This window comes from Pseudomonas sp. Root401, assembly GCF_001425105.1.
GTDB classification, from domain to species: domain Bacteria; phylum Pseudomonadota; class Gammaproteobacteria; order Pseudomonadales; family Pseudomonadaceae; genus Aquipseudomonas; species Aquipseudomonas brassicacearum.
Genome location: NZ_LMDO01000007.1, coordinates 57,185 through 114,310, shown reverse-complemented (window position 1 = coordinate 114,310; position 57,126 = coordinate 57,185). Strand labels below are relative to the sequence as shown.

Sequence of the window (57,126 nt, the reverse complement as noted above, 5' to 3'; positions counted from 1 at the left end):
CGGCACGGTAAAGGCGATCAGCAGGGCGAAGGTGTTTGGGTCTTCCAGCAGGCCGGACGCGCGGCCCTGGTCCTGGTACTTGGCCGAGAACATCGCCAGCACGCAGGTAGTGGTGACGCTCAAGGTCACCAGGCGACAGAACAGGTCCAGGTTCAATTCACGACCGACCAGCAGCGTGATCACGAACAGAATCAACCCAACCGCCAGTTCGCGAAAATGGGTCGTGGACAGGCCCATGTTTTCCGACAACAGCAGGCTCAGGCCATAGAGCACCATGAAGCCGATCAGTGGCCGCCAGATATTGCTGCGCAGGCGTGTCCCGGGAATCTGGTGCACCGCCAGTTGCAACATCAGGATCATGATCAACGCCAGGCCAAGGAATTTGCTGCCGGAAAAGGCGTTGTCCTTGAACAGGCCTTCGAACGGCACCAGTGCGGCGATGCCCAGCAAACCCCAACCGGGCTTGCGGTACAGCACGGCGACGCCGACCAGGCCGAGTACTGCGCCCGGTGCCAGGAACGGATAGGGGCTGGCCAGCAACGCCAGGCACACCAGGCCCAGCAGGCTGACGATCGAGAGCGGGACAATCATGAGCGAGCCTCCCGTGCTGTGCGGATGTAAAGCTGCGACCAGCGTTCGGCCAGCGTGCGCAGGTCGTAGCGGTCCCGTTGGGTGCGGCGTGCGTTGTCGGCCAGGATCCGCGCCAGGGGCGGTTCGCTGAATAGCGTTTCGATCTGCGCCGCCAGTTCCGCGCTGTCGGCCGGTGCCGCGAGCAGGCCGTTATGGCGATCCTGCAACACGTCGGGAATGCCGCCGACGCCGAACGCCACCACCGGCACGCCGGCCTGCATGGCCTCGAGCAGAATCATCGGCGTGCCTTCGGTGCGCGAGCTGATCACCAGGGCGTCGAGGCGACTCCACCAGGCGTTCATGTCGGTCTGGTAGCCCGGCAATTCGATACGCGTGGGCAGTCCGGCGTCGGTGATGCGCTTGAGCAGTGCCTGGCGTTCCGGGCCGTCACCGAGCATCACCGCGTGCAGCGATGCATGCTTCTGGCACAGCGGGATCATGGCGTCGAGGAACAGGTCCGGACCTTTCTCGCTGCTCAAGCGGCCGACGTAGCCGACCCGCCAGCGTTGCTTGTCAGCGCGGTGGGCCAGTGGCGTGCTGGCCGCTGGCAGGCCATTGGGGATGACATCGAGTTTTTCCGCTCGCACGCTGGCCCGGCGATGCAGCGTGGCAATGCTCTCGGCCACGCAGACGACCCGCTTGACCGAGGCGGTGCGGCACAGTTGCAGGCTCAGCCAGGTATAGAAGCGCTGCTTGGGGCTGCGTGGGGTGAAGCCATGCTGGGTAATCACCAGCGGCAGGCCCAGCAGCGTGGCGGCGGACCAGCCGAACAGCAGCCCCTTGAAGTTGTGGGTGTTGATCAGCGGTCGCTCGTCCCGGCGCTGGAGCAGGTGCTGCAACAGCTCGGCCCAACTGGCGCAATGACGGCAATCGACCCCGGCCTGGCGAAAACGCGTGATCAAGGTCGGTGGCGCCGCCAGGAACAGCACCTGGTGCTGCCCGGGCGTCGCCAGGCAATGATCGAGCAGCATCCGCTCGGCCCCGTAGAAGCCGCCGCTGTCGAGCAGATGAATGATCGACAGGGGGCTGCTGTGGCGGGTCGGGCCGAACGGCGCGTTCAATTTCGCACCCAATGGACAAGGCTGGGCAGGCTCCAGTTGCGGTGCGGGTTGACCTGGTCGGGGGACTGCTCGTTGATCACCAACAGTACCGGCACATCCAATTGCTGGGTGATTTGCGCTGGGTGCTTGAAGCGATGGTCGAAGAACTCACGCACATAGACCAGGGCGATCGCCAGCAGCAGGCCGCTGAACATGCCGAAGACAATGATCAGCATCGGCTTGGGAAAGGCCGGGGCGGTCGGTTCGAACGGTGGGCTCAGGACCCGCGCGTTGGACAGGTCGGTGTCCAGCGACCGCGCGGTGCTGGCTTCGGCGAAACGCTGGGCATAGGTGGAGAACGCCGCATGCAGGGCGTTGATCTCGGTGTCCATCTGCCGCAACTTGCTCTGGGTTTCCTGCAACTGGTGGATGCGTTCCTTGAACGTGGCGATGCGCTGGACTTTCTGATTGATCACCGAGCTGACGACGGCCAGGTCGGTGGTGCGTTCCTGGATCCGGTTGTTCACCACCTTCAGGAACTGCTGGCGCGTGCGGACGATCTGTTCCCGGGCCAGCAGCATCGGTTCGCTGCCGGGCTGGAAGATCGCCAGGTCATTCATGTAGCGGCTGACCTGGCTGGTCAGTTGCTCGCCCAGCTGTCTGATTTCCCGGTCTTCGAAGGCAATGTTGTCCACGGTGGTGGTGAAGGTGAACGGGAAGGTGTAGTCGTTGAACCGCGAGCTGTTCGCTGCGGCGAGACTGGTCTTGAGGTAATCGAGCCAGCGTTGGCTTTGCAGCAGGCGATCCTGGTACAGGTTCAGGGCCTGTTCTTCGGTGTTGATGGCGTTCAGGCGGAAGGTGATTTCTTCCTTGGGGTCGGACGAACCGATGTTTTCCAGCAGCCCCAGGCGGGTGCCTTCCAGACCGTCGAGACGAGTCTGGTACTGGGCTTTCTTCTGCTCATAGAACGTCTGCGGCATTTCGATCGATTGCAGGTCCTGGCGGCTGCTGAGGTAGTTCTGCAGCAGTTGCGCCACGAACCGGGTGCCTTGGGCCGGGTCGCCAAAACTGTAGACGATGGAGATGACGTTGGAGCCGGGCAGGGTCTCGATCTTCAGGTTTTCGATGGCCTCTTCGGTCAGCGTATCGAGCACGGTGTCGCGCACCGGATCGACTTCAAGCCCCAAGCCATCGCGCAGCGGGTTGATGACGTACTCGCGCAGCGGCTGGGTGATATACGTCTTGAGCGGTTCGCTCACCCATTTGTTGAAGATGCCGGGGCTTGGGGTGTATTCGCCCTGGTCGCGCAGGGTGCTGATGGTCTGCCGGATCAACGCCGGCGAGCGCAGGATATTGCTCTCGGTTTCCATGTCCGCCAGGGACGGCGGGATGAAGGTCGCGTTCTCTTGGTTCAGCGACGTGGTGGCGTCGCCCTGGGAGAGTTTTTTCGACTGGACGATCACCTGGGCGGTGATATCGAAGCTCTGCTTGAGCATCAACGGCAGCACCAGGGCGATCACGGCGAAAATCAGGAAGATACGCTTCACCCACTGCTTGTTGGCGAAGAAGATCCTGAAAAACTCGTGCAGATAATTTTCCTTGGGGTTCATGATCGTCACCTGATTTCAGTTGTCGCTGCCTTTGTTGTCGACGCGGTAGCCGAAGCCGAACCCGACGCCCTGGAACAGCACTACGTCGGCCAGTTGCCTGGCCGTTTCGCCAGCTTTGGCCAGTCCGGTCTTGGGCACGTACAACATGTCCTCCGGCTGCAGGTAGGCGATCTGCGAGGCGTCGCCGCTCAAGGCCTTTTCCACGTCGTAGTGACGGGCTTCGACCTGGTTGCCGTTGCGGCGCATGATCATCACCGAGTCGAGCCGGGCCTTGACGTTCGTGCCACGGGCCAGGGTCAGGGCTTCAAGAACCGAGATCGGCCGGCGGATCGCATAGGCGCCGGGTTGGGCCACTTCACCGAGTACATAGATCTCGTTGCCGGCGGTGGACTTGAGCAGCACATCCACGGTCATGTGGCCGGGCAGTTGGGCGTAGCGCTCGTTGAGGAAGGTCTCCAGCTGGGTGACGGTCATGCCTTGCAACGGCACCGAGCCAATTTCCGGGAAGCTGGCGTAGCCATCCCGGCCCACGATGATTTCCCGACTCATGCCCGTGGCCGGGTGGGTCAGGGTGTTGCGCAGGTTCGCCTCGCCGGAGAGCGGGCTGGTCACCAGGACGGTCAATTGGTTGCGATTGGGTTGGAACAGCATCTTCTGGTCATAGGCACGCTGCACCGCCAGGCGCGCCTCGTCGGTGGTCAACCCGGCGACTTTCACCGAAGTGTTGGCGCCCGGCAGTTCGATGGTGCCGTCGGGCATCACTTGTTGCGTGCCATTGAGCTGGCTGGCGGCGGTGAAGTTCAGGGCAACCTGGTCGCCCGGTTGCACTCGATATGCCTGGGAGGAGGTCGTGCCGATGTGGAAGATCACATCCAGCACATCCTGGGGCCGCAAGGTCTGTTCGACCTTGGGCATGTCGGTGGCCTGGGCATTGGCCGGCGCAGCCGTGAGGATCTGCACCGGCATCGAGCGGGTATCGGTATTGCTGGAGCAACCGGCAAGCGGCAGCAACAGCAGGACAAGCATTCTGGCGTTCATCTCGTCATCCTTTTGCAGGCTTACAGGTTGTTGTAGAGCCACTTGGGCATGTAGTACTTGCGGCGGTTGAACACGCTGCCCACCACCTTCGCGCCGGCCTGGGACAGGCGCTGGCGAGCGGCCTGGGCCACTTCCCAGCGGGTGTCTTCACCGCGCACCACCAGCACCACGCCGTCGACCTGGGTGCTGAGCACCAGCGTGTCGCTGGCCGAATACACTGCGTCGGCGTCGATCACCACAAAGCGGTACTGCGCCGCCAGTTGCCTGAACAGTGGGCGCAGTCGCTCGGGGCTCAGGTGCTCGGCATTGCGGCCCAGGCGCCCGTGGGGCAGCACGTCGAAGGGCAGGCTGGACGCCTGCACCACGCAGTCCTGCAACAAGGGCGGGGCGAGGCTGTTGAACAACAGGTCGGTGAAACCGCGCTCCTTGTGCAACGACAGTTGCTGGCTGAGGTTGCGCGGTGACTGGCTGGCATCCACCAGCAGTACGCGACCGTTGCTCATCTGCGCCAGTTGAGCGGCCAGTGCCATCGCGCTGGTGCTGGTTCCGGTGCCGGTGTTGGCGGCCGTCAGAAGAAGAATCCGCAGGGAAGGGTCGAGCACGGTCGAGGTCAGGTTGGTCTCGCTCGGGCTTGCTATGGTCAGGATATTGGTTGAACCGTCCATTTAACTCGCTCCGTGGCCGCTGAAAACTTTGAAGGGGGTAATCATCAGGATCTTCAAATCCAGCCACAGGCTTTGTTCAGCGATATAGCTGAGGTCCAATTCCACGCGCTGGTCGAAGTCGATATTGCTGCGCCCGGAGATCTGCCAAAGGCCGGTCATGCCGGGGTAGATGCTCAGGCGCACAAGATGGTTGTCCTTGTAGCGATAGGCGTTGAACGAGGTCGGCCGCGGGCCCACCAGGCGCATGTCGCCGGTCACTACATTGATCAGGTTCGGCAGTTCGTCGAGGCTGCTGCGTCGCAGGAACCGGCCGATGGGCGTGATGCGCGGATCGTTGTCGATCTTGAAGTCGATGGCATCGGCGCCGTGTTTGTTGAGGTGGCGCAGCGACTCCTTGAGCGCCTCGGCGTCGGCAACCATGGTGCGAAACTTGTACATGCCGAAGACTCGGCCGCGATACCCGGTGCGCTTCTGCACGAACAGCACGGGACCGGGGCTGGAGAACTTGATCAGCAGCGCCAGGCCCAGCAGCAGCGGGCATAACAGCAGCAGGATCGCTAGTGCGCCGAGGCAGGCCACTACGCGGTTGGTGCGCGAGACGGTCCAGGGCCGACCGCCGTCGCGACCGGTCAACCAACCTCGGCCCTGGCGGTGGATGGCCGCGTCCAGGCGCCTGCGGTGGTCGGGATCGACACGCTTGTCGCGTCCAGGGGCGTTGATCTCGATGACTTGCTCATGTCGGGTCATGGATTCCTCCGCTGAGGTTGGGCCGCAAGCGTTCAGTCGCCAGCGGTGCGTGGGCAGGCCGTGCGTAGTAATCGAGGAACCACTGGATGAAGCGGCCCAGGCCGTCGTCCAGTTCGATACACGGCTTGAAACCGGTGGCCCGTGCCAGGTCGCTGGCATCGGCGCAGGTGTTGAGCACGTCCCCTGCTTGCAGGGGCAGCAGTTCGATGCGGGCGGTTTGTCCCAAGTGTTTTTCCAGCAGCGCGACATAGGTGCGCAGTGCCACCGGGTGCTGCCCGCCGATGTTGTAGATCCGCCAGGGCGCACGGCTGGTGGCCGGGTCCGGTTGTTCGTGATCCAACAGGGGGGTGACCTGGGGCGCACGGTCGACCAGGCGAGCGATGCTTTCGACGATGTCGTCGATGTAGGTGAAGTCGCGTTGGTGCTCGCCGTGATTGAACAGCTGCAGCACACGGTCTTCGACGATGGCGCGGGCAAACTGGATCGGCGACATGTCCGGGCGGCCCCAAGGGCCGTACACCGTGAAAAACCGCAGGCCGGTGCAGGGAATGCCGAACAGGTGGCTGTAGCTGTGGGCCATCAGTTCGTTGGCTTTTTTGCTGGCCGCGTACAGCGACAGCGGATGGTCGACGTTGTCCTGCACTGAATAAGGCGTGCGCGGGTTGGCGCCGTATACCGAGCTTGAGGAAGCGTAGATCAGGTGCTTGACCGGATAGCGACGGCAGTTTTCCAGGATGTTCAGGAACCCGGTGATGTTGCTGTCGACATAGGCCTGCGGGTTTTCCAGGGAGTAGCGCACGCCGGCCTGGGCGGCGAGGTGAATCACGACGTCCGGGCGCCGGGCCTGGAACAGTTCATCGATGGCCGGCGCGTCGACCAGGTCGATCCGCGCCAGGGGGAATGCGCCGGCCTGGTCGTTTACCCAAGTCACGCGGTCGTGCTTGAGCTGCGGGTCGTAGTAGTCGTTGAAATTGTCCAGCCCGCACACCCGATGGCCGTCGCGCAGCAGTCGCAGCACGACGTGGGCGCCGATGAAGCCGGCCGCGCCGGTGACCAGGATGTTCATGCTTGTGACCCGGGTAGCGGGGTGCCCGGCACGGTGTGCCGCAGCCCGATACCGCGATACAGCAGCCCGGCGGCGGCCAGGTGTTCGGGGTTGTACAGGTTGCGGCCATCGATGATCACCCGGGCGCGCAACTTGCTGGCCAGCAGGTCGAAGTCCACCACGCGAAAATTCTTCCACTCGGTGCAGATCACCAGGGCGTCGGCGTCTTCCAGGGTGTCGTCGCGGGTGGCGCAGAGGTTCAGGTCCTTGCGATAGCCGTAGAGGCGCCGGCATTCGGACATGGCTTCCGGGTCATAGGCATGGACCCGGGCGCCCTCGCGCCACAGCGCTTCCATCAGGTAGCGGCTGGGAGCTTCGCGCATGTCATCGGTGTTGGGCTTGAATGCCAGGCCCCAGATGGCAATCGATTTGCCGGCCAGGCCGTCCTGGAATTGCGTCGCCAGTTTCTCGAAGAGGATGTGCCGCTGGCTGTCGTTGACGTCGGTGACGCTGCGCAACAAGCGCAGTGGCATGCCGCTTTGTTCGGCGGTGTGCAGCAAGGCCCGCAGGTCCTTGGGGAAGCACGAGCCGCCGAAACCGCAGCCGGGGTAGATGAAGTGGTAACCGATGCGTGGGTCCGAGCCGATGCCTTTGCGCACCGCTTCGATGTCGGCGCCCAGCCGTTCGGTGAGGTTGGCCAGTTCGTTCATGAAGCTGATGCGGGTGGCGAGCATGGCGTTGGCGGCGTACTTGGTCAGTTCGGCGCTGCGGTTGTCCATGAACATCAGTTTTTCGTGGTTGCGGCAAAAGGGCGCGTAGAGCTCCGTCATCTGGTCCCGGGCCAGCGGGTCGGCGGTGCCGACGATGATCCGGTCGGGGCGCATGCAATCGGCCAGCGCACTGCCTTCCTTGAGAAACTCGGGGTTGGACACCACCCGCACGTTCAACTGCTTCAGGCCCCGCCGCGCCAACGCCTGGCGGGCGCATTCGGCCACCTTGTCGGCCGTGCCCACCGGCACCGTGGACTTGATGACCAGGGTGCGGTCGCTGTCCATGAAGTCGGCGATTTGCTGGGTGACGGCCAGCACATGGCTCAGGTCTGCCGAGCCGTCTTCATCGGCGGGGGTGCCGACGGCGATGAAAATCAGTTCGCCATGGTTGACCGCGTCGCTGGCCTGGGAGCTGAACGACAAGCGTCCGGCCTTGATGTTGTCTTCGAGCAAGCTGGACAGCCCCGGCTCACTGATGGTGGGTACGGCTTGTTGCAGTTGCTGGATTTTTTTCGGGTCGATGTCGATGCACAAAACGCGGTGCCCGACGTCGGCCATTGCGGCCGCCTGGATTAGCCCGACATACCCCGTACCAAATACGCTCACGTCCATTTTTGGCGCGCCTCGCAGACCGAATGATGTAACTCGGATGAAACTGTTTAGAGGGGTATAGCGCAGCTTCAGAAAAGCGTGTCAGCAAAATGACAGTTGTCAGTGTTGGCAATTCAAGTGAAGTCGGGCCTTTTGATATCAAGTCCTTGACTGTCTTAGTAAAGTGGCTGTTTTATTGGGCTTAACGGGAATTTGACAAAGCGATAAACGGTAGTAATCCATAGATTTTTACATTTTGTGACGCGTTTTCGTGTCATTTTTGGGGTAACTTTTTTTTGACGCGTGGTTGGGTCAAGCATTTCTTGCGCTTTGAAAATCGGCTGCTAACGTGCAGGAACGAAGTGCTTTTGACACGGTGATCTGGTCGAGGAAAACATGGTCCGCTACCTCAAGGAATTGCTGCTGGTTCTGTACCTGCTCAAGGGATACGACTATTACCTCGACCGTCTCAACGCGTTGGGCCTGGGGTTCGCAACGTTGCTGTTCGGCGCCATGTTCGCGGTGTTGGTGCTGGCGCTATGGATGACGGCCTACATACGCCAGACCCTGGTGAGGCATGTGTTTGCCTTGGCGATGTTTGTTTCAGCGGTGTTTTTCGAGGTGTACACCCGGGTCACGGACAGTTACCTGACCTATAGCCAGTTCGTTTCGCTGGTGTACTCGGGGGGATTTATCCAGGAGGCGGCTTATCAGTACCGCGACGTGATTATCAGCGCGGTGATCAGCGGCTTGCTGCTGTTATTCGGTATCGCACTCAAACCTCGGCGGTCGGTGCGGTTGCCCGGTTATCTGCCGATAGCGGCGCCGGTGCTGGGCGTGTTGTTGCTCAGTGGCGTGTTGTTCCTGCGGGCGGGCGAGGGCGCGCGCGGCCTGCCGGTGATGTACACGTCGTTGGCCTATTTGAATCTGTTCGCCTACGAGTCCTGGCACAACACCATTGGCCCTCGGGAGCCGGTCACCCTGGTGCGACGGTCGTCTTTGATCGAGCAGGATATCGTGCTGATCATCGATGAAAGCATTGGCGGCAACTACCTGGATATCAACGCGCCATTCGGCGTGCACACCGGCCTGAAGACGCCGCCCGAGGGCGTGGACATCTTCAATTTCGGCTATGCGGCCTCCATTGCCAATTGCAGCGTCGACACCAATGTCACCCTGCGCTATGGCGGTACGCGCGCCGACTACATACGCATCAACAGCACTCGACCGTCGATCTGGCAATATGCCAAAAAGGCTGGTTTGCGTACCGTCTACATCGACGCCCAGCTCACTGGCGGCTATCTGCAGAACCTGATGACCGAGCTGGAAAAACAGGACATCGACGAATTCGTCCAATTCGACCAGGCCAGCGTGCGCGACCGCGACATGGCGGCTGCGGCGAAGTTGATCGAACTGCTGGGCGACGACCAGGCTGAACTGGTGGTGATCAACAAGGTGGGGGCGCATTTCCCGGTACACGACAAATACCCCGATGACTTCATGGCTTACCGCCCGGCCTTGCCGCGAGGGCAGTTCCAGGAGGTGGCCGAAACCGGCAGCCGCGATGGCTTCAACGGCCAGAAAGATGACTGGTTGCTGTACCGCAACGCTTACCAGAACACCCTGCTGTGGAACGTCGGCGAGTTCTTCAAGCGAATCTTCCAGCAGGCCGATTTGAGCCATGCCGTGTTGATCTACACTTCCGACCACGGCCAGGACCTGCACGAGCGCGGCAACCCCGGGCTCAACACCCATTGCGGCGGTGACCCGGTGGCGGAGGAGGGGTTGGTGCCGTTGGTGGTGATCCAGGGCGCGCAGTTGCAGGCCCTGGATTGGCGCCGAGCCTGGGCACAGAACAAAGACCGCTCCAGCCACTACAACATCTTCCCGACGCTGTTGCAGTTGATGGGCTATGACCCGGTCGGGGTTGAGGCGGCCTATGGAAAATCCCTGAGCCAACCGACCGATGATGATTTCACTTTCAACTATCGCTTCAATGCGCGGTTGGGGGCGAAACCGGCTTGGAAACACATCGACTTGGGCGACATCGTGACACCGCAGTCCGGCCAGGTTGAGATGGCGGTGGGGCATTGATTGGCGCTGAGCTCTTGGTGGGAGCGAGCTTGTCGCCGGTCAGGGTCTTATTGATTGAGTACATATCCGTTGTTGCGGTAACGACCACTTAGGGTTCCGCCCTGACGGCGGGTCACTTTCGAAAAGCGGAACCATAAGTCGCCGTTACCGCAGCAACGGATATACCCCTCCACCCGACGAGCAAATACCAAGGCTCACCAGCGAAATGGGGATGCACAGCTGTATTGGCCGATGGGGCCCATCACTCAACTCCGCTATCCTGAACCTCAAGTCCACCCGTCGAGCCTTTCCATGCTTGAAGTCCGCCAAGTGCATAAAAGCTACCCCACGCCCCAAGGCCCGTTGCCGGTGCTGCAAGGTATCAACCTGACGCTGATGCCAGGCAGCAGTCTGGCGCTGATGGGGGAGTCGGGCAGTGGCAAGAGCACCTTGCTGCACCTGGTCGCCGGGCTGGACAAGGTCGATCGCGGCAGCATTCGCAGCGGCGAGTATCGGCTCGATGGCATGAGTGAAAGTCAGTTGGCGAATTGGCGACGCACGGAAATCGGCCTGGTGTTCCAGCAGTTCAACCTCATCAGCAGCTTGTCGGTGGAGGACAACCTGGCGTTCCAGGCGCGTCTGTGCGGTCGTTATGACGCAGCGTGGCAAGCCCATCTGGTGCAGCGGCTTGGGCTTTCAACGCTGCTGCGGCGTTATCCCGAGCAACTGTCCGGCGGCCAGCAACAGCGGGTGGCGCTGGGGCGGGCGTTGGCCTCGCGACCGCCCTTGTTGCTGGCCGATGAACCCACCGGCAGCCTCGACGAAGCCACCAGCGACGAAGTGCTGCAACTGCTGCTGGAACTGCTGGAGGGTAGCCCCACCAGCCTGCTGATGGTGACCCACAGCCCACGGGTGGCGGCTCGCCTGGCCCAGCGCGTGGTGTTGCACGGCGGGCAGTTGGCGCAGGTGGCCCAGGGGTGATGATTTTTCGCCAGACCCTCAAGGCCCTGCTCAGCCATTGGCGCCAGCACCCGGTGCAATTCTTCAGCGTGCTGACCGGCCTGTGGTTGGCCACCAGCCTGCTCACTGGCGTGCAAGCGCTGAACAGTCAGGCCCGGGACAGCTACGCCCGGGCCAGCCAACTGATCGGCGGCGAACCCCAGGCCAGCCTCAGTGCACCCGGTGGCGGCACCTTCCCTCAGCAATGGTTTGTCGAGCTGCGGCGCCAAGGCTGGCCGGTGTCGCCAGTGTTGCAGGCTCGGGTGCTGCTCAAGGACCACGAGGATCAGCGCCTGCAACTGATGGGCATCGACCCGGTGTCGCTGCCGCCCGGTGCCGCGCTGGCGGGGCAGGCGCGGGAGATGACTGAGGTGGTGGCGTTCTTTACCGACCCCGGCCGCACCTGGATCGCCCCGCAAACCTTGCAAGCCCTGGGACTGACCGAGGGTGACCGACCCCAGAGCGTCGATGGGCAATCCCTGCCACCGCTGCATGCCCAGGAGGACATGGCGCCGGGCGTGCTGTTGATGGACATCGGTTTTGCTCAACAGGTACTCGGGTTGCCGGAGCAACTGTCGCGGCTGCTGTTGCCTGCCACGTTCAGCGCCGCATTGCCGGAAGCGTTCAACGGTCGCCTGCAACTCAAGCACGCCGATGAAGAAAACAACCTGTCGCGCCTGACCGAAAGTTTTCACCTGAACCTCGACGCCTTGGGTTTTTTATCCTTCCTGGTGGGGCTGTTCATCGTCCACGCGGCCATCGGCCTGGCCCTGGAGCAACGCCGCAGTCTGTTGCGGACCCTGCGCGCCTGTGGCGTCAGTGCGCGAGTGCTGGTCACCAGCCTGACCATCGAACTGGGCGCGTTGGCCTTGCTTGGGGGGATAGCCGGGGTGCTCAGCGGCTATTGGCTGGCGAGCCTGTTGTTGCCCGATGTCGCGGCGAGCCTGCGGGGGTTGTACGGCGCCGAAGTGGCCGGGCACTTGAACCTCAGCCCATGGTGGTGGTTCAGCGGTGTCGGCCTGAGCCTGCTCGGTGCGCTGCTGGCCGGGGCCGACAGTCTTTTGCGGGCGGCGCGCCTGCCCTTGCTGGCGCTGGCCAATCCACAAGCCTGGCATCAGGCCCATGCCCGCTGGCTGCGACGCCAGGGTTGGGTGGCGACGGTGGCGGCGTTGATTGCCGCATCGGCGTTGATCTGGGGTGATAGCCTGGCCAGCGGTTTTGTCCTGATGACCGCCTTGTTGCTGGGCGCGGCGCTGGCCTTGCCGGTGCTGCTCAACAGCGCACTGAAGCGGCTGTTAAGCCGCAGCCGCTCGGTGCTCGGGCAATGGTTTCTTGCCGATTGCCGCCAGCAATTGCCGACGCTGAGCCTGGCGTTGATGGCCTTGTTGCTGGCGCTGGCGGCGAACATCGGCGCTGGCAGCATGACCGCCGGTTTCCGCCAGACTTTCAGCAATTGGCTTGAACAACGGTTGACCGCCGAGCTGTACATCAACCCGCAGACCCCGGCCCAGGCGGAGGAACTGCACGTATGGCTCAAGCAGCAGCCGGCGATCACCGCCGTCGTTCCCCTCTGGCAAGTCTCGGTCCCGTTGCAAGGCTGGCCGACGGATATCCAAGGCATCATCGATCATCCCCACTATCGACAGCATTGGCCGCTGCTGGAATCGGCCGGCGACAAGCCGTGGGAGCAACTGGCTGCCGCCGACACCCTCATGCTCAGCGAACAACTGGCCCGGCGTCTCAAGGTGAGTATCGGCGATCAGTTGACCCTGCCGACGCCGCAGGGGCCATGGGCACTGCGCATCGTCGGCATCTACGCCGACTACGGCAATCCCAAGGGCCATGTGCTGGTCAACGCCGACCACTTGCTGGCGCACTGGCCGAACCTGACGCCGAACCGTTTCAATCTGCGCATCGAACCGTCCGCGATCCCGGCGCTACTGACAGCGTTGCAAGGCCGGTTCAGCCTGGATGACAGCCGCATCGTCGACCAGGCCCGGCTCAAGGGCTGGTCGACCCAGGTGTTCGAACGCACCTTCGCTGCCACCGCCGCTCTCAACAGCCTGACCCTGGCGGTGGCCGGGGTGGCGTTGTTCATCAGCCTGCTAACCCAGAGCCAGAGTCGTCTCGGCCAGTTGGCGCCGCTGTGGGCGTTGGGGGTGACGCGTCGGCAGTTGATGCTGCTCAACCTCGGCCAGACCTGGCTGCTGGCGCTGCTGACCTTGGTCCTGGCGTTGCCGCTGGGCATCGCCCTGGCCTGGTGCCTGGACACGGTGATCAACGTGCAGGCTTTCGGCTGGCGCCTGCCATTGCGGGTGTTCCCGTTGCAATTGGTGCAGTTGCTGGCCCTGGCGATGCTCGCCACGCTACTGGCATCGGCCTGGCCGCTGTATGCGTTGTACCGCACGCAGCCGGCGGATTTGCTGAGGACCTTTGCCCATGAAGATTAGATTCGGCGTGTTGTTGCTGCTGGCGGCGCTCAGCGGTTGTGATGACTCCGTGCCAGCGCAAAAGGGCTTTGCCGGCCTCGGCGACCAGGCTGTCGCATTCACGCCGGTTGTGCCTGGGCGGGTGTTCGGTTTCCCCGCCGACCATGGCCTTCATGAAGGTTTTCGCATCGAGTGGTGGTACGTCACCGCCAATCTCAAGGATGCCCAGGGGCATGAGTTCGGCGTGCAATGGACGCTGTTTCGCAGTGCCTTGAATGCCGCACCCCAGGCTGGCGGTTGGCGCAACCAGACGATCTGGCTCGGCCACGCGGCGGTCACGTCCGCCACCGTGCACCATGCCGCCGAGCGTTATGCACGAGGCGGGGTGGGGCAGGCCGGGGTGCAGGCGGTGCCCTTCAATGCCTGGATCGACGACTGGCAGTTCGGTACCCAGGCTTCAGGGGACGAGCCGTTGGCGGACATGCAATTGAAGGCGCGCGACCCACGCTTCAGCTATGCATTGCGGCTGACGTCGAGCCGGCCGCTGGTGTTGCAGGGCGATCAAGGTTTCAGCCAGAAATCCGAACAGGGGCAGGCGTCGTACTACTACAGCCAGCCGTTCTTCCAGGCCAGCGGTGAATTGGAAATCGATGGCCAGCGTTACGCGGTCAGCGGCCCGGCCTGGCTCGACCGCGAATGGAGCAGCCAGCCCCTGACCGCAAACCAGACCGGATGGGACTGGTTTTCCCTGCACCTGGACAACGGCGAGCACCTGATGCTCTACCGCATGCGTCACAAGGACGGCGCGCCGTATCTCACGGGCACCTGGATCGACGCCCAGGGACAAGCGCAAACCCTGCACGCCGGGGAAATCAGCCTCGTGCCCCAGGACACCGCCAAGGTCGCCGGACGCTCGATGCCGGTAGTCTGGGCCATCAAGATCCCCGGCAAGCAACTCGACATCACCCTCCACGCGCTCAATCCCAATGCCTGGATGAACCTGCGCATTCCCTATTGGGAAGGACCGGTGCGACTGCGTGGCAGCCAGGGCGGCACCGGTTACCTGGAAATGACCGGCTACTGAGAATCGCCGGAACTCCCCGCGAACGCCGACCCTCATAGTTTATGAATGTCTCGCAGGAGCCCGTCATGAGCGATGACCTCAAACTTGCGTCGCTGGCCGATTGGCAGCGATTGTTCGACGACAAGGCCTACTGGCAGCAGTCCCCCGATGCTCACTTCACCGAACTGATGCGGGTGGCCAATGACCTGTTCGGTCAGGGCGCCATCGACCTGGCGCAGTGGCAGGTCTTGAAGACCAAGGCCGAGCAACTGCATCAGCGCTCTCCGGATGCCAACGTCGCTGAAGAAGTCGCCGACCCCGACGCCTGACGCCTCACCCCTGACCTCAGGCCTGAAAGATTCAAGGAGTTCACCATGCAGCAGCGTCCCGATCAGACCCGGCAAAACCCCGACGCCCCGGCATTGCCCGGTGAAGTGGAACGCGATAACGATGCCTTGCGGCCCAATGACCCGGCCAAGCGTAAACAACAGCACGGCGACCCTGATGCAGGGGATACCGATGCGCAGAAAACCGGTCGGCGTGGCTGAGGTTTGTCACGTCGACCGGTATTAAAAAGAGTTTTTTAATGACGGTTTAACTTTGTCTCGATGTGTTCGCGGCGGATAACTTTTGTGCTTGTTCTTGTTTTTGTATAGCTGCTGTACAGCGCTATGTAGCGGTGCCGTCCAAACACAAAATCATGGCGAGGGAGCTTGCTCCCTCTGTGCTGTGTAGAAGCGGCGTAGGAACCGCGTAGGAGCAGCGTAGGAGCTGTGTAGGAGCTGTGTAGGAGCTGTCGAGTGCAACGAGGCTGCGATCTTTCCCCAAGCACTTGAATCTCAAGCGAAAGATCAAAAGATCGCAGGCTTCGCCAGCTCCCATAGAGATCGCGGAGACAGTTGCAACATGAATAATTATTTAAACGGGCGCGCGGACATATTCTGAAAGTTCCATTATTATTATTCGCGTTCGCCCAGTGTCAGGCTCTTTACCAGTGCATGGATTGCCGAGGCCATCGCACTGGGCGAACACCACCCTGAATCAACAACTATCGATTATTTTCAACTGCACATCGACCTACAGAGTTGGCCGATGCGTAAGCGGCTACCTCCGATTCAACCAGCGGCCGGCGAGCGCCAGTCATCGGAGCCCGAGGTGCCGCTGACTTCGTGGGTCCAGGTGATTTTGCGATACGTGAAGTGCACGTCCTCCAGATGGGTGAAGTGTGAGTTTTCCGGGTTCTGGCAGTTGAGCATGTAGTCCTTGATATCGACGATAATCGCGTCCTCCAAGGTGGTGGTGTAGTAGTGCTCTTGGGTGCCTGCGGCCGAGGTGCGGTACCACTGGATCTTGACTTCCTTCAGCCGTTCGCCGCTCGTCAGGGCGACCTGAAGCAGTGGCGAAGCTTTGTCGAATACCTTGGTGATGATCAGGGGTTTGTGTATGCGCTGACCGGTTGGCTGGCCGGACTGCGGATCGCGAGGGATGGTCACTTGGTGCTCGAAAGCCTGCACCATAACCTGGTCTTCATGACCCTCTTGGTAGGTGTTGCCCACTGAATCGGCGGTAAACGCACCGGCGGTGATCAGACCTTGTTTGGTGCCCTCAACGGACATGTACGCGGGAGTTGCCAATGGATGCTCTCCTTCCTGGATAACGATAGGGCCTGGGACGGGAGTCGCCCCGAGGTGGCCTCACGGATATCAAGAGCTATGCCATTTTTTAAAAACCTATATATATCAATAGGTTGATCTTCTATCGGGAAGCGCCTCCCCGCAGGCAAGCGAGAAATCGCTCAGAGGCTTGCCCGGCCCATTGCAGCTCCTCGCGGCCCGATCAGACACCGCGATACCCGGGACGGGTGGCCAATAAAGGCGCGCCGCGCGCGCGCCTGTCAGGCAGCTTTTTGCCGTTTTATCCTTCAGCTTATTCCTACACGCCCAATGCGGCCCGGCACTCATCGATGGAGCGCTGTTGCGTCTGGGCGTACAGCCCCAGCTCATCGATGGTCGCTCGTCCCAGCGCCTCTTCGAAGGCCTGGCGATTGGACTGGCCGGCATAGTGGCTCTGGGCGGCATCGCCGAGGTTCGACTGGAAAATGCCGGCGGCGCTGACGGGCAGGAAGTCCTCGTACACCAAGGGTTCGGCGCGCAGGTATTGCTGCTCGAGCAAGTGCTCCAGGGAGACGGCTTGCTCAAGGGTGCCCTTGGCGGCGAGGCCCTCGGGCGTGACGAAATAGCGGAAGTACGCCAATGCTTGTCGGCGCAGTTCGTCGTGGTTGTCAGGGAATTCGACAAAGTGTTCGGCCATCAGCCGGTTGTAGCGTTCGGCGTTGGCTTCGTTGGGAAACTCCCCCAGTGCATCGCGCGCGGCGTTCAGCAATTGATCGTAGAGCGCGCGGCCCTTGGGCGTGAGGGCCGCGCCACGTTGTTCGATTTCGCCGAAGCGGGCGCTGTGGCTGCCTTGGGTCTGGGGCTGGTCGGTGAAGGCGACGGGTTCGTCGAGTGCCTTGAAACTGGTCTGGCGCAGCAGGATCGGGCATTGGCGGCGAGGCGGGCCTTCGATCACGGCCTTGGGGGTAATGCCGTGCACGGGCATCCGAGCCTGGACGATGTCGATGTCCAGGGTACGCGGTGTCAGGTGATTGATGTGCGGACCCTTGAACGCCACCACATCGGCGATCAGGCGATGTTGGGCGCTCAGTTGCCGGTACTGTTCGGCGGTGACGGTGGCGCTGTGGTGCCAGCGAAAGGTTTCCAGGGCCTGTAGGACGAAGTCCCCAGCCTGGGCTTCCGTCAGGCCACCTTGGCGTTCGGCCTGGTCAATGAGCTCAAGGGCGCTGGGGGTGAATATCTGCCGCTTGTCCAGCACCGATTCGGCAAAGGCCCGAAGCTCGGCGTTCTCGATCAGTTCCAGGCGCAGCAGTGAGGTAAACACTCGGAACGGGCTGATCTGCAACGCGCTTTCGTGTACGGCGCGGAAGGCGGTGGAATGCACCGGCACCCCGGCAGGTGTGAGGTCGTAGTAGCCCACCGGCTGCATGCCCATGACCGCGAACAGACGCCCCAGGGTCGCCAGCTCGGCGGCGGTGCCGACGCGGATCGCGCCGTGGCGTTCCAGGTCCAGGCGCTCGAGTTCGCCGGTGCTGCGCAGGTGTGCGGCCAGGACCGGGTCTTCAGCCAGCACCTGGGCGTTGGTGTGCTCCACCAGCTTCATCAGGGCGCCATACAGCGGCACCTCGTCGCGGTACATGTCGGACATCGCCCTGGAGAAGCGTTGGCGGATCAGGTCGGGGCTGACGAAGCTCATCGTAAGAATTCCTGGCGAGGGCTGTGGGAAAGATGGACGAAAGATCGCAGCCTTCGCCGGCCCCGGCAAACGAAGAATCTTCAGGACTTCATTCTGCCAGGGACTGATCCACCAGCTCGATCCAGTGCCGCACGGGCGTGCGACCGGCGCCGTCGAGGTGGTTCTGGCAGCCGACGTTGGCAGTGACGATCAACTCTGGCTGGCCGCTTTCCAGCGCATTGAGGCGGTTGTCGCGCAATTGCCGCGCCAGGGCCGGCTGGGTCAGCGAATAGGTGCCGGCCGAGCCGCAACACAAATGGCCGTCGGGCACCTCGGTGAGGTTGAAACCCAGCCGCGTCAGCAGCGCCTCGATGCTGCCGCCGAGTTTCTGCGCGTGCTGCAAGGTGCAGGGGCAATGCACGGCAATGCGCTGGTTCCTGGCCGCGCAGATCTGTTCCAGCGGTTCCTTGCCGAGCACTTGCACCAGGTCCAGCGCCCGTTCACTCACCTGTCTGGCCTTGGCGGCGTAGGCCGGGTCATGTTCCAGCAGGTGCCCATAGTCCTTGATGAACGCGCCGCAGCCGCTGGCCGTCTGGACGATGGCTTCAGCGCCGTTTTCCAGGTGTGGCCACCAGGCGTCGATGTTCTGTCGGGCGCGGTCCAGCCCGCTGGCCTGGGCATCGAGGTGATAATCCAGCGCACCGCAGCAGCCGGCCTGCGCACAGGGGATCACGCTGACGCCGAGTCGATCCAGCACCCGCGCGGCCGAGGCATTGGTGTTGGGCGACAGGCCCGGTTGCGCGCAACCTTCGAGCATCAACACCGTGCGCCGATGCCGTACCACTGGGCGTTCACTGTGAGCTGGGGAGGGGCGGGGCAACTTGGCGCTCAGGTTCGTCGGCAGCAACGGACGGAAGATCGCTCCAAGACGCAGCAGGGCCTTGAACCGCTCCGGGCTGGCGGCCAGGCTTCGCAGCCCCAGGCGCAGCGCGCGTTGGCCGGCGGGGCGCGGTACGGCGTGATCGACTACCGCCCGGCCGATGTCCAGCAGGTTGTGGTAATCCACGCCGGATGGGCAGGTGGTCTCGCAGTTGCGACACGACAGGCAGCGATCCAGGTGCAGTTGGGTGCTGGTCGTCGCCGGCTGGCCTTCGAGCACTTGCTTGATCAGGTAGATGCGTCCGCGCGGGCCGTCCAGTTCATCGCCGAGCAATTGGTAAGTGGGGCAGGTGGCATTGCAGAAGCCGCAATGCACGCAGCTGCGCAGGATCCGTTCGGCTTCTTCGGCGCGGGGCAGATGCTTGGCTTCATCGCTGAAACGGGTCTGCATGCTAGAACTCCGGGTACATCCGACCAGGGTTGAAAAGCCCCAGGGGATCGAGCTGGGCCTTGAGCTGCCGGTGATAGCGCAGCAGCGCCGGGGCCAGTGGCTGGAACGGTGTGTCGCTGGCCCCCTGACGATAGCAGGTGGCATGGCCGCCGACTTCATGGGCCAGGGCTTGCACCGTGTCGGCCTCGGTTTTCAACCAGCGTTGCGCGCCGGCCCAGTCGATCAACTGCGCGCCGGGCAGGGTGAGCGGCCCGGTATGGTTGGGCAACGACAGGCGCCACAGCGGCAAGCCTTCATCGAAGAAGGCCAACTGATGTTCATTGAGTGCCGTCCAGTATTGATCGTCGATCACCTCGCCACCGAAACGCTGATGAGCGGCGCTGACCGAGCCTTCGCCACCCTCCAGGCGCAGGTGCAGGCAATCGCCGTCATGGCTGGCGGCGCTGATGGGCAGTGGCTGACGGCCCCATTCGGCGAGTTTTTCCAGGGCCTCGGTGCTGTCCAGTTCCAGGCGGATACTCAGGCTGTGACGGGGCTTGGGCAGGACCTTCAAGGAAACTTCGGTGATCACCCCCAGGCAACCGAAACTGCCGGCCAACAGGCGCGACAGGTCGTAGCCGGCGACGTTTTTCATCACCTCGCCGCCGAAACGCAGCAACGTGCCGTGGCCACTGATCAGCCGCGTGCCCAGGACGAAATCACGCACCGAACCGGCCCATGGGCGACGCGGCCCCGACAGCCCGGCGGCGACCATGCCGCCGACCGTGGCGTCGTCACCGAACGCTGGCGGTTCGCAGGGCAGCCGCTGGCCGGCGGCGTCGAGGGCGGCGAGCAGTTCCCGCAGCGGGGTGCCGGCCCGGGCCGTGATGACCAGTTCGGTGGGGTCGTAGTGGACGATGCCACGATGCACGCGGGTGTCCAGCACTTCGCCGGCCACTTCGCGCCCCAGGAAAGCCTTGCTGTTCGAACCCTGGATACGCAGCGGCGTGGCGTTGGCCCGGGCGCGATTGACCTGTTCGAGCAGCAGGTGGCTGGCGTCCTGGTCGGCTTCGCGGCTCATCAGAAACGCTCCAGTTCAGGAAACGGCAGTTGCCCGCCATGGATGTGCATGGCACCGAATTCGGCGCAGCGGTGCAGGGTGGGGATGTTCTTGCCGGGGTTGAGCAGGCCTTGGGGATCGAAAGCTGCTTTCACCGCGTGGAACAGGTTCAGTTCGTCGCTGTTGAATTGCGTGCACATCTGATTGATTTTTTCCCGGCCCACACCGTGTTCGCCAGTGATGCTGCCACCTACCTGGACACACAGTTCGAGGATTTTCCCGCCCAGGGTTTCGGCGCGCTCCAGTTCGCCGGGCTGGTTGGCATCGAACAGGATCAGCGGGTGCATGTTGCCGTCTCCGGCGTGAAAGACGTTGGCGACGCGCAGGCCATGCTCGGCACCGAGGCTGGCGATGCGCTGCAGCACCTCGGGCAGGGCGCGTCGCGGGATGGTGCCGTCCATGCAGTAATAATCCGGCGCCAGGCGACCCACCGCCGGGAAGGCGTTCTTGCGCCCGGCCCAGAACCGCAGTCGCTCGGCCTCGTCCCGCGCCTGGCGCACCTCGGTGGCCCCGGCCTGCTCCAATACCTGGCGGACCCGTTCGCAATCGTCATGGACATCGGCCTCGACCCCGTCCAGTTCGCACAGCAGGATCGCTTCGGCCTCCACCGGATAACCAGCGTGGATGAAGTCCTCGGCGGCGCGGATCGCCAGGTTGTCCATCATTTCCAGGCCGCCGGGGATGATCCCGGCGGCGATGATGTCGGCCACTGCCCGCCCGGCCTTGTCCACCGAATCGAAACTGGCCAGCAGCACCTTGGCGACCTGGGGCCGGGGCAACAGTTTGACCGTCACTTCGGTGATCACCCCCAGCAAACCTTCGGAACCGGTGAACAGCGCCAGCAGGTCCAGGCCCGGCGAGTCCAGGGCTTCGCTGCCGAGGGTCAGGCGCTCGCCTTCGATGGTGAGGATTTCCAGTTTCAACAGGTTGTGCACCGTCAGGCCGTACTTGAGGCAGTGCACGCCGCCGGCATTTTCCGCGACGTTGCCGCCGATGGAACAGGCGATCTGCGACGAGGGATCCGGCGCGTAATACAGCCCGAACGGCGCCGCCGCCTGGGAGATCGCCAGGTTGCGCACACCGGGCTGAAGCCGTGCGGTGCGGGCGTCGGGGTCGATGTGCAGGATCTGGTTGAACCGCGCCATCACCAGCAACACGCCGCTTGCCAGGGGCAGGGCGCCGCCGGACAGACCGGTCCCGGCCCCCCTGGCGACCACCGGCACATTCAGCCCATGGCAGAGCTTGAGCAGCGCTTGCACCTGCTCGACGCGTTTGGGCAATGCCACCAGCAGGGGCGTGGTGCGGTAGGCCGACAGGCCATCGCATTCATAGGGCTTGAGGTCTTCCTCCTGGTGCAGGATGTCCAGGTCTGGAATCTGTGCCTGCAAGGCTTGAAGCAGGGCCTGTTTGTCCACCCTGGGCAAGGGGCCGTCGAGGTGTTCGTCGTAGAGGATGTTCATGAAGTCGATACCCTGTAGGAGCTGACGAGTGTAACGAGGCTGCGATCTTTCCCCAGGCGATTGAGTCTTGAGCGAAAGACCCTGTTGATCAAGGTCAAAAGATCGTCCGAACGCGGCCCGAGCCTGCGGCAGCTCCTGCGGAGCCCAGACCAGGGGGCATCCCTTGCATCGCCGTCACTGCCCCAGCCCCTTGAGAAACTCCCGATACAGCGCAGCGGTTTTCCCCGGTTGCTCGATCATGGGCAGGTGGCCGATCCCGTCCCAGATTTCCACGCGCAAGTCCGCGATACCTTTGCTCCACACCGGCACGCTGCTCACATCGATCACCCGGTCCTTGCGGCCCCAGAGCAGCAGCGAAGGGGCGCGAATATCGGCCAGGTGGGACTCCATCGACGGGCTGGCGCTAAAGTCGGCGTAGATCTCCGCGAGTTCTTCGCGGTGCTGTACGTAACGCTCGGCCACGGCCGCCATTACCATGCCCGGTACCCAGGGCGGCGAGGCCATGGTCATTGCGTAGAACGGCATGAACTCCTCCCGGGAATGCACCAGGGACGGGTTACGACCGGCGGCCAGTTGGCGGTCCATGTCGCTGGGTTGGGGGGAGGTGACGCCGGCCGGATTGAGCAGCGCCAGGGTCAGCACGCGGTCAGGCGAAGTGGCCGCCAGCCACGCGGCGAGATGCCCACCCATGGAGTTGCCGATCACATGGACCTTGTCCAGGCCACAGGCGTCGAGCAATTCGATGATCCGCCGGGCCTGGGTCGGGATGTCGTAGCCGCCGCCGGCCTTGAAGCCGGTTTCACCATGGCCGGGGAGGTCGGGGATCACCACCCGGTAATCACCGACAAAATGCCGGGCAACCCGCAGCCAGAGGTTCTTGTCGCCGCTGTAGCCGTGCAGCATCAGGATGCTGGCGGACGCTTCATAAGGCCCGCCTTGCCAGGTCGACACGGTCATCTCGCTGATGGGCACGGTGATTTTGCGCAACCGGTAAAGGCGTGCCTCCAGGGCCATGTTCATGTCGTAGATCACATGGCCGATGCCGGGATACGTCAACCAGCTCCAGGCGATAAGTACAGCAAGAACTACAAACAACACCAGCATGTTTTGCCCTCCATGGGCTGCGACAGAACGTAATCAAACGGATCAGGCGGTAATAAGCAACGTAAACCCGGGGACCTCTTTCCGAGTGTTTACGGATTTCCTTGTCATATATAGCCAAAATACCAGCAGAGTCCCGCATTTGAAGGAGAATAAATACCCCTGTATTCAGTGGTGGCTATTTGATGTTCCCCTGATAGACTCCAAGCTACCCCCCCCCGTCCCAATGACTTGGGAAACCCGCGGTGCAGAGGCTTCTATGCTAAAAACGGGAAAGAAGGGACGGACGCTGGCCAGGAGGCTTTATATATCGCGCATTCTGGGCCTGACGCTGGGGTTTCTGTTGGTGAGTGCTGCCGTTTTTCCCCTCAAGCCGGCGCCGTGGGTCTGGGGTTTCATGCTGTTCAACGGCCTGCTCTGGCCACACTTGTCCTACTGGTGGGCCCGGCGTTGCTCGATGCCGTACCAGGCCGAACACATCAATTTATTGATCGATGCGGCGCTTGGCGGCTTCTGGGTCGCGGCAATGCAGTTCAACCCGCTGCCCGCGGCCGTCACGCTGGCGATGATGGCGATGAACAATGTCGCCATTGGTGGCCTGCGTTTCCTGCTCATTGGGGCCTTGGCCCAAGTGGCCGGTATTGTCGTGGGCGTGCTGATCTTCCCGCTGACCAGCGTCCCCATGACCAGCCCGGCGCAGATATATGCTTGTTTGCCGTTGCTGTGCCTGTATCCGATGGCGCTGGGTTGGTTCTGCTATCGCCAGGCCTACATCTTGGGCCGGCAAAAGCGCGAGTTGCTGGCCCTGAGTCGCACCGACAGCCTGACCGGCTTGCTCAACCATGGCGCCTGGAAAGATCGCCTCAACGAGGAGTTCCAGCGTTGCCAGCGTCATCCGAATGACGGGGCAGGGCGCGGCGCGATTGCGCTGATCGACATCGATCACTTCAAGGCCATCAATGACACCTATGGCCATGTCGCCGGCGACATCGTGCTGCGCCAGCTTGGCAAGATGCTCAAGCAAAACCTGCGGGCCGCCGATGTGGTCGGGCGTTATGGCGGGGACGAGTTCTGTGTGATTCTGCCGGACCTGACGCTTCACAACGCCGTGCAGGCCATGGATGGCTTGCGTGAGCGCTTTGCCACGCTCAGCTATGAACAGAGTCCGGCGCTGAAGGTGAGCCTGAGTATTGGCCTGGCGGCCTTCAACCCGTCCTATGGCGATGCGACCCATTGGCTCAATGATGCCGACCAGGCGCTCTACGAGGCCAAGACCGGCGGGCGCAACCGGGTCACGTGTTACCGGCATCGGCAGGTGTTGGAGGCGTCGGTCATTTCCACCTGAGGTGGCCACCTGCGGTCTAGAGCCTTGGCCTATTGTCGGGTAGGGTGCCTATGGCACTCTTTCGATACGGAACAAGGATGAAATCATGATGATGACCGCTCTTCGCTCCCGTCTGGCCGTCAGTCTTGGCCTGAGCCTGGCCCTCGGCGCCTTCGCCCCCGTTGCTTTCGCGCAGCCCCATCAACAAGTCCTGAGCGACGCCGAACAGTACAAGGGCGAGGCCCTGAAACTGCTCGAACGGTTGGTGAACATCGACTCCGGCTCCGGCTATGTGCCGGGGCTGACTCAGGTCGGTGATATTGCGATCGATGAATTGACGAAGTTGGGCGCCACCATCGAAAAGGTGCCTAACTCGGACGGCACCCAGCACATCCTGGCGACCCTCAAGGGTACCGGCAAGGCAAAAATCCTGCTGATGGCCCACATGGACACGGTGTTCAAGGAAGGCTCGGCCGCCGAGCGTCCCTTCCATATCAAGGATGGCCGGGCCTATGGGCCGGGGGTGATGGATGACAAGGGTGGCATCGTCGCTGGGATCTACGCCTTGAAGGTGCTCAAGAACCTGGACTTCAAGAACTACGCGCAGATTACTTTCCTGCTCGACGCCAGCGAAGAAACCGGCTCGGACGCCGCCACCGACCTGATCAAGAAAACCGCCAAGGCCCATGACGTGACCCTCAACCTCGAGCCGGGGCGCCCGGCCGATGGCTTGGTGGTGTGGCGCAAGGGCAGTGCCACGGCACTGGTGGAGGTCAAGGGCAAGGCGTCCCACGCCGGTGTCGCGCCGGAACTGGGGCGCAATGCGGCGATGGAAGCCGCGCACCAGATCCTGCAACTGGGCAAGCTCGGCGACGCGGAAAAGAAAACCACCATCAACTTCACAGTGATCAAGGCTGGCGACCGGACCAACGTGATCCCCGACCAGGCGAGCGCCAAGGCGGATGTGCGGGCGGCGGTGCCGGAAGAATTCGATCGCATCGAAAAAGACCTGGCCCGGGTGTCGCAGGACAAGTTGATCGCCGATACCGAAGTCACCACCAGCCTCAAGCGCGGCTTGCCACCGATGCCGCAGACGGCGGAGTCGGACCGGTTGATGGCCATGGCCCAAGGCATCTATGGCGAACTGGGGCGCAAACTGACTGAAGAGGGCAGTGGTGGGGCGGCGGATGCCAGCCTGTCGGCCGGGGTCGGTACGCCGACGCTGGATGGCTTTGGCATTGTTGGTGGCAACATCCATACGCCGGAGGAATACGCCGAAGTCGAGAGTGTGGTGCCAAGGATCTATCTGTTGTCGCGGATGATCATGGAATTGGCGGGGCGGTAAAGCGCTGCCCATTTTTTAAAGGATCGAAACATCGCACCGTCCCGCTGTGGGAGCAAGGCTTGCCCGCGATGAAGATGACGCGGTCTCCTGGGGAACCGAGGCGCCTGCATCGCGAGCAAGCTTTGCTCCCACTGGGATTTGTGTTGCGCCGCTTCGATCGTTCGGTGGCGGCTATACGCAGGTTGGTAGACCGGGTACCAAGGCAAACCCAGCGCGCCACAAGGGCGCCCCGCGCACAGCCGCCATAATAAATATGCCGGAGCCGTGCGCCTGATTTTCAGCGACCCGGAAACGATAAAGCCCTGGCCTCAAGGCGCACAAGCCGGCGGATTCTGGCGTAGTTGTACGTAACGGCGCAAGACGATGTGGCTCGGTCCTACCCCGAGGCTAATGTGATAAACATCCAGGCTTTTGTAGTGAGGGAGTTTAGCGAAACGTCGCACCGCCCCGCTGTGGGAGCAAGGCTTGCCCGCGATGAAGATGACGCGGTCTCCTGGCGAACCGAGGTGCCTGTATCGCGAGCAAGCTTTGCTCCCATAGGGATGTGTGTTGCGCCGCTTGATCAGGTTCAGTAAACCCAAACCTCAACCCGCCGATTCTTGACCCGTCCTTCATCCTTGCTGTTGGCCGCCACCGGCATCAATGCACCGAACCCTCGCACTTCGCGCAGCGCCACACCGTATTTGACCAGTTCACGCCGCACCGCCATGGCCCGCAGTTTGGACAGAAGGTCGGCCCGCGCCGGGTCGTCCTTGGCGTCGCCAAAACCTACCAATGTCACACGTCGGTCGGTTTTGCCATGCTGCTTTATATAGTCGAGCACGCGGCCCAGGTCCTGGTGGGCCTTGTTGTCCAGGCTGGCGCTGCCTTCTTCGAAGCGGAAGTTCACGGTCAAGCGTTGGGCGTGGCGGCTCAGGGCCTGGTAACCCTCGGGCATCAGTGCATTCGGCGTGACGGCCATGGCCTGGACGGTCTGGGCGATGAACCCGTTAGCGGCGACGATGGTCTGGCCCTGCTCGCTTTGGGTGAACGCCACCAGTGCCTCGGCCCACGGGTTGGTTGCCTGGGGTGGCAAATAAAAGAACAGGCGCCGGGACAAGGGGTAGTCCTCGGTGGCGATCAGGTTGTTCAACGGCAACATGGGTTGGGAATCACCGTCGACAATCGCCAGCGCCTTGGCCTGGCGCACATAGGGCAAACCGATGAAGCCGATGCCCTGCGGGTCCTGGCTGACAGCGTCGGACAACTGTTCGCTGGATTCGAAGCGCTGTGCTGTAGGATCCAGCCGTTTGCCCTGTCGGCCGAGGACCAGTTCCTTGAAGGTATCGTAGGTGCCAGACTGTTCATCCCGGGCATACAGATGAATCGGCCCACCCACGCCGCCCACGGCCTCCCAGGTTTTCGCCTCGCCACTGAATATTCGCGCCAGTTGCACGGTATCGAGCTGACGCAACGGGTTCTGCGGATGAAGAATAATCGCCAGGCCATCGATGGCGATGACTTGCTCGGCGGTGGGACTTTTCAGGTCGCCCAGGGACGACAGTTCCTTCAGCTCGCTGTCCTTGATCGGTCGCGAAGAGGCGGCCAGGTCGGCGTTGCCCTGCTTGAGGGCGGCGAAACCGGTGCTGGAGCCGTGGGCCGCGATGTCCACTTCTACCCGCCGGCCGTCGACGGTCTGGCCGACGATGCGCTGCTCGTTGTCGCGACCGGTGATTTCGCTGCTGACCCTGAGCAGGCCCTGATCCTCCATCAAGCCCCTGACCAGGGCCGGTCCGAGCGCCGCGCCGATGGTGTTGGAACCTTGGAGGCGCAGGGCCGGGCCCTGTTCGGGAATGGGCAAACTGCCGGCCGATGCCATGAACGGCAGCCAGAGGCCGATGAAAAAGACAACGCGCAGCCGCATGCCGGCACCTTCTGAACCCGAGGAAGTGCCGGAAGATTAAGTCAGTCAGGTTACTGAAAGGTGACAGGGTTGCGACTTGTCAGACGCGGCAGGGCGATGGGGGTCGCAGAATCAGAAAGTTTCTGTGGGAGCAAAGCTTGCTCGCGATGCAGGCGGCACGGTTCAACTGCAAGATCGTGTCATCGTTCATCGCGAGCAAGCTTTGCTCCCACAGGGGTTGGTGTGACGCGGTCAGCTCAACTGCAACCAGATCGGCGCATGGTCCGACGGTTTTTCCATGCCCCGCAGTTCATAGTCCACGCCTGCATCCTTGACCCGTGGCAGCAGGCCGTGGGAGGTGAGGATCAGGTCGATGCGCAGGCCGCGCTTGGGCTCGTCCTCGAAGCCGCGGCTGCGGTAGTCGAACCAGCTGAAGCGATCGGTGACGTCCGGGTTCAGGTGACGGAAGCTGTCCACCAGGCCCCAGTTCTTCAGGCGTGCCATCCATTCGCGTTCTTCCGGCAGGAAGCTGCATTTGCCGGTTTTCAGCCAGCGCTTCATGTTGTCCGGGCCGATGCCGATGTCGCAGTCTTCCGGGGAAATGTTCACGTCGCCCATCACCACCACCGGCTGGTCGTTGCTGAAGCGGCTTTCCAGCAGTTGCTGCAAATCGCTGTAGAAACGTTCCTTGGCCGGGAATTTGGTCGGGTGGTCGCGGCTTTCACCTTGTGGGAAATAACCGTTCATGATGGTCACCGGCACGCCGTTGGCATCGGCGAAGGTGCCCCAGATGAAGCGCCGCTGGGCATCCTCGTCGTCGCCCTCGAAGCCCTTGTACAGGCTCAGCGGTGCCTGGCGCGAGAGCAGGGCGACGCCGTAATGGCCCTTTTGCCCGTGGTAATGCACGTGATAGCCCAGGGCCTGCACCTCGGCCAGGGGGAATTGTTCGTCGTGGACCTTGGTTTCCTGCAGCCCGATCACGTCCGGCTGGTGCTTCTCGATCAGCGCCGCCAACTGATGGGGGCGGGCGCGCAGCCCGTTGATGTTGAAGGAGACGATCTTCATGGTCGGCTGTCCTGGCAAAACTGCGATGCTAGCTGACATGTCGGAACACGGCCAGCGTGGCAGTAGGACAAATGCGCTGCTAATGTCCTGTGGCGAGGGGATTTCCCCGTTCGGCTTTGTAGGAGCTGGCGAAGCCTGCGATCTTTTGATCTTTCGCTTGGGATTCAAGCGCCCGTGGAAAGATCGCAGCCTCGTTGCACTCGGCAGCTCCTACAAGGCTCATTACCAAGCCTCGCCCCCAGGAGATCCAACGTCATGCCTGAAACCGCCACCGCCATCGCCGACATCCATATGCTCGACAGTGGTTATTCCCGTGAAGCCCGTTCGTTGCTGTACCAGGCCTATCGCCACGAGCCGACCTTCAGCTACCTGTTCGAATCCGAGCGTCCCGGTTATGAACAGCGGGTACGGGCCACGGTGCGTGAGCTGGTCAAGCAGCATTTTCTCCAGGACCTGCCGGCCATCGGCTTGCTGGTCAACGACCGCCTGATCGGCATCGCACTGATTGCGCCGCCGCAGCGGCGCCTGGGCATCACCGAAAGCTGGGCCTGGCGCCTGCGCATGGTCTTGAGTACCGGGTTTCGTTGCACCCGGCGCTACCTGGAATACCACGCGGCGGTGCTGGCCTGCCTGCCGTCGGATGCGGTCCATGTATTGCCGCTGCTGGGGGTGCACCCACAGTTCCAGGGCAAGCATTTCGGCGAACAGTTGCTTGAGGCGGTGCATAACTGGTGTGCGGTGGACGAGCATTCCCAGGGCGTGGTGCTGGACACCGGCAACCCACGTTACCTTGAGTTTTATAAACGCCAGGGTTACGAGGAAATCGGCGAAGTGGCGGTAGGACCGATCCGCGAGCATGTGTTCTTCCACGCCAACCCGCAGGTTCTGCAAAGCGCAACGGCATAGTCGGCCGAACTTTTGCGAAATGTCCGGCTCTATCAAGCACCTACGCTCGTGATAGCATCCGCGCCATGAACCTCTCAGGAAGAATGACCAGTGGCGCGCTCCTGCTGTCCCTCAGCTGCGCAGCGCTGGCAAACAGTGAATTGGAAGTACGGGTCAAGCCGTCCAACGATGAACTCAAGGCCAACGTAGAAGGTTACATCGGCGGTGTGGGTGATCGTGACGAGGAGGCCTTGCTGCGCTTCAGCCGTGGTGCCGAGGAGCAGGCGCGCAAGGCCGCCCAGGCGCTGGGCTACTACCAGCCGCAGATCGACAGTGAGGTCAAGGGCGGCAAGGACCCACGCCTGGTGCTGACCATCGACCCCGGCGAGCCTGTGCATTTGCGCAACGTCACCGTGCGCATTGATGGCCCGGCGGCATCGCTCAAAGCCTTTCGCGTACCCAGCAACACCGCCCTCAAGCCCGGCGCGGTGCTCAACCATGGGCACTACGAAGACGCCAAGCGAATCATCCAGAACCAGGCCTCGCGCTATGGTTTTTTCAGCGGGCGTTTCACCCAGCAGAAGCTGTTGGTTGACCCCCAGGCGGGCATCGCCGACATCGAGCTGATTTACGACAGCGGCCCGCGCTATGCCTTGGGCCCGGTGAGTTTTGAGGGTGATACGCCGTTCGACGAAGATCTGCTGCAGCGCATGGTGCCGTTCAAGGCCGGCACGGCGTACGACTCCGAACTCATTGCAGAGCTCAACCAGGCCCTGCAATCGAGCGGTTATTTCGAAGGCGTCCGGGTGGATGCCGCACCGACGGCGGCCACCGACAACGTGATCCCGGTGGCGGTCAAGCTCGACACGCGCAAGCCGCGCACCATGGGGCTGGGCCTGGGTTTTTCCACCGATGTCGGCCCACGGGTCAAAGCCAATTGGACGCGTCACTGGGTCAACCCCCAGGGCCACAGTTATGGCTGGGAAGCGGAAGTGTCGGCGCCCCGGCAGAACGTCGGCCTGTGGTACGACGTGCCGCTGGATCCGCCGCTGACCGACAAGATACGTTACGCCGGCGGTTATCAATATGAAGAGCTGGCCGGCACCGACAGCCTCAGCAAACTGCTCACCGTGGGCCCGGAATGGCACAGCAAGTTGCCCAGCGGCTGGCAGCGGGTGGTGTCGCTCAAGTGGCAGCGCGAGGAATATCGCCTCGGCGACGATGCGGGCCTGAGCACACTGCTGATGCCGGGCCTCAGCTATTCCTACCTGCGCAGCGACAACCGCATCGATCCGCACAACGGTTACCGCTTGCAGTTCGACACCAAGGTCGCCAAGGAAGGGCTCGGCTCGGACAACAACCTTTTATACGGCACCGCCATGGTCAAGGGCCTGACCACGGTGTTCGACAAGCATCGTTTGCTGGCGCGTGCGCAGATCGGCGGCAGCGCCACCAATGGCTACAAATCCATCCCGCCGTCCCTGCGCTTTTTTGCCGGTGGCGACCAGAGCGTGCGGGGTTACGACTACCAGAGCCTGTCGCCGGAAAACGCCGAGGGCGACCGTATCGGTGGTCGCTACATGGTCGCCGGCAGCCTCGAGTATCAATATTCAATCGCGGAAAAATGGCGAGTGGCGACGTTCATCGACCAGGGCAACTCGTTCAACAGCCTTGAACTGCCGAGCCTCAAGACCGGCGTGGGCGTCGGCGTGCGCTGGGTTTCGCCGGTGGGTCCGATCCGCCTCGACCTGGCCCATGCGATGGACGACGACGGTGGTATCCGCTTGCACTTTTCCATGGGGCCTGAGCTGTGACGCGTGGTTTGAAGATAACGCTCCTGGCGCTCGCCGGGGTGCTGCTGATGCTCGTGCTGACCTTGAGCGTGGTGCTGGGCACGGCGTTCGGCAGCCGCTGGGCCCTCGGCCTGGTGCCGGGGCTGACCGTGGAGAATTTCCAGGGCCGGCTGGGCGGGCAGTGGAGCGCCGATCACCTGCTGTGGCAGCAGGACGCCAGTCGGGTGGAAGTGGATCGGCTGATATTCGCCTGGTCGCCGCTGTGCCTGGCACGCATGACCCTGTGCATCGAACAGCTCAAGGCCGACCAGGTCGCCTTGCAATTGCCAGCCTCTGCCGATGAACCGAGCGGCGGTCCGATCAGTTTGCCGGACCTGGACTTGCCGCTCGCCATCGAACTGGGCGATGTGCAGGTCGGCAGCCTGTCGTTCAACGGCAGCGAACAGCTCAAGGGCCTGCAATTGGTTGCCCACTGGACCGCCGCGGGCATGCAGATCGATTCGGTGCAATTGCAGCGCGACGAGCTGAGCCTGAAACTCTCCGGCCTGCTGAAACCAGGCGGCGACTGGCCGTTGAACGCCGAGGGCCGGTTGACCTTGCCGGCGCCGGGCGCCACGCCCTGGGCCCTGGACCTGAAAGTCGACGGCAACCTGCTCAAGACCCTCAACCTCAAGGCCGACAGCAGCGGTTACCTGCAGGGCCAGTTGAGCGGTGAGCTGCAACCGCTGGCGGACAACCTGCCCGCCAAGGTGCGCATCAGCGCCGACGGCTTCAAGGCCAGTGCCGATCTGCCCGACACGTTGTTGCTCAATCAACTGGAATTGACCGGCGAAGGCGATCTGAAAAACGGCTATCAACTGCTCGGCAAGGCGACGCTGCCCGCCGAAAAAGGGCCGGTGGCGTTGTTGCTGCAAGGCACCGTGGACGCCAATGGCGCGCAGATCGCCGGCCTGGATCTGGCTGCCGGTGCTCAACAAAGCCTGAAACTCAGCGGCCAAGTGGACTGGCGCGAAGGCCTGCGCGCCGAAGCGAAAGTCGCCTGGCTGGATTTCCCCTGGCATCGCCTCTATCCGCAGATCGACGAGCCACAGGTGACGCTGCGCAGCTTCGACGGTGAAGTCTCTTACACCGATGGCCAATACCTGGGCAACTTCCAGGCCGCGCTGGACGGACCTGCCGGGGCCTTCAGCCTGGGCAGCCCGTTCAGCGGCGACCTGACGCAAATCCACTTGCCGCAGCTCAAGCTCGCGGCGGGACAGGGCAAGGCCGAAGGGCACCTGAGCCTGCAATTTGCCGAGGGCATTGCCTGGGACACGGCGCTGCAACTGTCGGCCATCAACCCTGCGTATTGGCTTGGCGAACTGCCCGGGACCCTGGCCGGGCCGTTGCGCAGCAAAGGGATGATGAAGAACGACCGCCTCGACCTCGACGCGGACCTGGACCTCAAGGGCAAACTGCGTGGCCAGCCAGCGGTCCTCCAGGCCAGGGCCAGCGGTGCTGGCGAGCAGTGGAAGCTCAGCGCGCTGGATATTCGCCTGGGGGATAACCGCATCAACGGCAGCGGCAGCCTGCAAGAGAAACTGACCGGCCAGATCGACATCAAGCTCGCACGCCTGGCTCAGCTCTGGCCGCAATTGCGCGGCCAAGTCGTCGGCCGTGTCGACGTGGCCGGCACGCTCAAGGCCCCCCAAGGCAAGCTCGACCTGCAGGGCACGCAACTGGCCTTCCAGGACAACCGCCTGCAAAGCCTGAACCTGGACGCGACCCTCGACAGCGCCCAGCGCGGCAAGCTCGACCTCAAGGCCAGCGGCATCCGCGTCGGCGAAACGTCACTGGGCGTGCTGACGGTCAGCGGCCAGGGCGATATCAAACAGCAGAAGCTCAACCTGGACCTGCAAGGGCCGCAGCTCGACACGACCCTGGCCCTCGATGGCGCGCTCGACCAAGGCAATTGGCGCGGGCGCCTGGCCAGCGGCGACGTGCAGGCCGGCGGCCAAGCCTGGCGCCTGCAAGCCCCAGCGAAACTGGAGCGCATGGCCGATGGCACGCTCAACGTCGGCGCGCATTGCTGGCGTTCGGGCGAGGCCAGCCTGTGTGGTGAAGACCAGCGGCTGATGCCGGAGCCGAAGCTGCGTTATCACCTCAAGCAATTCCCCATCGAAAGCCTGGCCCATTGGATGCCCAAGGATTTTGCCTGGCAGGGCCGGCTCAACGCGGACCTGCAACTGGACCTGCCGGCCAGCGGTCCGAATGGCCGGATCCTGGTGGACGCCAGCGGCGGTACTTTACGGATTCGGGACAAGGAGGGCGATAAGGCGCAATGGCTGGACTTCCCGTACCAGACCCTCACACTCAACAGCCGCCTGACCCCCAAGCGCATCGACACCGACCTGAATTTCGCCGGTGCCAGGCTCGGCGAACTGATGCTCCAGGCACAAATCAACCCCATACCGGCCAGCAAACCCATCAGCGGCTCGTTCCGCCTGACCGGCCTGGACCTGTCCGTGGCCCGGCCATTCGTGCCGATGGTGGAAACCCTCACCGGTCGCCTGAACGGCAGCGGGACCTTGTCCGGTGGTTTGCTCGCGCCCCAGGTCAACGGCAACCTGGTGCTCAGCGACGGCGAAGTGTCTGGCCCGGAACTGCCGGTCAGCCTTGAAGCCTTGCAGATGCGGGCAGCGATTACCGGCGAAGCGGTGCAGCTCAATGGCAATTGGAAAAGTGGCAAGAGCGGGCAGGGCAGCCTGAACGGCAACATCGGCTGGGGCGACGCTCTGACGATGAACCTGGCCCTGAAGGGTTCGCAACTGCCAGTCACCGTCGAGCCTTATGCAGTGCTCGACGTGGCGCCGGACCTCAACATCACGATGCAGGGTGAGCGGCTTTCCATTGCCGGCAAGGTCCTGGTGCCCAAAGGCGAGATCACCGTCCGCGAACTGCCGCCGTCCACCGTCAAGGTGTCGGATGACACGGTGATCGTCGGCCACCAGACCGAAGAGGGCAAGGCGCCGCTGGCCATGGCGATGGACATTGACGTGATCGTCGGCCAGGACAAACTCGCGTTCTCGGGTTTCGGCCTGACCGCCAACGTGCAGGGCCAGGTTCACATCGGCGACAACATGGACACCCGCGGCGAGCTCTGGCTCAACGACGGTCGTTATCGCGCCTACGGGCAACGGCTGACGGTGCGACGGGCGCGGCTGCTGTTTGCCGGGCCCATCGACCAGCCCTACCTGGACATCGAAGCGATCCGCCAGACCGACGACGTGATCGCCGGCATCCGCTTGAGCGGCAGCGCCGAGCAACCGGCCACGCAAATTTTCTCGGAACCGGCCATGAGCCAGGAGCAGGCATTGTCCTACCTGGTGCTGGGCCGGCCGCTGAGCACTACCGGCGAGGACAACAACATGCTCGCCCAGGCGGCGTTGGGCCTGGGGTTGATGGGCAGCTCGGGGGTGACCACCAGCCTGGCCAATAACCTGGGGATCGAGGATTTCCAGCTCGACACCCAGGGCAGCGGCAATGCCACCAGCGTGGTCGCCAGCGGCAACCTGTCGGAAAAACTCAGCCTGCGCTACGGCGTTGGCGTGTTCGAACCGGCCAACACCATCGCCCTGCGCTACAAGCTCAGCAAGAAGGTCTACCTCGAAGCCGCGAGCGGCGTCGCCAGCTCGCTGGACATCTTCTACAAACGCGATTTCTAACCTTCCCCAAATCCCCAATGTGGGAGCGAGCTTGTGTGGGAGCAAGGCTTGCCCGCGATATAGGCAACTCGGTCTATCAGTCGAACCGAGGTGATGCTATCGCGGGCAAGCCTTGCTCCCACACACTTCATGTGAATAGCAAGCTAACGATTTGTTTGACATTTGCTGCCTAAGCAGTAATATCTCGACATACATTCACTGCCTAGGCAGCAAACGGTGGTCAGATGAAGCATTTCACCCCAGACAACTTTCACAATTGCCATCTCGGCATGCTGCTCGGCCGTACCGCGCTGCTCAAGGACCGGATCATCGACATCCACATGGAACCCGTCGGCATCACCGCCGCGCAGTTCAAGGTGTTGATCATCATGGCCCAGTACGGCATCGAGACGCCGGCCGAGCTGTGTCGCTACCTGTCCCTGGACAGCGGCTCGATGACGCGGATGCTCGATCGCCTCGAGCAGAAAGGTTTCCTGGCCCGTGAACGCTCCGCCCAGGACCGCCGGCAAGTGCGCCTGGTGCTGACCGAAGCCGGCCAGGCCCTCGCCGATCGCCTGCCGTTCATCGGCGCCGAGGCCATGAACCAGTTGGCCTGCGCCATCAGCCCCGAGGAGCTGCAAACCCTCGAACAGATTCTCAAGAAAATTCTGCTCGCCGCCGGTGATCCCATCGCCGTGTCGCGAATGGGGGGAAAATGAAGCGTAAAACCTTGCGTACCCGATTAAGCCTGGTGGTCTTGGCCATGAGCCTGGCGGGCTGTGCCAGCTACAGCGGCCTGAAGACCGAAGGCGTCAGCCTGGAGGCCCAGAGCCTCAAGGCCGGGCAATCCCTGAACGGTGTCACGCTGTCGCCGGCCGCGTGGCCAAAAAGCGATTGGTGGAAGAGCCTCGGCGACCCGCAACTCGACGGCCTGATCCGTGAAGCCCTGCGCGATAGCCCGGACATGCAGATCGCCAGCGCCCGGGTACATCAGGCCAGTGCCGCTGCCTATGCCGCCAACGCGGCGCGCTTGCCGACCCTGGATGCCAGCGGCGGCGCCAGCCGTTCGCGCCTGTCCCGTGACCAGGACCCGCAAGGGCAGGGCGGGGCGTACAGCACCCTGCGCACGTTAGGTGTGGACTTCAATTACAACTTCGACCTCTGGGGCGGCCAGCGTGCCACCTGGGAAGCCGCCCTCGGCCAGGCCCGCGCCGCCGAGATCGATCGCCAGGCCGCGCAACTGACCCTGGCCGCCGATGTGGCCCGGGCCTACAGCGACCTGGGCCAGGCCCACATTATTTATGACCTGGCCTCCGAGGACCTCAAGCGCACCCGGCAGATGCTCGACCTGGGCAAGCGCCGCCTCACTGCCGGGATCGACAGCGAATATCAGTTCCAGCAGACCGAAAGCCTGGAAGCCAGCGCCGACGCGACCCGCATCGACGCGGAGAAACGCCTGCAAAGCGCCAAGATCGCCCTGGCGGTGTTGCTGGGCAAGGGTCCGGACCGCGGCAATGAAATCCCCCGGCCCAACGTGCTGCAAGCCAGCGCGGTCGCCTTGCCGTCGAACCTGCCGGCCGAGTTGCTGGGGCGGCGTCCGGACCTGGTCGCGGCACGCTGGCGGGTCGAGGCGGCGAGCAAGAACATCGAGGCCGGCAAGACCAACTTCTATCCCAATCTCAACTTGAGCGCAGCCGCCGGAACCCGGTCGTTGCTGGGCGATGCGATGTTCGGTTCGGCCAGCCGCTTCTTCAATGTGGGGCCAACGGTGTCGCTGCCGATCTTCGATGGCGGCCGCTTGCGGGCGGACCTGGATGCCCGGGACGCCGATTACGACCTGGCGGTGGCGCAATACAACAAGAGCCTGGTCACGGCCCTTGGGGATGTCAGCGACACCATCAACCAATTGCGTGACATCGCTCGCCAGATCGGTGCCCAGCAACATGCCACCGATATCGCACAGAGCTCCTACGACACGGTGGTCCAGCGCTACGGCTCGGGCATCGGTAATTACCTGGACGTGCTGAGCATCGAGCAGCAATTGCTCCAGGCCCAGCGCCAACTGGCGAACCTGAATGCCGACCAGATCGATTTGTCGATCCAACTGATGCAGGCCCTGGGCGGCGGTTTCGAGGCCCAGACCCTGGCGGCGGCCACCCCGGCCGCTACCACGCCAAATAACTGATTCGAGGTACTTGTCATGGCGACTGCCGAAACGACTCAATCCGAACATGCGCAAGACAGCAACCCACGCAAGCGCAAGGTCATGCTGCTGACACTGACGCTGCTGGTCATTCTCTCGGGCCTGGGCGTCTGGGCCTGGCACGAACTGTATGGCCGCTGGAGCGAAAGCACCGACGATGCCTATGTGAATGGCAACGTGGTGGAAATCACGCCGCTGGTCACCGGCACCGTGGTAAGCATCGGTGCCGACGACGGCGACCTGGTGCGTGAAGGCCAGGTGCTGGTGCAGTTCGACCCGAACGACGCCGAAGTCGGGCTGCAAAGTGCCCAGGCCAACCTGGCCCGGACCGTGCGCCAGGTGCGTGGTTTGTACAGCAATGTCGATGGCATGCGGGCGCAGGTCAATGCGCAAGAGGCCGAAGTGCAGAAGGCCCAGGAAAACTACAGCCGACGCAAGAACCTGGCGGCCGGCGGGGCGATTTCCAAGGAGGAACTGTCTCACGCCCGCGATGACCTGACCTCGGCGCAGAACGCCTTGGCCAATGCCCGGCAACAGCTCAAGACCACCAGCGCCTTGGTGGACGATACCGTGGTGTCGTCCCATCCCGACGTGCAGTCCGCCGCCGCGCAACTGCGCCAGGCCTTCCTGGCCAACGCCCGCAGTACCTTGATCGCACCCGTCACCGGTTATGTCGCCAAGCGCACCGTGCAACTGGGCCAACGGGTGCAGCCGGGCACGGCGTTGATGGCGGTGATCCCGCTGGATCAGCTGTGGATCGACGCCAACTTCAAGGAAACCCAACTGCGCGACATGCGCATCGGCCAGCCAGTGGACATCGAAGCCGACCTGTACGGCAGCGATGTGAAGTACAGCGGCACCATCGACAGCCTCGGCGCCGGGACCGGCAGCGCGTTTGCCTTGCTGCCGGCGCAGAACGCCACCGGTAACTGGATCAAGATCGTCCAGCGGGTGCCGGTGCGCATTCACATCAATGCCCAGGAGCTGGCCAAGCATCCGCTGCGCATTGGCCTGTCGACCCTGGTCAACGTCGACCTGCACGACCAGAGCGGCCCGGTACTGGCCCAACAGCCACCGCAGAAAGCCTCGTTCAGCACCCAGGTCTACGACCGGCAGTTGGCCGATGCCGACGCGATGATCGCCCGCCTGATCCACGACAACAGCGCGGTGGCGAGCAAGACCGTGCAGCGCTGATCGCAATTGCAGGCCAATCTCTGAAATCTGTGGGAGCAAGGCTGTGTGGGAGCAAGACCCTGTGGGAGCAAGGCTTGCCCGCGAAACAGTCACCTTGATTTCTGAAAGACCGCATCGCCTGTTTCGCGAGCAAGCTTTGCTCCCACACAGCCTTGCTCCCACAGGGTTTAAGGATCTTGCTCCCACAGGGTTTGTGTCTTGCCCCAAGGGATTTCGCCACCTTCGCTTCATAGGATTTTCGCAATGAGCAATAACGCGTCTTTCACGCCGCCCAGCCTGTTGCTCAGCACCATCGGGCTGTCGCTGGCGACGTTCATGCAAGTGCTCGACACCACGATTGCCAACGTCGCCTTGCCGACCATTTCCGGCAACCTGGGCGTCAGCTCGGAGCAGGGCACTTGGGTGATCACCTCGTTCGCGGTGAGCAACGCCATCGCCTTGCCGCTCACCGGCTGGCTGAGCCGGCGGTTTGGCGAGGTGAAGCTGTTTTTGTGGGCGACGATGCTGTTCGTGCTCGCGTCGTTCTTGTGTGGTATTTCCACCTCGATGCCGGAGCTGATCGGCTTTCGAGTACTTCAAGGGCTGGTGGCCGGGCCGTTGTACCCGATGACCCAGACCTTGCTGATTGCCGTGTACCCGCCGGCCAGGCGCGGCATGGCCTTGGCGTTGCTGGCGATGGTCACGGTGGTGGCGCCGATTGCCGGGCCGATCCTCGGCGGCTGGATCACCGATAGCTACAGCTGGCCGTGGATCTTCTTCATCAACGTGCCCATCGGCGTCTTCGCCGCGCTCGTGGTGCAACAGCAGCTCAAGGCGCGGCCGGTGGTCACCAGCCATCAACCGATGGATTACGTGGGGTTGATCACGCTGATCATTGGCGTCGGCGCGCTCCAGGTGATCCTCGACAAAGGCAACGACCTGGACTGGTTCGAATCGAACTTCATCATCATCGGTGCGCTGATTTCGATCATTGCCCTGGCGGTGTTCGTGATCTGGGAAATGACCGATCGCCATCCGGTGGTCAATCTCCGTCTGTTCGCCTATCGCAATTTTCGCATCGGCACCATTGTGCTGGTGGGAGGCTACGCCGGGTTCTTCGGCATCAACCTGATCCTGCCGCAGTGGTTGCAGACGCAAATGGGCTACACCGCGACCTGGGCCGGGCTGGCGGTGGCGCCCATCGGTATCCTGCCGGTGCTGATGTCGCCTTTCGTCGGTAAGTACGCCCACCGGTTCGACCTGCGTGTGTTGGCCGGGCTGGCGTTCCTGGCCATGGGCCTGAGCTGCTTCATGCGCGCCGGGTTCACCAACGAGGTGGATTTCCAGCACATTGCGCTGGTGCAGTTGTTCATGGGCATCGGCGTGGCGCTGTTCTTCATGCCGACCCTGAGCATCCTGATGTCGGACCTGCCGCCGCACCAGATTGCCGACGGCGCGGGGCTGGCGACGTTCCTGCGGACCCTGGGCGGCAGCTTTGCCGCGTCCCTGACCACCTGGATCTGGATCCGCCGGGCCGACCAGCATCACGCCTACCTGAGCGAAAGCATCAGCACCTTCGAACCGGCCACCCGCGAGGCGCTTAACCAGCTCGGTGGCGCGAGTGCCCCGGCCTATGCCCAGCTCGACCAGATTCTCACCAGCCAGGCGTACATGCTCTCCACCGTGGATTACTTCACGCTGCTGGGGTGGGCGTTCGTGGGGTTGATCGTACTGGTGTGGCTGGCGAAGCCGCCGTTTGCGGCGAAGGCTGGGCCTGCATCGGCGGGGCACTGATCCACACACAACACCCTGTGGGAGCGTACCTGTGGGAGCAAGGCTTGCCCGCGATGCAGGCGACATGGTTCAACTGCAAGACCGTGTCATCGTTCATCGCGAGCAAGCTTTGCTCCCACAGGCTCCCACAGGATGTGTGTAGGCTTTAGGCCCCTGGTAGCGCCAACTGCGCATTACCGAACCCAAAAGGCGCCAACGCAAAGCCCTGTTCGTCCACCTGCAAGGCCCAGCCTTGCTTGTCCCAATCCCCCAGCACGATGCGCCGGGCGGCGTGTTCGCCCAGTTGCAGCTTGTGGATGGCGGGGCGGTGGGTGTGGCCGTGGATCAAGGTCTTCACGCCATATTGCTGCATGATCCGTGGGATCTCTTCGGGCGTGACGTCGACGATGTCATTGGCTTTCATGCGTGTCTGCGTGCGGCTTTCGCTGCGCAGTTTGCGCGCCAGTTTCTGGCGGCTGCCCAGCGGCAGGTGCCGCAGGACGAACAGCGTCACCGGATTGCGCAGCCAGCGCCGCAGCTTCATGTAGCCTTCGTCGCGGGTGCAGAGGCTGTCGCCGTGCATCAGCAGCACCGGTTCGCCGTTGAACTGCACGACACTCGGGTCCTTGAGCAGGGTGCAGCCGGCCGCTTTGCAAAAGGCCTGCCCCAGCATGAAGTCGCGATTGCCGTGCATCAGGAAGATGGCCGTGCCGCTGTCGCTCAATTCGCGCAGGGCCTGGCAGATGGAACGCTGGAACGGCGTCATGGCATCGTCGCCGATCCAGGCTTCGAAAAAGTCGCCCAGAATGTACAACGCTTGCGCCGAGCGGGCGCGTGTGGCGAGTAAATCCAGAAACGCCCGGGTGATGTCCGGGCGCTCCTCTTCCAGATGCAAGTCTGAAATCAGCAGTATCACTCAACGATCTCGGCTTTCTCGATGATCACGTCTTCTGCCGGGACGTCCTGGTGGCCGGCCTTGGACGTGGTGGAAACGCCTTTGATCTTGTCGACCACGTCGGTGCCTTCGATCACTTCACCGAACACCGCATAGCCCCAGCCCTGGGTAGTCTTGCCGCTGTGGTTCAGGAAGCTGTTGTCCGCCACGTTGATGAAGAACTGTGCGGAGGCCGAATGCGGCTCCATGGTACGGGCCATGGCAACGCTGTACTTTTTGTTCGGCAGGCCGTTGTCGGCTTCGTTCTGGATGCTTGGGCGCTTGTCTTTCTTTTCCTTCATGCCTGGCTCGAAACCGCCGCCCTGGATCATGAAGTTGCCGATGACGCGGTGGAACACGGTGTTTTCGTAATGGCCGGCCTTGACGTACTCGACGAAGTTGGCAACGGTCAGCGGCGCTTTCTCGGCGTTCAGTTGCAGGACGATGTCGCCGTGGTTGGTGGTCAGTTTGACTTTGCTCATGATCGGTACTCTTTCAAGAAATTCGTGGGTTTTGGGGCTTCACTGCCCGCAACCGGTCTGGCTGTAATCGGCCAGGCTGGGCAGTTTAGCGTGCCGGGCACGAATTTCGAGGCTGTTTTTCATCTGGCCGTCGATTAAATTCAATCGTTTGCCGGCCTGGCCTGTCAGCTGCTTGACAGCATCGGCTATGATACGGGCTTTGATTTATCAGGCCGCACCCGGCCGCGCACTTGTCTGTTCAAGGATCCTATGAGCAAGCCCACTGTCGACCCTACCTCGAATTCCAAGACCGGCCCGGCCGTGCCGGTCAACTTCCTGCGCCCGATCATCCAGGCGGACCTGGACTCGGGTAAGCACACACAGATCGTTACTCGCTTCCCGCCAGAACCCAACGGCTACCTGCACATCGGCCATGCCAAGTCGATCTGCGTGAACTTCGGCCTGGCCCAGGAGTTCGGCGGCGTCACGCACCTGCGTTTCGACGACACCAACCCGGCCAAGGAAGACCAGGAATACATCGACGCGATCGAAAGCGACGTCAAGTGGCTGGGTTTCCAATGGTCCGGTGAGGTGCGCTACGCCTCGCAATATTTCGACCAGTTGCACGACTGGGCCGTGGAACTGATCAAGGCCGGCAACGCCTACGTGTGCGACCTGACCCCCGAGCAGGCCAAGGAATACCGTGGCAGCCTGACCGAGCCGGGCAAGAACAGCCCGTTCCGTGACCGCAGCGTGGAAGAGAACCTGGACTTGTTCGCCCGTATGCGCGCCGGTGAGTTCCCGGATGGCGCTCGGGTACTGCGTGCCAAGATCGACATGGCTTCGCCGAACATGAACCTGCGCGACCCGATCATGTACCGCATCCGTCACGCCCATCACCACCAGACCGGCGACAAATGGTGCATCTACCCCAACTATGACTTCACCCACGGCCAGTCGGACGCCATCGAAGGCATCACGCATTCGATCTGCACCCTGGAGTTCGAAAGCCATCGTCCGTTGTACGAGTGGTTCCTCGAGCACCTGCCGGTGCCGGCCACCCCGCGCCAGTACGAATTCAGCCGCCTGAACCTGAACTACACCATCACCAGCAAGCGCAAGCTCAAGCAACTGGTGGACGAGAAGCACGTCAACGGCTGGGATGACCCGCGCATGTCGACGCTGTCGGGCTTCCGTCGTCGCGGCTACACGCCCAAGTCGATCCGCAATTTCTGCGAAATGGTCGGCACCAACCGTTCCGACGGCGTGGTGGACTTCGGCATGCTGGAATTCAGCATCCGTGACGACCTCGACCACAGCGCCCCGCGCGCCATGTGCGTGCTGCGTCCGCTGAAAGTGGTGATCACCAATTATCCGGAAGGCCAGGTCGAGAACCTCGAACTGCCGCGCCACCCGAAAGAAGACATGGGTGTGCGCGTCCTGCCGTTTGCCCGGGAAATCTACATCGACCGTGACGACTTCATGGAAGAGCCGCCAAAAGGCTACAAGCGCCTGGAGCCTACCGGCGAAGTGCGCCTGCGTGGCAGCTACGTGATCCGCGCCGACGAAGCCATCAAGGACGCCGACGGCAATATCGTCGAACTGCGCTGCTCGTACGATCCCGACACCCTGGGCAAGAACCCGGAAGGTCGCAAGGTCAAGGGCGTGATCCACTGGGTGCCGGCCGCCGCCAGCGTCGAGTGCGAAGTGCGCCTGTACGATCGCCTGTTCCGGTCGCCGAACCCGGAAAAGGCCGAAGACAGCGCCAGCTTCCTGGACAACATCAACCCTGACTCCCTGCAAGTACTCACTGGTTGTCGTGCCGAGCCTTCGCTGGGCAACGCACAGCCGGAAGACCGTTTCCAGTTCGAGCGCGAAGGTTACTTCTGCGCGGATATCAAGGACTCGAAACCCGGTGCTCCGGTATTCAACCGTACCGTGACCTTGCGCGATTCCTGGGGTCAGTGATCAAGTCTTAAGGGAAACCCTGTGCTTACGATCTACAACACGCTCACCAAGAGCAAAGAAGTCTTCAAGCCGCTGGATGGCAACAAGGTCCGCATGTACGTCTGCGGCATGACCGTGTACGACTACTGCCACATTGGTCATGGTCGCAGCATGGTCGCCTTCGACCTGGTGACCCGCTGGCTGCGGTTCAGCGGTTATGACCTGACCTACGTGCGCAACATCACCGACATCGAAGACAAGATCATCAACCGTGCCCGTGAAAACGGCGAGCCTTACGATGCGCTGACCGAGCGCATGATCAAGGCCATGCACGAGGATGAGGCGCGCCTCAATATCCTCAAGCCGGACCTGGAGCCTCGTGCCACGGACCACATCCCTGGCATGCTGAGCATGATCCAGACCTTGATCGACAAGGGCTACGCCTACGCACCGGGCAATGGCGACGTGTACTACCGCGTCGCCAAGTTCATGGGCTACGGCAAGCTGTCGCGCAAGAAGATCGAAGACCTGCGCATCGGCGCGCGTATCGAAGTCGACGAGTCGAAACAGGACCCGCTGGACTTCGTGCTGTGGAAAGCCGCCAAGCCGGGTGAGCCGAGCTGGGAGTCGCCGTGGGGCGCCGGGCGTCCGGGCTGGCACATCGAATGCTCGGTGATGTCCACCTGCTGCCTGGGCGAGACCTTCGACATTCATGGCGGCGGCAGCGACCTGGAGTTCCCGCACCACGAAAACGAAATCGCCCAGAGTGAAGCGGCCACCGGCAAGACCTACGCCAACGCGTGGATGCATTGCGGCATGATCCGGATCAACGGCGAGAAGATGTCCAAGTCCTTGAACAACTTCTTCACCATCCGCGACGTGCTCGACAAGTACCACCCGGAAGTCGTGCGTTACCTGCTGGTGTCGAGCCACTACCGCAGCGCCATCAACTACTCGGAAGACAACCTCAAGGACGCCAAGGGTGCCCTGGAGCGTTTCTATCACGCGTTGAAGGGCCTGCCGAGCGTGCCGGCCGCCGGTGGCGAAGCGTTCGTGGCGCGTTTCACCGAAGTGATGAACGACGACTTCGGCACGCCGGAAGCGTGTGCGGTGCTGTTCGAAATGGTGCGTGAGATCAACCGCCTGCGTGAGAGCGATCTCAATGCCGCGGCCGGTCTGGCGGCCCGCCTGAAACAACTGGCCAGCGTACTGGGTGTGCTGCAACTCGAAGCCGATGACTTCCTGCAGGCCGGTGCCGAAGGCCGCGTGGACGCCGCCGAAGTCGAGGCGTTGATCCAGGCGCGTCTGACTGCACGCGCCAACAAGGATTGGGCCGAATCCGACCGCATCCGCGACCAGCTCACCGCCATGGGCGTGGTGCTGGAAGATGGGAAGGGCGGCACGACCTGGCGTCTGGCGGACTAAGTCCTTACGCAGTACCCACTGTGGGAGCGAGCCTGCTCGCGATGGCGGAGTGTCAGACAACATTTTTGTCGACTGATACACCGCTATCGCGAGCAGGCTCGCTCCCACAGTTTTTTTGCATGCCAACCCTGGCAATCATTATTTTATGAGCTAGTACTGTCAGGTCGATTCGACGTTCCCTCTGTCAGGAGTCTTCCATGTTGGCTCATTGGTCTCTTGCGGCAATCCATCTGCTGGCCTTCGCCCTCGGGTTCTGGGCGGTGCTGACGCGCGGCACGGCGCTGCGACGCCTGGCGAGCGGTGTGGATGCGGTTCGGAGTGTCTTGGTCGCGGACAACCTGTGGGGCCTGTCGGCGCTGGTGTTGTTGGTGACTGGTGGGATGCGGGCGTTTGGCGGGTACGAAAAAGGCACGGATCATTACCTGCACCAACCGCTGTTTCACCTGAAGATGACCTTGCTCCTGCTGATCCTGTTGCTTGAGATCGCGCCAATGATCGCCCTGATCAAATGGCGGATGGCGCTGGGCAAAGGGGCTGCGATCGATCCTTCGAAAGCCGGCCGGTTTGCACGGATCAGCCACATCGAAGCCTTGTTGCTGATCTTGATGGTGATCGCCGCCACGGGCATGGCGCGGGGCGTGAGCCTGGGTTGACCGTCCGCGAACGCCCGCTTCGTCATCATTAAAACGAAACGTCTGACAGCCATGCTAAGCGCCATGTCATTAGTATCGGTTCAATGGGCTGGACGAAAAAAGTGGGGTGGGCAGGGTGATGCACGGTCGACCAGAATCTTTAGCCAGCCATTGCGGCGATGCAAACGGGCTGGCTACGGACTGCAGCAAGGCTCAGGGAGTTTGCGGCTTGTCGGGGGCAGTGAGGCCCGCCTGAATACGCTGGTAAATCTCTTCGCGATGCACCGCAACGTTTTTCGGGGCGTTGATGCCGATCCGGACCTGTTGGCCGCTTACGCCCAGAATGGTGATCGTGATGTCGTCACCAATGTTTATGCTTTCACCGACTTTGCGGGTGAGTATCAGCATGGTGTTCTCCTTGATTGCTTTATAGGGCACCTGATTCAGACAGTGCAGATGTCGGTACTGCTTATAGATTAGTGCTAAGTGTCACAATGTGGGTGCCTCTTTCTGACGTGCAGATGCTGCATTAATTCCCAGGGTGCGACTATACAGAGACGCCGGGCAGGATTCTCGTGTTTTGAGCATTGTTTGCGGCGATCTTGAGGGGCACGGGTGCTAAAATCCGTGCCTCATGTCTTCCGGGGGAAACGTTGTGCGCAAATTGGCTTGGGTTATTGCGGTATTGGTGCTGGCAGGATGCGGTGAGGGGCGTGACGTCGAAGCACCGAACCCCAAACCCGTAGCGACCTCCGCACCGGCCGCCGCTGCCGCGCCGCAGTGGGCCGTCGAGGTTCGCGGCGAAACGCCGCAGGCAGTCAGCGACCTGACCGGCTGGCTCATCGAACACAGCTTCATGTCGAACGTGGTGCGGGAAAACGGCAAGGAGCGCGTCCTGGTCGGTCCTTTCAGCTCCAAGGCTGAGGCCGAAGCCAAGCAGGAACAGGTGACGGCTGCCCTGGTCCGGGCGAAAAAACGCAACATCGAGACGTTGGTGGTGGATTACCCGACGGCCCAGTAAACGGGCTGCGCAAACAAGTCAGTCAAGCCACAAAACCTGTGGGAGCGAGCTTGCTCGCGATAGAGGTATGCCAGTCAACATCACCGTTGGCTGGTCCACCGCTATCGCGAGCAAGCTCGCTCCCACAATTGATTTGTGCTGTTCGCAAATGCCTCGTCAGCCGCAGGCCTTCAAATTCACCGGCCCCACGAACTCGTTGCCACGGCCCATGACGCACGCCACGCTCTGGTTGCGCTGGCGCTCCCAGCTTTCGACCGGGTAGGTCTTGTCCCAGGCTTCATACAGGCGCCGGTCCTGTTTCGAGAGGCGCAGGTCATATTGCTTGCTCATGTAGAAATAGGTCCGGGCGATCATGCCCCGGATAGAAGGGCGGGGCATGACCTTCTTGGCCTTGAAGTCCACCTGGGTCAGGCATGAGCCGTACTGACCTTTCTGCACCGGCAGCCAGCCGAAACTGAAATTGCTCCGATCACCATTCACTTCCCCGATGCTCGGCACCAGGTTGTGCAGGTCGGCCTCGGCCCGTTGGTAGACCGGGTCATGGCGGGTGCAGTTCTTGCGACCCCCTTGTTGCCAGCATTGACGCTGATGGCCGATCTGCCACGCCGGGACAATATGCTCCCACTCGATGCGAGCGGCGCGGCTGGCATTCTTGCGCGGTACATAACCGCAGGCGGCCAGGTTCACGCGATTGCCGGTGTATTTGCAGCCACAGTAGAACTCGGTGGATTGTGGTGCGTAGAGTTTCCAGGCGACTTTCTTGGCTTCGTTGAAGGTGCGCGGCGCACCGGCCTGTGCGCCCATGGCGATAAACACAAGCAAAAAAGCTAAACAGCGAACACTCATCAGGCTCAATCTTCCTTCGGCACAACCCAGAAAACCTGCACACCACCATCGTCGCGATAGGCGAGGGTCACGTTGTCGTTCTCGTCGATTTCTTCCAGCAGGCGCTCCCACTCATCCACCGGTTCGTCGGGAAGACGGAAGATCAGGGCTGCCTTGGCTTTTTGCGCGGTGGGGGCGTTGATGATTTTCGAGACCCGCAGGCCGAGTCGTGTATAGGAATCTAAAGGGGTAGTTGCAGCGGAGGGCGTGGCCACAGGATTATCCTTATTAAGCTGTACGTGTATACAGTATTTAACCGTAGGCAATTACGCAACTGCTTAAAATTCAAGAAAATCGTCTGACAGCACTTTTTTCGTTTTGGTGTAGGGGAAAGGAATTTTTTATTGGCTGGAATCAACGGGTGGATCAACCGTTCTGGCCTGCGGCGGATTTGCGCAGCGCTAAAGAACTGGCCTCGGCGGTCAGTCCGCAGCTACCCTGAAGGCCTTGAGCGAGGCGAGTACCGAGGCCGCCGCACAGGCGTAGGCCTATTCAACCCCGGAAGCCAGGACTGCGGCGGTCAATACGACGGCTTGAACTGCGACGTTGCGGATGAAACCGCAACGTTGACAAATCCCTGAACCCTTACCATAGTTCACTTCACGCAAACGTTTGCGCGGCGTTCCGTGCATTGATTTGCTCACAATAATCATAAGATCGGAGTGAACCCATGAAGTTGCCATTCGCTGGACGCCTTCTCGCTGTTGCCATGCTCGCGGCCGCATCCGCTGCGCTGCCTATCTCCTCGGCATTCGCCCAGACCGCAGAAAAACCCAAGGTCGCCCTGGTCATGAAATCCCTGGCCAACGAATTCTTCCTGACCATGGAAGACGGCGCCAAGGCGTATCAGAAGGAACACTCCGCCGATTTCGACCTGATCTCCAACGGGATCAAGGATGAAACCGACACCGCCAACCAGATCCGCATCGTCGAGCAGATGATCGTGTCCAAGGTCGATGCCCTGATCATCGCGCCAGCGGATTCCAAGGCCATGGTGCCGGTGATCAAGAAAGCCGTCGACGCTGGCATCACCGTGATCAACATCGATAACCAGCTCGATCCGGCCGTCGTCAAAAGCAAGAACATCAATGTGCCGTTCGTAGGCCCGGACAACCGCAAAGGGGCGCGCCTGGTGGGCGAGTACCTGGCCAAGCAGCTCAAGGCCGGTGACGAAGTCGGCATCATCGAAGGCGTCTCCACCACCACCAATGCCCAGGCACGCACCGCGGGCTTCAAGGATGCGATGGAAGCGGCGCAGGTCAAGGTCGTTTCCCTGCAATCGGGCGACTGGGAAATCAACAAGGGCAACCAGGTTGCCGCGTCGATGCTCAGCGAATACCCGAACATCAAGGCACTGCTGGCCGGTAACGACAGCATGGCGGTCGGCGCTGTATCGGCCGTGCGCGCGGCGGGCAAGGCGGGCAAGGTGCAGGTAGTCGGCTACGACAACATCAATGCCATCAAGCCGATGCTCAAGGATGGTCGTGTCCTGGCGACGGCCGACCAGTTCGCCGCCAAGCAGGCCGTGTTCGGCATCGAGACGGCGCTGAAGATCCTCAAGGGCGAAAAAGTCGACAGCGGTATCAACGGCGTTATCGAAACTCCGGTCGAGCTGGTGACCAAGTAGTTATCCTGGCGACACAACGGTGCTCGCCCATCCGGGCGAGCGCATTGGAGAGTTTGTTATGTCCGTTCTCGACCCGAACGCTGTCCTGTGCGTCAGCGGTATCGGCAAGACCTATGCCCAGCCGGTACTGACCGATATCAACCTGACGTTGATGCGCGGTGAAGTGCTGGCGCTGACCGGTGAAAATGGCGCCGGCAAAAGTACTTTGTCCAAGATCATCGGCGGGCTGGTGACGCCGACGACCGGGCAGATGCAATTTCAAGGTCAGGATTATCGCCCTGGCAGTCGGACCCAGGCTGAAGAGCTGGGCGTGCGCATGGTGATGCAGGAACTCAACCTGCTGCCGACCCTTTCCGTGGCCGAAAACCTGTTTCTCGACAACCTGCCCAGCCACGGTGGCTGGATCAGTCGCAAGCAATTGCGCAAGGCGGCCATCGAGGCCATGGCCCAGGTAGGGCTCGATGCAATCGATCCCGACACGTTGGTCGGCGAACTGGGGATCGGTCACCAGCAGATGGTCGAGATCGCCCGTAACCTGATCGGCGACTGCCATGTGCTGATTCTCGATGAGCCGACGGCGATGCTGACGGCCCGTGAAGTCGAGATGCTCTTTGAACAGATCACTCGTCTGCAGGCTCGCGGCGTGTCGATCATCTACATTTCCCATCGCCTCGAAGAACTGGCGCGGGTCGCCCAGCGCATTGCCGTGCTGCGCGATGGCAACCTGGTCTGCGTCGAGCCGATGGCCAACTACGACAGCGAGCAACTGGTGACCCTGATGGTTGGCCGGGAGCTGGGCGAGCATATCGACCTGGGTCCACGCCAGATCGGCGCGCCGGCGCTGACCGTTAAAGGCCTGACACGCTCCGACAAGGTCCGTGACGTGTCCTTTGAAGTGCGCAGTGGCGAGATCTTCGGTATCTCCGGCCTGATCGGGGCAGGGCGCACCGAACTGTTGCGGCTGATCTTCGGTGCCGATACCGCCGACAGCGGCACGGTGGCGCTGGGTTCGCCGGCCCAGGTCGTGAGCATTCGCTCCCCGTCTGATGCGGTGGCCCATGGCATTGCGTTGATCACCGAAGACCGCAAGGGTGAAGGCCTGCTGCTGACCCAGTCCATCGCCGCCAACATTGCCCTGGGCAACATGCCGGAGATTTCCAGCGCCGGCCTGGTCAACGGCGGCGCCGAACTGGCCTTGGCGCAGCGGCAGGTCGATGCCATGCGCATCCGCAGCTCCAGCCCGACCCAGTTGGTGTCCGAGTTGTCGGGCGGCAACCAGCAGAAAGTCGTGATCGGGCGTTGGCTCGAACGCGATTGCGCGGTCATGTTGTTCGATGAGCCGACCCGTGGCATCGACGTCGGCGCCAAATTCGACATTTATGCGCTGCTCGGCGAGCTGACGCGCCAGGGCAAGGCGCTGGTCGTGGTGTCCAGTGATCTGCGGGAGCTGATGTTGATCTGTGACCGGATCGGTGTGCTGTCCGCCGGACGCCTGATCGACACCTTCGAGCGCGACAGCTGGACCCAGGATGACTTGCTTGCCGCCGCATTCGCCGGCTACCAGAAACGTGATGCGTTGCTCAATGAAGCAGCGCCTAGGGATTTTTCATGAAAACCGCATCTGCCGTCGGCAAATCGAGTGGCAATTTCTATGGCCTCGGGACCTACCTGGGCCTGGCTGGCGCGCTGCTGGCCATGATCGCGCTGTTCTCGACCCTGAGCAGCCATTTTTTGTCCTATGACACCTTCAGCACCTTGGCCAACCAGATTCCGGACCTCATGGTGCTGGCGGTCGGCATGACGTTCATCCTGATCATCGGTGGCATCGACCTGTCGGTGGGGTCGGTGCTGGCGCTTGCTGCATCGACGGTCAGCGTGGCCGTGCTCGGCTGGGGCTGGAGCGTCTGGCCATCGGCCTTGCTCGGCATGGCCGTGGCGGCGCTGGCGGGTACGGTCACCGGTTCGATCACCGTGGCGTGGCGGATCCCATCGTTCATCGTCTCCCTCGGCGTGCTGGAAATGGCCCGGGGCCTGGCGTACCAGATGACCGGCTCGCGGACTGCCTACATCGGCGACTCGTTCGCCTGGCTGTCCAATCCCATTGCCTTTGGCATCTCACCTTCGTTCATCATCGCCTTGCTGGTGATCTTCATTGCCCAGGCAGTGCTGACCCGTACCGTGTTCGGCCGCTACCTGATCGGCATCGGCACCAATGAAGAGGCCGTGCGCCTGGCCGGCATCAATCCCAAGCCTTACAAAATCCTGGTGTTCAGCCTGATGGGTTTGCTGGCCGGTGTGGCCGCGCTGTTCCAGATTTCCCGTCTGGAAGCGGCGGATCCGAACGCCGGTTCAGGGCTTGAGCTGCAAGTCATCGCTGCCGTGGTCATCGGTGGCACCAGCCTGATGGGTGGGCGCGGCTCGGTCATCAGCACTTTCTTTGGCGTGCTGATCATCTCCGTGCTGGCGGCGGGCCTGGCGCAGATCGGCGCTACTGAACCGACCAAGCGCATCATTACCGGTGCGGTGATCGTGGTGGCGGTCGTGCTCGATACCTATCGCAGCCAGCGCGCCAGTCGGCGGGGCTGAACCATGGCGACGATCAAGGATGTAGCAGCGCTCGCCGGAATTTCCTACACCACCGTGTCCCACGTGGTGAACAAGACGCGGCCGGTCAGCGAGGAGGTGCGGCTCAAGGTCGAGGCGGCCATCGAGCGCCTGGACTACGTGCCCAGCGCCGTGGCCCGCTCGCTCAAGGCCAAGACCACGGCGACCATCGGCCTGCTGGTGCCCAACAGCCTCAACCCTTACTTTGCCGAGTTGGCCCGGGGTATCGAGGATTACTGTGAGCGCAACGGCTATTGCGTGATCCTGTGCAACTCCGACGACAACCCGGACAAGCAACGCAGCTACCTGCGGGTGCTGCTGGAAAAACGCATCGACGGCCTGATCTTCGCGTCCGCCGGCGGTGATGTCGGCCTGGCCGAGGGGCTGTCCAACGTGCGCACGCCCATGGTGATCGTCGACCGTGGGCTCGAGGGCGTCGACGCAGACCTGGTGCGCATCGATCATGAATACGGCGCTTACCTGGCGACCCGGCACCTGCTTGAGCTGGGTCACCGCGATATCGCCTTCATCGGTGGCCCGGCCAACACCAGCGTGGCGCAAATGCGCTTGGCCGGTTACTGCCGTGCGTTGAAAGAGGCCGGGATCGAGCTGCCCGTCGAGCGCATGCTCGAGAGCGATTTCACCAGTACCGGTGGCTACCGCGCCGCTGCGCAATTGCTTGAACAGCAGCCGCCGAGTGCGATTTTCGCGGCCAACGACATGATCGGCATCGGTGTGTTGCGCGCCGCCGCTGAACGCAACGTGCGCGTGCCCAGTGAACTGTCGGTCATCGGTTTCGATGACATCCAGATGAGCCGTTATGTCTACCCGGCGTTGACCACTGTCGGGCAGTCGATCCTGCAGCTCGGCGAGATGGCGGCCGAAGTGCTGCTGCGACGAATTGCGACGCCGGGCCTTGCCACCGAGCAGCGGATCGTGACGCCGAGTATTGTCCTGCGAGAGTCGACTGCACCGCTGTCCGGTACATTCGCCCAATACCGCTGAACCGAATTGATGAGTAGTGATGTATGCCAGCAAAAGTAGTGGTAATAGGCAGCCTGAACATGGACCTGGTGACCCGGGCGCCGCGTCTGCCGCGCGGTGGTGAAACACTGATCGGCGAGTCGTTCTCCACCATCCCGGGCGGCAAGGGGGCCAACCAGGCGGTGGCCGCCGCGCGCCTGGGGGCGCAGGTATCGATGGTTGGTTGCGTGGGCAATGATGCCTACGGCGAACAATTGCGTAACGGGCTGTTGGCCGAGGGCATCGACTGCCAGGCGGTCAGCGTGGTGGAGGGGGTCAGTGGTGTGGCGCTGATCGTCGTCGACGACAACAGCCAGAATGCGATCGTTATCGTTGCCGGTGCCAACGGTGCGCTCACCGCCGAGGTCCTGGACAGTGTCGATGAAGTGCTGCAAAGCGCCGATGTCATCATCTGCCAGCTCGAAGTGCCGGATGCCACCGTCGGCCACGCCCTCAAGCGCGCTCGTGAGTTGGGCAAAATCGTCATCCTCAACCCGGCGCCAGCCTCCCGGACATTGCCGGCCGACTGGTACGCCTGCATCGACTACCTGATTCCCAATGAAAGCGAAGCAGCGGTGCTGAGCGGCCTGGTGGTGGATTCCCTGGAAACCGCCGAAGCCGCCGCGGCGCATCTGATCGCCGCGGGCGCCGGCAAGGTGATCGTGACCCTGGGGGCCCAGGGGTTGATGTTCGCCAACGGCGCCAGTTTCGAACACTTCCCGGCCCTGCGGGTCAAGGCAGTGGACACCACGGCGGCCGGAGACACCTTTGTCGGCGGTTTCGCGGCAGCCCTGGCCAGCGGCAAAAGCGAGGTCGATGCGATTCGTTTCGGCCAGGCCGCCGCCGCGCTGTCGGTCACCCGCGCGGGCGCGCAGCCTTCAATCCCCACGTTGCTGGAAGTACAGGCTTTCAAATCATGAAAAAGACGCCGTTGTTGAATGTGGCACTGTCACGACTGATCGCTTCCCTGGGCCATGGCGACAAGGTGGTCATCGGTGATGCCGGCCTGCCCGTGCCGCCCCAGGTCGAATTGATCGACCTGGCCCTGACCCATGGCATTCCTGACTTTGTCAGCACCTTGAAGGTGGTGCTCAGCGAAATGCAGGTGGAAAGCCATGTCCTGGCCGAGGAGATCCTCGATAAACAACCGTCGGCCCTGACGACCCTGGAGGCGCTGCATGCCGAGGGTGCGCTGGGTGATCGGGCGCTGGTCAGCCATGAACAATTCAAGATCATCAGCCGACAGGCGCGGGCGATCATTCGCACAGGCGAGTGCTCTCCGTACTGCAATATCGTGCTGGTCGCTGGAGTGACGTTCTAACCCTGTTCAACCCTGCACAAGGAGTGCGCCATGCACCGCTATGCTCAGAAAATGCATCAACTGATCCGGAGTCTGCTGCTTTTGTCATTGATCACCGCTACGAGCGCCCAGGCGGCGGAAAAAATCGACCTGATCATCGACACCGATCCAGGAGCCGATGACGTGGTGGCGCTGTTGTTCGCCCTGGCGTCGCCCGAGGAGCTGCATATCCGCGCGCTGACCACCGTCGCCGGCAATGTGCGCCTGGACAAGACCTCTCGCAACGCTCGCCTGGCCCGGGAATGGGCCGGGCGCGAAGACGTGCCCGTGTATGCCGGGGCGCCGAAACCGTTGATGCGTACGCCGATCTACGCGGAAAACATCCATGGCAAGGAAGGCCTGTCGGGTGTCACCGTACATGAGCCGAAGAAGGGGTTGGCCGAAGGCAATGCCGTCAACTACCTGATCGACACCCTCAAGGCCGCCAAGCCCCACAGCATCACCATTGCCATGCTTGGCCCGCAGACCAACCTGGCCCTGGCGCTGGTGCAGGAGCCCGACATCGTCCAGGGCATCAAGGAAGTGGTGATCATGGGCGGTGCGCATTTCAACGGCGGCAATATCACGCCGGTGGCTGAATTCAATCTGTTTGCCGACCCGCAGGCGGCCGAGGTGGTGGCCAAGAGCGGCGTGAAGCTGACATACCTGCCGCTGGACGTGACCCACAAGATCCTCACCAGCGAAGCGCGCCTGAAGCAGATCGCGGCGCTGAACAACAATGCCAGCAAGCTGGTGGGCGATATCCTCAACGAATACGTCAAGGGCGACATGGAGCACTACGGCATGACAGGCGGGCCGGTGCATGATGCGACGGTGATTGCCTATCTGCTCAAGCCGCAGTTGTTCACTGGTCGTTCGGTCAATGTCGTCGTGGACAGTCGCGAGGGCCCGACGTTCGGGCAGACCATCGTCGACTGGTACGATGGCCTGAAAGCACCGAAGAACGCGTTCTGGGTGGAAAACGGTGATGCCCAGGGCTTCTTCGACCTGCTGACCGAGCGCCTGGCGCGCCTCAAGTAACCTGCCTGGCTATGCGCCCGCAGGTTGGGCCTGCGGGTGCGTGAGCATCAGTCCACGGCGTCGACGACGCTCGGGTAGCGTTCGAATGCCTGCTGGATGAAGTTGCGGGCGACCTCCGTCCCCAGTTCCCTCACCAGCAATTCTATGCCGATGATTGCCAGTTCCTCGGGGCTGCTCGGGCTATAGGAGCTATGGCCCTCCGACCATTTGGCATTGATGGTGGCTTCGATGCTGACGGTGCTCATGGTAGGGCTCGCGAGTTGGAGGGCTGTAGGTGGAGTTAAGCATTTTTGCCCCCGGTTTGGCACTGCGACTTAGGCATTGGAGGAGGGCTGTGCGACACTCTTTTTTTTTGTTTTTAAAGGAGCCCCGCCGTGCAGATCGATTTGAACGCTCCGGATGGCCTGACCCTCGAGACGGTTCGCCAATTGCTGGCCTCGGCCAGTGATGACGAGCATACCCAGTTGCGCGTGACCAAGGGCGGTATCGCCTATTTGTCCTCGGGTGTGGTCGGTGGCGCTGACATCGATGGTTTGCTGTTTCGGCTCGAGACCTGGGCGAAGGGCTCGGGATACGTCGGGCGGGTCGCTGCCAGCGACGAGGTCTGGGTCATGCAGATCTACAATGCGCTGAAGGATAACTGGCCCAATCCTCCGTTCGATTACATCGACGTTTATTGAGCGGTGTTCATATTCAGTCACGATTCATGTCTGAACAGCGCTGGCGGCTCAGGCAAACTGCCGGTTTTCCGGATGAGCCAGATACTCACAGTGTTGAAACCAAGCGCCGTTTGGGTTGTCGCACGCTCTCTGTTTATCTATCGAAAAAAGGAGGCTTCATGCCTTGGAAGCTCGCGTCATTGAGTACTTTGCTGGCCGCCATGTTCTTGAGCGGTTGCAGCACCTCTGAATCGACCCCCGATCCCGTGGCGACCGAGACCGGTCACAGCCGCTGCGAAGCAAAGGCTGCCGAGTTCGCCATTGGCAAGCAGGCCTCGCCACAATTGCTGGAGCAGGCCCGTACCCGTGCCGGCGCGCAGATTGCCCGGATCCTCAAGCCCAACGACATGGTGACGCTTGAGTACCGCTCCGATCGCCTGAACCTCAATACCGATGCCAACCTGGTGGTCAACCGGGTGAACTGCGGCTGACAGGCGGTTTTCAATCGCCCATAAAAAACCCCGTCACATGGACGGGGTTTTTTTAGTGCGCCGAGAAATTACTCTGGGCGAACCTGTGCAGCTTGCATACCCTTTTGGCCTTTCTCAGCCACGAAGGAAACGGTCTGGCCTTCTTTCAGGCTTTTGAAACCGTCGCTTTCGATAGCTTTGAAGTGTACGAACAGGTCGTCACCGCCACCTTGAGGAGTGATGAAGCCGAAGCCTTTTTCATCGTTGAACCATTTAACGGTGCCGGTTTGGCGATTAGACATGGTGTATCTCCAAGAAACATATATTTTCAGTGTACTGTGCTGCTCAGGCCAACTGGGCACACCCGGGTATCATAGTCGAAATGTTCGATTTGGGACCCCCCCAGACGCGCTGTTTGCCAATCAGTCGTGTTTACTTTACCGCCTTTACCCGCTGAAAGGCCCGGTTTTAAAGGCTTTCAGCCGAAAGTAAAGACGATAAAAAAAGCTGTAAAACCTGAATAAATCGTTCAAAAAAGCCTGAAATCAGTGTTTTTCAACCCTGCCGGGCCCGTTCAGCAAGCCTGCTTTCTCACTTTTTCGCCTTGTTGTCGGCCTTGCATTTTGCGATCTGGCCCAGTGCTTTTTGCTGCAGCTCCGGGGTGGCCTTGTTGTCCATCAAGGCCTGGATGTCCGCGGCTGGATAGGACTTGATCGCATCGGCACCACAGGCGCAATGAGCCTTGGCAGCGGCCGGGCCGATCTGGGGCGTTGCCGCCTCGGTGCATTGAGCCATGTATTTTTCGCGCTCGCCTTTGGGCCAGTCGGCATGGGCGGTCAGTGGGAGCAGCAGGGCGAGGGGGGCGACTACTGCAAACAATGTATTGAGACGCATGCGAAGATGCTCCTTTCGGGTCGATGTCTTGATATCTGAGGCGTTGCGCTCGGTTCAGTT

The 57,126-nt window shown here is 62.1% G+C and carries 52 protein-coding genes (1 of these 52 running past the window's edge); 28 read left to right on the top strand and 24 right to left on the bottom strand.

From position 1 onward, the window contains the following. The 8 genes in view from ASC85_RS07490 to ASC85_RS07455 are tightly spaced (at most 20 nt apart) and all read right to left on the bottom strand, a layout consistent with a single transcriptional unit that may run on beyond the window. Window positions 1–591: the beginning of an O-antigen ligase family protein gene (locus ASC85_RS07490; RefSeq protein WP_057448835.1), read on the bottom strand. Its footprint begins 780 nt before the window's first position; the window shows 591 of its 1,371 coding nt (coding positions 1–591); it begins with the start codon at window positions 589–591; its stop codon lies beyond the left edge, outside the window. Next, a complete protein-coding gene (locus ASC85_RS07485) occupies window positions 588–1,691 on the bottom strand; it encodes a glycosyltransferase family 4 protein (protein WP_057448834.1) in 1,104 nt (367 codons plus the stop codon). The genes ASC85_RS07490 and ASC85_RS07485 overlap by 4 nt, the downstream gene beginning before the upstream one ends. Continuing rightward, window positions 1,688–3,280: a GumC family protein gene (locus ASC85_RS07480; protein ID WP_057448833.1), complete on the bottom strand. Its 1,593-nt coding sequence runs from the start codon at window positions 3,278–3,280 to the stop codon at window positions 1,688–1,690. Before ASC85_RS07480 ends, ASC85_RS07485 begins: the two co-directional genes overlap by 4 nt. Window positions 3,281–3,295: 15 nt before the next feature. Then, window positions 3,296–4,318 carry a polysaccharide biosynthesis/export family protein gene (locus ASC85_RS07475; protein ID WP_057448832.1) on the bottom strand — a complete coding sequence of 341 codons (1,023 nt, stop codon included), beginning with the start codon at window positions 4,316–4,318 and terminating at the stop codon, window positions 3,296–3,298. 20 nt (window positions 4,319–4,338) lie between these two features. After that, window positions 4,339–4,983 carry a CpsD/CapB family tyrosine-protein kinase gene (locus tag ASC85_RS07470; protein ID WP_014337506.1) on the bottom strand — a complete coding sequence of 215 codons (645 nt, stop codon included), beginning with the start codon at window positions 4,981–4,983 and terminating at the stop codon, window positions 4,339–4,341. Then, a complete protein-coding gene (locus ASC85_RS07465) occupies window positions 4,984–5,730 on the bottom strand; it encodes a sugar transferase (RefSeq protein ID WP_057448831.1) in 747 nt (248 codons plus the stop codon). After that, entirely contained in the window at window positions 5,717–6,796 is a 1,080-nt protein-coding gene (locus ASC85_RS07460) for an NAD-dependent epimerase (RefSeq protein WP_057448830.1), read from the bottom strand. The genes ASC85_RS07465 and ASC85_RS07460 overlap by 14 nt, the downstream gene beginning before the upstream one ends. Beyond that, complete coding sequence (locus tag ASC85_RS07455; RefSeq protein WP_057448829.1) at window positions 6,793–8,157, bottom strand: UDP-glucose dehydrogenase family protein; 1,365 nt, start codon at window positions 8,155–8,157, stop codon at window positions 6,793–6,795. Before ASC85_RS07455 ends, ASC85_RS07460 begins: the two co-directional genes overlap by 4 nt. 375 nt (window positions 8,158–8,532) lie before the next feature. Here ASC85_RS07455 and ASC85_RS07450 point away from each other — a divergent pair, with 375 nt between their 5' ends. The 6 genes from ASC85_RS07450 (at window position 8,533) to ASC85_RS32580 (ending at window position 15,248) form a co-directional block, all read left to right on the top strand. Beyond that, a complete protein-coding gene (locus ASC85_RS07450) occupies window positions 8,533–10,230 on the top strand; it encodes a sulfatase-like hydrolase/transferase (RefSeq protein ID WP_057448828.1) in 1,698 nt (565 codons plus the stop codon). A gap of 291 nt (window positions 10,231–10,521) precedes the next feature. Continuing rightward, window positions 10,522–11,190 carry an ABC transporter ATP-binding protein gene (locus ASC85_RS07445; protein ID WP_057448827.1) on the top strand — a complete coding sequence of 223 codons (669 nt, stop codon included), beginning with the start codon at window positions 10,522–10,524 and terminating at the stop codon, window positions 11,188–11,190. Beyond that, window positions 11,190–13,658, top strand: a complete 2,469-nt coding sequence (locus tag ASC85_RS07440) for an ABC transporter permease (RefSeq protein WP_082534335.1) — start codon at window positions 11,190–11,192, stop codon at window positions 13,656–13,658. The genes ASC85_RS07445 and ASC85_RS07440 overlap by 1 nt, the downstream gene beginning before the upstream one ends. Further along, window positions 13,648–14,721, top strand: a complete 1,074-nt coding sequence (locus ASC85_RS07435) for a lipocalin-like domain-containing protein (RefSeq protein ID WP_057448825.1) — start codon at window positions 13,648–13,650, stop codon at window positions 14,719–14,721. The genes ASC85_RS07440 and ASC85_RS07435 overlap by 11 nt, the downstream gene beginning before the upstream one ends. Before the next feature lie 65 nt (window positions 14,722–14,786). Further along, window positions 14,787–15,029, top strand: coding sequence for a hypothetical protein (locus tag ASC85_RS07430; RefSeq protein ID WP_018608734.1), 243 nt, complete (start codon window positions 14,787–14,789; stop codon window positions 15,027–15,029). 45 nt (window positions 15,030–15,074) lie between these two features. After that, window positions 15,075–15,248, top strand: coding sequence for a hypothetical protein (locus tag ASC85_RS32580; RefSeq protein ID WP_164488475.1), 174 nt, complete (start codon window positions 15,075–15,077; stop codon window positions 15,246–15,248). Window positions 15,249–15,815: 567 nt separating this feature from the next. Here the strand turns inward: ASC85_RS32580 and ASC85_RS07425 are convergent. From ASC85_RS07425 to ASC85_RS07400, 6 genes are all read right to left on the bottom strand, one after another. After that, window positions 15,816–16,334 carry an Hcp family type VI secretion system effector gene (locus ASC85_RS07425; protein ID WP_024617950.1) on the bottom strand — a complete coding sequence of 173 codons (519 nt, stop codon included), beginning with the start codon at window positions 16,332–16,334 and terminating at the stop codon, window positions 15,816–15,818. A gap of 298 nt (window positions 16,335–16,632) precedes the next feature. After that, window positions 16,633–18,009, bottom strand: coding sequence for a 2-oxoadipate dioxygenase/decarboxylase HglS (hglS, locus tag ASC85_RS07420; protein ID WP_057448824.1), 1,377 nt, complete (start codon window positions 18,007–18,009; stop codon window positions 16,633–16,635). A gap of 88 nt (window positions 18,010–18,097) precedes the next feature. Further along, window positions 18,098–19,318, bottom strand: a complete 1,221-nt coding sequence (glcF, locus tag ASC85_RS07415; protein ID WP_057448823.1) for a glycolate oxidase subunit GlcF — start codon at window positions 19,316–19,318, stop codon at window positions 18,098–18,100. A gap of 1 nt (window position 19,319) precedes the next feature. Further along, window positions 19,320–20,378, bottom strand: a complete 1,059-nt coding sequence (gene glcE / locus ASC85_RS07410; protein ID WP_057448822.1) for a glycolate oxidase subunit GlcE — start codon at window positions 20,376–20,378, stop codon at window positions 19,320–19,322. Further along, entirely contained in the window at window positions 20,378–21,877 is a 1,500-nt protein-coding gene (gene glcD / locus ASC85_RS07405) for a glycolate oxidase subunit GlcD (RefSeq protein WP_057448821.1), read from the bottom strand. The genes glcE and glcD overlap by 1 nt, the downstream gene beginning before the upstream one ends. Before the next feature lie 174 nt (window positions 21,878–22,051). Next, window positions 22,052–22,981: an alpha/beta fold hydrolase gene (locus ASC85_RS07400; RefSeq protein WP_057448820.1), complete on the bottom strand. Its 930-nt coding sequence runs from the start codon at window positions 22,979–22,981 to the stop codon at window positions 22,052–22,054. Between the two features lie 256 nt (window positions 22,982–23,237). Here ASC85_RS07400 and ASC85_RS07395 point away from each other — a divergent pair, with 256 nt between their 5' ends. Next, window positions 23,238–24,323, top strand: coding sequence for a diguanylate cyclase (locus tag ASC85_RS07395; RefSeq protein WP_057448819.1), 1,086 nt, complete (start codon window positions 23,238–23,240; stop codon window positions 24,321–24,323). 85 nt (window positions 24,324–24,408) lie between these two features. Next, the gene (locus ASC85_RS07390; protein ID WP_057448818.1) at window positions 24,409–25,647 is read left to right on the top strand and encodes a M20/M25/M40 family metallo-hydrolase; all 1,239 of its coding nucleotides are present in this window, start codon (window positions 24,409–24,411) and stop codon (window positions 25,645–25,647) included. Between the two features lie 568 nt (window positions 25,648–26,215). Here the strand turns inward: ASC85_RS07390 and ASC85_RS07385 are convergent. Further along, the gene (locus tag ASC85_RS07385; RefSeq protein WP_057448817.1) at window positions 26,216–27,550 is read right to left on the bottom strand and encodes a substrate-binding domain-containing protein; all 1,335 of its coding nucleotides are present in this window, start codon (window positions 27,548–27,550) and stop codon (window positions 26,216–26,218) included. Window positions 27,551–27,781: 231 nt separating this feature from the next. After that, complete coding sequence (gene xthA, locus ASC85_RS07380) at window positions 27,782–28,594, bottom strand: exodeoxyribonuclease III (RefSeq protein ID WP_003203684.1); 813 nt, start codon at window positions 28,592–28,594, stop codon at window positions 27,782–27,784. Between the two features lie 255 nt (window positions 28,595–28,849). Here xthA and ASC85_RS07375 point away from each other — a divergent pair, with 255 nt between their 5' ends. The 7 genes from ASC85_RS07375 to ASC85_RS07345 all read left to right on the top strand — a co-directional run bounded on the left by ASC85_RS07375 (window position 28,850) and on the right by ASC85_RS07345 (window position 40,125). Further along, on the top strand, window positions 28,850–29,500 hold the full coding sequence (locus ASC85_RS07375; RefSeq protein WP_003203682.1) for a GNAT family N-acetyltransferase: 651 nt from the start codon (window positions 28,850–28,852) through the stop codon (window positions 29,498–29,500). A gap of 65 nt (window positions 29,501–29,565) precedes the next feature. Beyond that, entirely contained in the window at window positions 29,566–31,293 is a 1,728-nt protein-coding gene (locus tag ASC85_RS07370; protein ID WP_057448816.1) for an autotransporter assembly complex protein TamA, read from the top strand. Further along, window positions 31,290–34,976, top strand: coding sequence for a translocation/assembly module TamB domain-containing protein (locus tag ASC85_RS07365; RefSeq protein WP_057448815.1), 3,687 nt, complete (start codon window positions 31,290–31,292; stop codon window positions 34,974–34,976). Before ASC85_RS07370 ends, ASC85_RS07365 begins: the two co-directional genes overlap by 4 nt. 224 nt (window positions 34,977–35,200) lie before the next feature. Then, complete coding sequence (locus ASC85_RS07360; protein WP_014337528.1) at window positions 35,201–35,674, top strand: MarR family winged helix-turn-helix transcriptional regulator; 474 nt, start codon at window positions 35,201–35,203, stop codon at window positions 35,672–35,674. Further along, window positions 35,671–37,140, top strand: a complete 1,470-nt coding sequence (locus ASC85_RS07355; protein WP_057448814.1) for an efflux transporter outer membrane subunit — start codon at window positions 35,671–35,673, stop codon at window positions 37,138–37,140. The genes ASC85_RS07360 and ASC85_RS07355 overlap by 4 nt, the downstream gene beginning before the upstream one ends. Window positions 37,141–37,155: 15 nt before the next feature. Further along, window positions 37,156–38,352, top strand: coding sequence for an HlyD family secretion protein (locus ASC85_RS07350; RefSeq protein WP_057448813.1), 1,197 nt, complete (start codon window positions 37,156–37,158; stop codon window positions 38,350–38,352). Window positions 38,353–38,595: 243 nt separating this feature from the next. After that, entirely contained in the window at window positions 38,596–40,125 is a 1,530-nt protein-coding gene (locus tag ASC85_RS07345) for a DHA2 family efflux MFS transporter permease subunit (RefSeq protein ID WP_057448812.1), read from the top strand. Window positions 40,126–40,270: 145 nt separating this feature from the next. Here the strand turns inward: ASC85_RS07345 and lpxH are convergent, their stop codons facing one another. Both lpxH and ASC85_RS07335 read right to left on the bottom strand, forming a co-directional pair. After that, window positions 40,271–41,020, bottom strand: a complete 750-nt coding sequence (lpxH, locus tag ASC85_RS07340; RefSeq protein ID WP_057448811.1) for a UDP-2,3-diacylglucosamine diphosphatase — start codon at window positions 41,018–41,020, stop codon at window positions 40,271–40,273. Then, window positions 41,017–41,520: a peptidylprolyl isomerase gene (locus tag ASC85_RS07335; protein WP_057448810.1), complete on the bottom strand. Its 504-nt coding sequence runs from the start codon at window positions 41,518–41,520 to the stop codon at window positions 41,017–41,019. The genes lpxH and ASC85_RS07335 overlap by 4 nt, the downstream gene beginning before the upstream one ends. Window positions 41,521–41,769: 249 nt before the next feature. Between ASC85_RS07335 and ASC85_RS07330 the strand changes: the two genes are divergently transcribed. From ASC85_RS07330 to ASC85_RS07320, 3 genes are all read left to right on the top strand, one after another. Further along, entirely contained in the window at window positions 41,770–43,467 is a 1,698-nt protein-coding gene (locus ASC85_RS07330; RefSeq protein WP_003203664.1) for a glutamine--tRNA ligase/YqeY domain fusion protein, read from the top strand. 21 nt (window positions 43,468–43,488) lie between these two features. Then, window positions 43,489–44,871, top strand: a complete 1,383-nt coding sequence (gene cysS / locus ASC85_RS07325; RefSeq protein WP_057448809.1) for a cysteine--tRNA ligase — start codon at window positions 43,489–43,491, stop codon at window positions 44,869–44,871. A 197-nt stretch (window positions 44,872–45,068) separates the two neighbouring features. Beyond that, window positions 45,069–45,524 (top strand): DUF2214 family protein, encoded by a 456-nt coding sequence (locus ASC85_RS07320; RefSeq protein WP_057448808.1) that lies wholly within the window; start codon window positions 45,069–45,071, stop codon window positions 45,522–45,524. 192 nt (window positions 45,525–45,716) lie between these two features. On the opposite strand, the gene csrA is transcribed toward ASC85_RS07320, so the two are convergent. Beyond that, window positions 45,717–45,911: a carbon storage regulator CsrA gene (csrA, locus tag ASC85_RS07315; protein ID WP_003179932.1), complete on the bottom strand. Its 195-nt coding sequence runs from the start codon at window positions 45,909–45,911 to the stop codon at window positions 45,717–45,719. A 247-nt stretch (window positions 45,912–46,158) separates the two neighbouring features. Between csrA and ASC85_RS07310 the strand changes: the two genes are divergently transcribed. Then, window positions 46,159–46,524, top strand: coding sequence for an SPOR domain-containing protein (locus ASC85_RS07310; RefSeq protein WP_057448807.1), 366 nt, complete (start codon window positions 46,159–46,161; stop codon window positions 46,522–46,524). A 156-nt stretch (window positions 46,525–46,680) separates the two neighbouring features. Here ASC85_RS07310 and ASC85_RS07305 read toward each other — a convergent pair whose 3' ends face one another. Further along, entirely contained in the window at window positions 46,681–47,370 is a 690-nt protein-coding gene (locus tag ASC85_RS07305; RefSeq protein ID WP_057448806.1) for an endonuclease, read from the bottom strand. Between the two features lie 5 nt (window positions 47,371–47,375). Beyond that, window positions 47,376–47,624: a DUF1654 domain-containing protein gene (locus ASC85_RS07300; RefSeq protein WP_025212909.1), complete on the bottom strand. Its 249-nt coding sequence runs from the start codon at window positions 47,622–47,624 to the stop codon at window positions 47,376–47,378. A gap of 455 nt (window positions 47,625–48,079) precedes the next feature. Between ASC85_RS07300 and ASC85_RS07295 the strand changes: the two genes are divergently transcribed. Genes ASC85_RS07295 through ASC85_RS07265 form a run of 7 tightly spaced genes read left to right on the top strand, consistent with a single transcriptional unit; the run spans window position 48,080 to window position 55,043 of the window. After that, complete coding sequence (locus ASC85_RS07295; RefSeq protein WP_013693782.1) at window positions 48,080–49,036, top strand: sugar ABC transporter substrate-binding protein; 957 nt, start codon at window positions 48,080–48,082, stop codon at window positions 49,034–49,036. A 58-nt stretch (window positions 49,037–49,094) separates the two neighbouring features. Then, window positions 49,095–50,648, top strand: a complete 1,554-nt coding sequence (locus ASC85_RS07290) for a sugar ABC transporter ATP-binding protein (protein WP_057448805.1) — start codon at window positions 49,095–49,097, stop codon at window positions 50,646–50,648. After that, window positions 50,645–51,622, top strand: coding sequence for an ABC transporter permease (locus ASC85_RS07285; RefSeq protein WP_014337543.1), 978 nt, complete (start codon window positions 50,645–50,647; stop codon window positions 51,620–51,622). The genes ASC85_RS07290 and ASC85_RS07285 overlap by 4 nt, the downstream gene beginning before the upstream one ends. 3 nt (window positions 51,623–51,625) lie before the next feature. Continuing rightward, window positions 51,626–52,645 (top strand): LacI family DNA-binding transcriptional regulator, encoded by a 1,020-nt coding sequence (locus ASC85_RS07280; RefSeq protein ID WP_013693779.1) that lies wholly within the window; start codon window positions 51,626–51,628, stop codon window positions 52,643–52,645. 23 nt (window positions 52,646–52,668) lie between these two features. Continuing rightward, entirely contained in the window at window positions 52,669–53,583 is a 915-nt protein-coding gene (rbsK, locus tag ASC85_RS07275; protein WP_057448804.1) for a ribokinase, read from the top strand. Beyond that, on the top strand, window positions 53,580–53,984 hold the full coding sequence (gene rbsD, locus ASC85_RS07270) for a D-ribose pyranase (protein ID WP_057448803.1): 405 nt from the start codon (window positions 53,580–53,582) through the stop codon (window positions 53,982–53,984). Before rbsK ends, rbsD begins: the two co-directional genes overlap by 4 nt. A 30-nt stretch (window positions 53,985–54,014) precedes the next feature. After that, entirely contained in the window at window positions 54,015–55,043 is a 1,029-nt protein-coding gene (locus ASC85_RS07265) for a nucleoside hydrolase (RefSeq protein ID WP_003203636.1), read from the top strand. 47 nt (window positions 55,044–55,090) lie between these two features. Here ASC85_RS07265 and ASC85_RS07260 read toward each other — a convergent pair whose 3' ends face one another. After that, window positions 55,091–55,288, bottom strand: coding sequence for a hypothetical protein (locus ASC85_RS07260; protein ID WP_003203634.1), 198 nt, complete (start codon window positions 55,286–55,288; stop codon window positions 55,091–55,093). 129 nt (window positions 55,289–55,417) lie between these two features. Here ASC85_RS07260 and ASC85_RS07255 point away from each other — a divergent pair, with 129 nt between their 5' ends. Continuing rightward, window positions 55,418–55,723 (top strand): hypothetical protein, encoded by a 306-nt coding sequence (locus ASC85_RS07255; RefSeq protein ID WP_057448802.1) that lies wholly within the window; start codon window positions 55,418–55,420, stop codon window positions 55,721–55,723. Between the two features lie 158 nt (window positions 55,724–55,881). After that, on the top strand, window positions 55,882–56,193 hold the full coding sequence (locus tag ASC85_RS07250; RefSeq protein WP_057448801.1) for an I78 family peptidase inhibitor: 312 nt from the start codon (window positions 55,882–55,884) through the stop codon (window positions 56,191–56,193). Window positions 56,194–56,261: 68 nt separating this feature from the next. Here ASC85_RS07250 and ASC85_RS07245 read toward each other — a convergent pair whose 3' ends face one another. Then, complete coding sequence (locus ASC85_RS07245) at window positions 56,262–56,474, bottom strand: cold-shock protein (protein WP_003179963.1); 213 nt, start codon at window positions 56,472–56,474, stop codon at window positions 56,262–56,264. Between the two features lie 289 nt (window positions 56,475–56,763). Next, on the bottom strand, window positions 56,764–57,066 hold the full coding sequence (locus tag ASC85_RS07240) for a hypothetical protein (RefSeq protein WP_057448800.1): 303 nt from the start codon (window positions 57,064–57,066) through the stop codon (window positions 56,764–56,766). Window positions 57,067–57,126: the final 60 nt, after the last annotated feature.

What these genes read in the sequence shown, in the direction of transcription:
- ASC85_RS07390 (WP_057448818.1), top strand. Translation starts at nt 24,409, where the DNA reads ATGATGATGACCGCTCTTCGCTCCCGTCTGGCCGTCAGTCTTGGCCTG.
- hglS (WP_057448824.1), bottom strand. Translation starts at nt 18,009, where the DNA reads ATGAGCTTCGTCAGCCCCGACCTGATCCGCCAACGCTTCTCCAGGGCG.
- rbsD (WP_057448803.1), top strand. Translation starts at nt 53,580, where the DNA reads ATGAAAAAGACGCCGTTGTTGAATGTGGCACTGTCACGACTGATCGCT.
- glcF (WP_057448823.1), bottom strand. Translation starts at nt 19,318, where the DNA reads ATGCAGACCCGTTTCAGCGATGAAGCCAAGCATCTGCCCCGCGCCGAA.
- ASC85_RS07330 (WP_003203664.1), top strand. Translation starts at nt 41,770, where the DNA reads ATGAGCAAGCCCACTGTCGACCCTACCTCGAATTCCAAGACCGGCCCG.
- ASC85_RS07435 (WP_057448825.1), top strand. Translation starts at nt 13,648, where the DNA reads ATGAAGATTAGATTCGGCGTGTTGTTGCTGCTGGCGGCGCTCAGCGGT.
- ASC85_RS07395 (WP_057448819.1), top strand. Translation starts at nt 23,238, where the DNA reads ATGCTAAAAACGGGAAAGAAGGGACGGACGCTGGCCAGGAGGCTTTAT.
- ASC85_RS07305 (WP_057448806.1), bottom strand. Translation starts at nt 47,370, where the DNA reads ATGAGTGTTCGCTGTTTAGCTTTTTTGCTTGTGTTTATCGCCATGGGC.
- glcD (WP_057448821.1), bottom strand. Translation starts at nt 21,877, where the DNA reads ATGAACATCCTCTACGACGAACACCTCGACGGCCCCTTGCCCAGGGTG.
- glcE (WP_057448822.1), bottom strand. Translation starts at nt 20,378, where the DNA reads ATGAGCCGCGAAGCCGACCAGGACGCCAGCCACCTGCTGCTCGAACAG.
- ASC85_RS07385 (WP_057448817.1), bottom strand. Translation starts at nt 27,550, where the DNA reads ATGCGGCTGCGCGTTGTCTTTTTCATCGGCCTCTGGCTGCCGTTCATG.
- rbsK (WP_057448804.1), top strand. Translation starts at nt 52,669, where the DNA reads ATGCCAGCAAAAGTAGTGGTAATAGGCAGCCTGAACATGGACCTGGTG.
- ASC85_RS07320 (WP_057448808.1), top strand. Translation starts at nt 45,069, where the DNA reads ATGTTGGCTCATTGGTCTCTTGCGGCAATCCATCTGCTGGCCTTCGCC.
- ASC85_RS07360 (WP_014337528.1), top strand. Translation starts at nt 35,201, where the DNA reads ATGAAGCATTTCACCCCAGACAACTTTCACAATTGCCATCTCGGCATG.
- ASC85_RS07475 (WP_057448832.1), bottom strand. Translation starts at nt 4,318, where the DNA reads ATGAACGCCAGAATGCTTGTCCTGCTGTTGCTGCCGCTTGCCGGTTGC.
- xthA (WP_003203684.1), bottom strand. Translation starts at nt 28,594, where the DNA reads ATGAAGATCGTCTCCTTCAACATCAACGGGCTGCGCGCCCGCCCCCAT.
- ASC85_RS07290 (WP_057448805.1), top strand. Translation starts at nt 49,095, where the DNA reads ATGTCCGTTCTCGACCCGAACGCTGTCCTGTGCGTCAGCGGTATCGGC.
- ASC85_RS07240 (WP_057448800.1), bottom strand. Translation starts at nt 57,066, where the DNA reads ATGCGTCTCAATACATTGTTTGCAGTAGTCGCCCCCCTCGCCCTGCTG.
- ASC85_RS07430 (WP_018608734.1), top strand. Translation starts at nt 14,787, where the DNA reads ATGAGCGATGACCTCAAACTTGCGTCGCTGGCCGATTGGCAGCGATTG.
- ASC85_RS07280 (WP_013693779.1), top strand. Translation starts at nt 51,626, where the DNA reads ATGGCGACGATCAAGGATGTAGCAGCGCTCGCCGGAATTTCCTACACC.
- ASC85_RS32580 (WP_164488475.1), top strand. Translation starts at nt 15,075, where the DNA reads ATGCAGCAGCGTCCCGATCAGACCCGGCAAAACCCCGACGCCCCGGCA.
- ASC85_RS07260 (WP_003203634.1), bottom strand. Translation starts at nt 55,288, where the DNA reads ATGAGCACCGTCAGCATCGAAGCCACCATCAATGCCAAATGGTCGGAG.
- ASC85_RS07370 (WP_057448816.1), top strand. Translation starts at nt 29,566, where the DNA reads ATGAACCTCTCAGGAAGAATGACCAGTGGCGCGCTCCTGCTGTCCCTC.
- ASC85_RS07265 (WP_003203636.1), top strand. Translation starts at nt 54,015, where the DNA reads ATGCACCGCTATGCTCAGAAAATGCATCAACTGATCCGGAGTCTGCTG.
- ASC85_RS07245 (WP_003179963.1), bottom strand. Translation starts at nt 56,474, where the DNA reads ATGTCTAATCGCCAAACCGGCACCGTTAAATGGTTCAACGATGAAAAA.
- ASC85_RS07375 (WP_003203682.1), top strand. Translation starts at nt 28,850, where the DNA reads ATGCCTGAAACCGCCACCGCCATCGCCGACATCCATATGCTCGACAGT.
- ASC85_RS07335 (WP_057448810.1), bottom strand. Translation starts at nt 41,520, where the DNA reads ATGAGCAAAGTCAAACTGACCACCAACCACGGCGACATCGTCCTGCAA.
- ASC85_RS07480 (WP_057448833.1), bottom strand. Translation starts at nt 3,280, where the DNA reads ATGAACCCCAAGGAAAATTATCTGCACGAGTTTTTCAGGATCTTCTTC.
- ASC85_RS07400 (WP_057448820.1), bottom strand. Translation starts at nt 22,981, where the DNA reads ATGCTGGTGTTGTTTGTAGTTCTTGCTGTACTTATCGCCTGGAGCTGG.
- ASC85_RS07355 (WP_057448814.1), top strand. Translation starts at nt 35,671, where the DNA reads ATGAAGCGTAAAACCTTGCGTACCCGATTAAGCCTGGTGGTCTTGGCC.
- csrA (WP_003179932.1), bottom strand. Translation starts at nt 45,911, where the DNA reads ATGCTGATACTCACCCGCAAAGTCGGTGAAAGCATAAACATTGGTGAC.
- ASC85_RS07455 (WP_057448829.1), bottom strand. Translation starts at nt 8,157, where the DNA reads ATGGACGTGAGCGTATTTGGTACGGGGTATGTCGGGCTAATCCAGGCG.
- ASC85_RS07295 (WP_013693782.1), top strand. Translation starts at nt 48,080, where the DNA reads ATGAAGTTGCCATTCGCTGGACGCCTTCTCGCTGTTGCCATGCTCGCG.
- ASC85_RS07440 (WP_082534335.1), top strand. Translation starts at nt 11,190, where the DNA reads ATGATTTTTCGCCAGACCCTCAAGGCCCTGCTCAGCCATTGGCGCCAG.
- ASC85_RS07250 (WP_057448801.1), top strand. Translation starts at nt 55,882, where the DNA reads ATGCCTTGGAAGCTCGCGTCATTGAGTACTTTGCTGGCCGCCATGTTC.
- ASC85_RS07465 (WP_057448831.1), bottom strand. Translation starts at nt 5,730, where the DNA reads ATGACCCGACATGAGCAAGTCATCGAGATCAACGCCCCTGGACGCGAC.
- ASC85_RS07345 (WP_057448812.1), top strand. Translation starts at nt 38,596, where the DNA reads ATGAGCAATAACGCGTCTTTCACGCCGCCCAGCCTGTTGCTCAGCACC.
- ASC85_RS07285 (WP_014337543.1), top strand. Translation starts at nt 50,645, where the DNA reads ATGAAAACCGCATCTGCCGTCGGCAAATCGAGTGGCAATTTCTATGGC.
- ASC85_RS07460 (WP_057448830.1), bottom strand. Translation starts at nt 6,796, where the DNA reads ATGAACATCCTGGTCACCGGCGCGGCCGGCTTCATCGGCGCCCACGTC.
- ASC85_RS07470 (WP_014337506.1), bottom strand. Translation starts at nt 4,983, where the DNA reads ATGGACGGTTCAACCAATATCCTGACCATAGCAAGCCCGAGCGAGACC.
- ASC85_RS07445 (WP_057448827.1), top strand. Translation starts at nt 10,522, where the DNA reads ATGCTTGAAGTCCGCCAAGTGCATAAAAGCTACCCCACGCCCCAAGGC.
- ASC85_RS07350 (WP_057448813.1), top strand. Translation starts at nt 37,156, where the DNA reads ATGGCGACTGCCGAAACGACTCAATCCGAACATGCGCAAGACAGCAAC.
- ASC85_RS07450 (WP_057448828.1), top strand. Translation starts at nt 8,533, where the DNA reads ATGGTCCGCTACCTCAAGGAATTGCTGCTGGTTCTGTACCTGCTCAAG.